Genomic DNA, 57671 nt, shown 5'->3' with positions numbered 1-57671 from the left:
ACGATAGCGGCGGATAATATCTAGATTCTGGAAAACAGCATCTGCGGTGCCGGTATACCAATGTTCTCGTCCTTGACGTTGTTGCGCCGGCAACAAATCAACAAACTCGTTCATCTCTTCACTAAGAAATGACCAGCCATGCTGGATATGTTGCACCAAAGTATGAGACTGATACTGAGTTATTACACCGATACGGCGAATGCCAGAATTAAGGCAATTTGATAGTGCGAAGTCGATAATGCGGTATTTTCCGCCGAAGTGAACAGCGGGTTTTGCTCGGACAGACGTTAGGTCTTTAAGGCGTGAACCGCGCCCGCCTGCAAGAATCAGGGCTACGGCTTTATTGGGAAGTTGTCTGGCCGACATGACTCTGTCGATATCGCCTGCTTTCCGCATGTCAGACTCCTTATAATTTGTATGTATAGCCGCTGGATGACAGGCTATATCCATCAACCCTATTGCGCTAAATACTGTCCGGTCAGTGACCGGATTGATAGTGCGGGTTTATACCTCCTTTAAGTATTAGTGTCGTTAATAACATAATCGGCTAAATATCGTTCTAACAATGAGAAGCGAATCAAGTTTAGCGCGTTCCAGCTTAAAAATTTTCGTCCTTCTTTCCCATTTGACGCGGATGTTTGTTGTTTTTCCGCATTGTGAGGCCTGCGTTCGTCGACCATACTCGATAGGGCAAAAATATTCGTAGTTTTAATAAGGATATAAAATTATGTCAGTTACAAAGAAATATCTGCACTTATCCGCAGTCACTTTGATAATGGGCTGTTTTACAGCAGGTGCTGCCCCGATTGTTACAGCGCCGACCGGCTACACATTAGAGCGTGTGGTTATTTTGAGTCGACATGGTGTTCGCTCCCCGACAAAACAAACCCAGCTAATGAATGATGTCACTCCTGATAAATGGCCCCAGTGGCCAGTAAAAGCGGGTTATTTGACGCCGCGAGGGGCTGATTTAGTGACGTTGATGGGGGGATTTTATGGTGATTATTTCCGCAGTCTTGGGTTGTTATCTGCGGGGTGCCCGGTAGATGGGGCCGTTTATGCACAGGCAGATGTTGACCAACGAACCCGCTTAACCGGACAGGCATTCTTGGATGGAATTGCACCGGATTGTGGTCTGAAAGTGCATTATCAGGCTGATTTGAAGAAAGTTGACCCGCTATTTCATACCGTCGAAGCGGGGGTATGTAAACTGGACTCAGCGAAAACTCATCAGGCTGTTGAGGCGCGATTGGGCGGGCCATTGAGTGATGTGAGCCAGCGCTATGCCAAACCCTTTGCCCAGATGGGCGAAGTGCTGAATTTTGCAGCATCGCCTTATTGTAAGTCCCTGCAACAACATGGAAAAATCTGTGATTTTGCAACTTTTGCAGCAAATGAAATCAAGATAAACGAAGAAGGTACTAAGGTTTCTCTGAGTGGGCCATTGGCACTCTCGTCGACATTGGGTGAAATTTTCCTATTACAAAACTCACAAGCGATGCCAGATGTGGCCTGGCATCGGATCAGCGGTGAAGATAACTGGGTTTCACTATTGTCGTTGCACAATGCGCAATTTGATTTGATGGCCAAAACCCCTTATATCGCTCGCCATAAAGGGACCCCGCTGTTGCAACAAATTGATACGGCATTAGTGCTGCAACGCGATGCCCAAGGGCAAACACTGCCGCTGTCACCGCAAACCAAATTGTTGTTCCTCGGCGGGCATGACACCAATATTGCTAATATCGCTGGTATGTTAGGGGCCAATTGGCAATTACCACAACAACCTGATAATACCCCGCCTGGTGGCGGATTAGTCTTTGAGCTATGGCAGAACCCAGATAATCATCAGCGCTATGTCGCCGTGAAAATGTTCTATCAAACGATGGATCAGCTGCGAAATGCCGAGAAGTTAGATCTAAAAAATAATCCAGCTAAAATTGTTCCAATTACCATTGAAGGTTGTGAGAGCGAGGGTGATAACAAACTTTGCCAACTTGAGACTTTCCAAAAGAAAGTTGCCCAAGTGATAGAGCCAGCTTGCCATATTTAAGCTGATATTATCGAATGCTCATAAATACTCATCGGGTAAGATAAAAGCCCATCATGTAATAGGATGTTGCACTATGGGCTGTTTAGTATCCATTATTATCCTGAGATTTAATAATCTGTGGCATTATATAAATAAAAAAACCGGAGCTTTCTGGTAAATATAGAAAACTCCGGCGAAAAAGTGACTAACGCACTGAAAGCAATATTGCAATTAGCGGAAGTACTACAGTTTAACTACTACAGTTTAAATACAATTAACCGAGTCTGACTAAATCGAAAGGCACATAGCGCTCACCGGTATGTTGTAACTCTACAACCGGCTCCCGCTCTGCCTGTACAGGTGCCAGGCCTTCAACATGAATAGCTTTTGCTACGTCAATTTCCCCAGTTTGTGCGACCATCACACGTTTGCCAGGAATAATTTGGTTTCTGTTTCTGTCATAGACCTTAACCATATTAACCTCCAATAGTTATCTGATAAGGTTCAATAACTGCCGGGCGCAATGTTCACACCTAAGTATTATGGAGTTGGCTTACATTCTGCGAAAAATGATATTTATTTTTTTCTCAGGGATCAAGTCGTATAAACATTTTTTTTGGGAAAATATGCCTACTGAAAATCTACTTCGCCAGCGGATTTTCAGTAGGCACTCGACAACAGAAAGCGATGCGTTATATCAGTGACTTCTGCGTCAATGATTCCAGTATTTTCAGCGGGGATTGTTGAGGATCTTTCATCCCTTCAACGGGCAGAAGGAACGTTTGCTCTAGCATAAACTGTCCTCCCATCGCTGCATGGGGGGTTTGATCTGAAAAACAGATCCAACTACTACCTGCGGGGAAATCAATAGCTTGTTGCTTACCATTTTTTTGGTAATTGGCATCTGATTTCATTTTATCATGTAGCTGAAGCATCAGATGATCATAATGGCTTCTACGGCGCTTGGTGATCCCTACTTTATGCTGCAACCAACTACTGAAAGGCGAATAACTATCGAGTTGCGGCAAATAGCGGCGCGCTAATTGCGTAAAGTCTTCACCTACACGCCACGAACGGGGTTCATCATGAGGGTTTATATTGGTAAAAATACGGATGATTCGCTCACCATAATTAGGCCGCGAAGGGAAAGCATCAACATGCAAGCGGCTATCATCCTTTCGCCACGATGTTTTATCTCGCCAAGCGGTAACGGGGTGCAAGCGTAGGCTATTGGTCGGACTGCGCAGTACAGATGTATACTCCGGGAGTAATTGATTTACCAGACTCAGGCAACTCTGATAATAGCGCTCCAGCAACTGGCGAGTTAACGCTACTTTGCTTTCATCAGTCACGCCAGTTAGTGTGCCGTCCAGCGGCTTAAAACTGATATTTTTGCGTTTAGTATCAACTAATGCAGGGTTAAGCAGTAGTTTTTCCTGTTCACTCAGTTCAAACGCCAGATGGGGTAGAAAAAGTACTTTACCTTGCTCCAGAGCCTCGACGGCACTGGAGCTTTGCATATTATCTTCGACCCAACGGCTATAGGGGAGCGTAAGAATCGATGAATCTGACGCATTACTTTGATTATTACTCATCAATTATTCGCTTCTATAATTTTATTCAGGTAAAGAATAGCTCGTTATTATAAATAAAATGAGGGATAGGGTACAGATTTCAGATTTTGCTTTCCCTGGGCAACCTTACTAAGGGGGGCAACCGTCGCATGATTGGAGAGGATTTGACGATTGATGTCTGGATTTCGGCATATTCTGACCAGCGGTCAATGATGGTGTCCAGTTGTTCCATCGAATGAATATATAAGCGGCTGATAAAGCAATCATCGCCGGTCACTTTGTCACACTCAACACATTCTGGCGTTCCTTGAATCATCTCTTCTGCTACACGTAGCATTCCTGCTAAGGGTTTGACACGTACAATGGCTTGCAAATTGTAGCCGAATGCCTTCTGGTCCAAATCAAGTGTGTAACTGCGAATGATATGGCGTTCTTCAAGACGCCGTAGACGCTCAGAAGTACTCGGGGATGAGAGGTTGACTTGCAGTGAGAGGTCTTTCAGAGATATCCGTGCATTTTTTGCTAAAATGGCAATCAATTGTTCATCAATCTTGTCCATGCCTGGCAGCCTTTTATTATCAGAAACAATAATATTATTATAGGCACCATTTTTAAATGTTAACGATATTTTATTAATAAATATAATGACTTTGATAAAAAATGAATTCTCTGGCTTAGGTTATAGAGACAAAGATCTGAGGTAATCGTAATATACATCATCACGTTTCTCTCTTTTCGAAAGTAGATATTTACAAATACAAAACAGCATACCCTACTGAAGATTCTGCAGGATATGCTGGATATTTATAATTATTGCCTGATAGCAGAGGTACTGGCCAACGAGGTAGTTTGGTTAGGTTCATTGGTTCGCATAGACTTTTTTTGCAGATAAGCTAAATCATAGACATCATAGAAGTCTATTTCGCCTTTATTGCTAATAATATGTTTAAAGCGAATTTTAAAGTCATCACTGATATCTTTGCTATTTAGTATCTCATCAATTGCTTGCGTCGATAATGCACGGCTGAAGAACCATTCACCGTTATAGCAAACACGTAAGTCGAGGATGCCAATATCCTCAAATTTAAACACGGGTTTGATTTCCATCATGAGAACGGCAGACATCAAAACAAAGAAAACAGTAAAGGCAACCATATAGCCAGTACCAAAATAAGGGGTTAAGTACATCAAAATTAGAACAAAAAAGTATGATATCAACATTGCAAGGCAAAGATAGGGATGCTTGTAGACAAAATCGCTGTTAAATTTTAACCGGCCATCTCTTTTTTCTTTTTGATTTATTCTTGCGATGTCATCGATTAATATTTTCTTAATTATGTCCATAATTATGACCTTGTGATGAATAATTCATGTAAGTTAAACCATGGCGGTTTGTTATAGAATAACATGAGAAGTTAAATTTAAGGTATATCAGTTTGATTAATTAGTTAGCAAAACTGTTATGGTCTGACAGGCGATAATACGGAGTTATTATTAATTCATCAGATAAAAACAACCACTTATGCTTCGATTTCACCTGATGAATTTTCATGGTGCGGATAATTGTAGTTCTGAACAACCTTAAGCAGTCAGGACAATTTTACCAATATGCGTGCTGCTTTCCATCAATTCATGGGCTTTTGCCGCATCTTCCAGCGGGAAAGTTTGGAAGATCTGTGGTTTCATTTTTCCATCATTTAGCAACGGCCAAACTTGTTGTTCCAGCTCCTTAGCGATAAGTGCTTTTTCTGCCACAGTACGTGAGCGCAATGTTGAACCGGTGTGAGTCAGGCGTTTTAGCAACATTAACATTAGATTCAGGTCCTTGGCATGCCCATTCTGGGTGCCAATCTGAACAATCCGTCCATTCATTGCAGCAGCTTCATAGTTACGCGCGACATAATCACCGGCAATTAAATCCACGATAACATCAGCCCCTTTCCCTGCGGTGGCTCGCTTGGTTTCGGCGACAAAATCTTCTGTGCGATAGTTAATGGCGATGTCGGCGCCTAATGCCAGACATGCCTGCCGTTTTTCTTCTGATCCCACGGTGACAATAACCATTTTTGCGCCAAATGCTTTGCTCAACAATATTGCCGTAGTACCTATACCTGAAGACCCACCGTGAATTAATACGGTCTCACCTGCAGTGAAATGACCACGTTGGAACAGGTTTGTCCACACAGTAAAGAAAGTCTCTGGCAATGCAGCTGCTTCTATTTCAGTCAGGCTGGGCGGGATAAATAAGGCATTAGTTTCATGGATAACGCAATATTGGGCATAGCCGCCGCCTGCGATTAATCCACACACTTTGTCTCCAATTTTAAATCGAGTGACATCAGCAGCAACGGCAACCACAACACCTGCAATTTCTAATCCCGGGATATCGGAGGCCCCTGGCGGTGGGGCATATTGGCCTCGCCGTTGCATGATATCGGGGCGGTTAACTCCTGCAGCTGAAATCTTGACTAAAATTTCACCCGCAGCGGGCATCGGTGTAGGGCGCTGAATGGGAGTTAAGACTTCAGGGCCACCAGACTGAGTAATCTCAATGGCGACCATGTTCGCTGGGATATGGGTTAAGGATGTCATAATATTCCTCTTGTAACATGCATATATTGAGTCAGGAACTGTGCCGGTGACGAAGTGATTATCTTAGCCCCGTAATCTAAATAATTCATGGAGTGAATGTGCTTAAGTTATGACAAGGTCGCAAAAGGGGGAAAGCGGCGAGTGAAAGTAGAAAACAAAAAAAGCGCCCAATAGGGTGGACGCATAAATTTTCAAAGGAGTAGTACATGTATGACTCGTTGCATTGCAATAAGCGAGACTAAGAGATGTTTAGACATATTGATACTAGGAATATTTCCTTAAGTTCGATATAGGGATAAATCTGAAACTGTGCGTATTAGAAATCCTGTTTTGATATTGTTGCAAAATCTGTGGCTATCATCAGATTGAGTCTTTGTATTGCCAGCAGACTTGATATTGATAAATCTCATTAGTCAGTAAGTTATCAGCATGGACACTAGGGCTCCATGAATCATCACCACCCACCCCCATATGGAAACCATCGATATTTAGCCAGGTACCTGCTTCAGACCTCAGTAAGTGCTGATGGCTGGCTGCCATAAGTTGCTGAGTGCTGTAACGGCTGATACCAAAATGGAATTGACCTGTTAACTGCCAATTCCCATAACTCAACATCCTGGTGTTACAACGCAGTCCATTTTCACTGGGGAATATGTAGGGAGTATGCATTTGGTCAAGCGGTTGCGACCAATGACTATGCTGTGCTGATAGCTGACGGTCAGGATAATTTTCGTGAGGTCCTAATCCTAGCCAATCAACATTTTCATAAACATCAGATAATTGGCAACACATACCGACTCTTGCTAAAGAGGGTAGTGAAGTTGCTACTTGGACTCGGACATCAATAGTCATGCGCCCTTGTTGATCAAACCGGTATAACCAATGAGTATGTAATAATTGTTCTTGGGCAAACTCGTAGATATATTCTGCGCTGATTTGTATGGTCTGAGACAATGTATCTGCATGTAGTGATAAACAACGTTGCTCCAGTTGATACATTCCCGCTTTTTTCCAGCGTTCAACCCAAGCATTTGGATCAATTCGCGTTGTTTCACTGATACCAATATCGTTATCTAGCGGCGCACGAACAAATTGATCTCGCAACGGGGTCAGTAACCTGTTTTCCCCCTTAACACACCATTGTTCAAGTAATCCAGTTTGACGATTAAATTGCCAGTGTTGTTGCTGATGCGTCACCGTAATATGCTGTGTATCTTGGTGCAACTCGAGCTTATTGGACGTAGCTGAACCAATTAAGCCGCGATCTAAGAACGCTAAAGGGTGTGGTAAACGCCATTGGAACCAAGCGCAACGATGATTACTTGGTGACCATGGTGTCTCTTCTCGCTGTCTAACCTCAATATTTAACCATAAGTCACCTGGCCCACTGATAGCGGGTAACCGCTCAGTTAGGGTGAAATATTGAGTGCTTTCAGGTAATAGGGCTAACGGGAAACTCCCTTCCAGAACTGATTTACCCGCTAATTCGATGCGCCAGTACAGATGTTCGTTGTCACTGTTTCTGAACAGGTATTCACTGGTCACATTGATTACCAGTGGTGAGGTGCTAACCAAGGAGAATTGGAAGAACTGCTGCGCGCATTGCGCCTCATACAAACTGGGGTGAGGGGTACGGTCTGGGAAAACCAATCCATTCATACAGAATTGGCGATCATTGGGGCTATCGCCAAAGTCCCCGCCATAAGCCCAATAAGGCTGACCATTCTCATCATTACGAGTAAGGCTTTGGTCGACCCAATCCCAAACGAATCCACCTTGTAGCCGGGGATATTGGCGAAACGCTTGCCAATAGCGGGCAAACCCACCAAAACTGTTCCCCATAGCATGGGCATATTCACACAGAATCAATGGGCGAGATTCATTCGGTAGGCCGATCCATTTCTTAATGGCCCACTTCGGCACCGCTGGGAAAGGTTGATCCTCATCTACGCGGGCATACATGGGGCAAACAATATCGGTAGCCTGAGTATTCGCACCTCCCCCCTCATATTGTACCGGGCGCGTGGGGTCATTGGTTTTTATCCAACGATAGAGTGCATCGTGTGTGGCACCATGACCAGATTCGTTACCCAATGACCAGATAATAATGCAAGGGTGGTTACGATCACGCTGAACCATCCGCGTAACTCGTTCACTAAAAGCGGAAAACCACTGTGGGTCATCTGCCAACCGCCCCATAGGTTGCATCCCATGAGTTTCAATATTGGCTTCATCGACAACATATAAGCCATACCGATCGCACAGGCGATACCATAGTGGATGGTTGGGATAATGTGAGCAGCGTACGGCATTAAAGTTATGCTGTTTCATCAGAATGATATCTTGCAGCATGCTTTCTTCATCAATAGCTTGCCCTGTTTGTGGGTGATGTTCATGACGATTTACCCCTCGAATCAGTACTGCTTTGCCATTGATTTTGAGCAAACCTTGATGAATGACGACTTGCCGGAAGCCAACATCATAGGCTTCTGCTTCTATCAGCTTTTGCTGATTATCTAACAGCGAGACGACAACTCTATATAGCGTAGGTTGTTCCGCGCTCCATAATAAAGGATCTTCTACTCGCAAGCTCAGATGAGTGCGGTCGGTATAATGGCCTCGCTCGTCAATTGGCTGAGTACTCAGGGGGTGTCGCAAACTGGTGACTAACGAATCCGCTAGCCAGAGTTGAACCTGGATTTGATAGGCTCCCGTTACTTGTGAGTTATTAATATCGAGTGGAGGAATGTTAACGGCGGCCATTACCTCTAAATGCGCGGAGCTAAATTCTGGTGATAAATGCGTAGTGACGTGAATATCCCGCAAATGAATATCTGGTTTGTGCAACAGGCTGACATCGCGAAAAATTCCGCTCATTCGCCACATATCCTGATCTTCCAGATAGCTACCATCACACCAACGCAATACGAGAACAGCAATACGGTTATTTCCAGCTTTCAAATATGGCGTGAGATCAAACTCCGCGGGTAGGCGGCTGTCTTGGGAATATCCGACCCACCGGCCGTTGCACCAGAGATAGAAAGCGGAATTTACGCCATCAAAAATAATGCGAGTTTGACCTGATACAAGCCAGTCAGGCTCTAAGGTAAAATTATATGAATAGCAACCGGTTGGGTTATTTTTCGGTACCCGCGGTGGATCAACGGGAATAGGGTATTGCACATTAGTATAAATCGGGATGTCATAACCGTGGAGTTGCCAATTGGAAGGCACTGGCATAGATACAGCTTCTGATAAATCGTGATCAACCCACTCATCAGGTACGGATTCTGGTTGGATAAAATAGCTGAATGACCACTGTCCATTGAGTCGCTGCCTTTGCGAAGAAGGCGCATCATTTTGAGCAGCATCGAGATGACGCCAACTGTAAAATGGCGGGTGTGCTTCCAGGCGGTTGTACTGTGTTATCTGCGGATTTTTCCAATCCCGGCGAAACAGAATCTGCGATAGGGCTGGTGTAGCCTGCTGTTTAACTTCTTGCTGTGCCGTCATAATTTCAGCCTTATCTCTTACGAAAGTTATCTTGCTTGCGCTAACACTATTAGTTAGTCATGAAAATGTATTAACCATGAAAATGTTATGCGCTCACAATTTTAATGACATCAAGATGGGTTCAGCTGAAAGTAAAGTAAATAGCGGTTGGTTAAATAGTCGAGAGTGATCGCATTTATTCGTTTTTGTGGTGCGTGGGATTAACAGATGCAGTGGTCTGACGAATTATCAGCTCAGTTGTTAATGATAACGAGTGAGAAGTCGGCTCAATGGTTTGGTGTAACCTGACGATTAGGCGGGACACACACTCTTCTCCTAATAACTTGAAATTTTGCCTGATTGTGGTCAGTGGCGGCTCGAAATATGCGCTGTCTGCTGTGTCGTCATAACCGATAACAGAAACCTCACTCGGAATATCGACATTAATTTCATGCAGAGCACGCAGAACACCCAGTGCCATTTGATCGTTAGCAACCAAGATGGCGCTAAATGGGGTATTGTTGGCAATCAATTTCTGTGTTGCCTGATAGCCACTCAATGCACTCCATTCACCATAGTAGACTGCTTGCGGTGTGAGTGAGGCATTATTCAATGCCTGCAACCAGCCCTGATGACGTAATTGGGCTGAAATAGCGTCTTTGGGCCCGCAAATGAGCACTATTTGCTGGTGGCCTAATGCAATGAGATGGTTGGCACCTTGAATGGCGCCTATTTTAGGATCAAATAGAACACTGAATGCAGCAGACTGTGGGTCTACATCAAGAAAAAGCACCGGAGTATCAGCGCATTGGTCGGCAATTTTCTGACTGCGTTTGGGCTTTAAAGGAACATTGACTAAAATCCCATCAACACGTTGAGCCAATAACTCGTTTATAGCTTGCTGGCAGGCGTGTTCGCTATGGTCATCGACCATAGCAATGACCACATTATACCCCAGTTCACCGGCTTTTCTTTTTACTGCAGCGGCTATTTGCGAGGGTGCATGCAAAGAAAGATCGGTGGTGGCGAGCCCGAGAGTCAAGCTATGTTTACCGGCTAATTGCTGCGCTACCCGATTAGGGACATAGTTCAGTTCAACCATAGCCAATTCAACTTTATGTCTGGTTTTAAGCGAGACATGAGGGGCCTGGTTTAAAACGCGCGATACAGTTTGATAGGAAACACCAGCCTGGCGTGCGACATCATCTAAAGTGGCAGACTTGGGTTTCATGTATTTCTCTTAAGGATAGGTGGTTGCTTATAATAGCAAATTCAAAGGATAAGTTTTCAGCATCAGGCTGCAAATAAAATTAAAACAGGCTATTGAAGGTTTTTTGGGCTTTGTTGATTCTCAAACCAGAATAAGCCTTAGGGAGTATTTACAATGTTTTTACTGATTATCCTGCCTAAAACCAAACAGCAAGAGTATAATAAATAGCTTTTTTGGTTTTATTTTAGTCATGTAAACAACAATCTTCAGTTTGCTTGCTAAAAAGAGTTGCTATTAAAAGCCGGTCATGAGTTAATGCGTCTCGGCCTGTGGTACAGACCTATTTATGCACGACATCTTGAGTAAAGTGGTTCATATTTAAAGCGTTATCGTTGATAGCTCTTCACTGACGAATTTCCTTCATAGTGCCTCCATAAGTAACGACTGATAACCGGCTATAACACGCCCATGGTGGCAAAATTTTTTAATAAAGGAAATACACATGTCTAACATGATGAAAGGTCAAGTAAAGTGGTTCAACGAGTCTAAAGGCTTCGGTTTCATCACTCCAGCTGATGGCAGCAAAGACGTGTTCGTTCACTTCTCTGCAATCCAAGATCAAGGCTTCAAGACCCTGGCTGAAGGCCAGAACGTACAGTTCTCTATCGAGAACGGTGCTAAAGGTCCGTCTGCAGCAAACGTAACTGCAATCTAATTGGCCTTTGGCTGATTATAAAAAAACCCGCTGAGGCGGGTTTTTTACTTTCTGGCGTTCAGCAATCAGAAATAATAAACCGCCACTTTCCTCCGTTAGCGGATCCCCCAAGCCCGCCCTTTATCAAAAACCACTATTTCCTTCTGCTTAAATATATTCATCAAAACCATACTATTGATTGAGCGTAAACCTTATCATTCTCACCTGATTCTGTACTACACTAGCAGCATTGATTTAATTGAAGGTAATGTCATGAAAGTAAATGATCGGGTGACAGTAAAAACTGATGGCGGCCCACGACGTGAAGGGGTTGTGTTAGAGGTAGAACAGTTTAGCGAAGGTATTATGTATTTGGTTTCGTTGGAAGATTATCCGGCAGGCGTCTGGTTCTTTAATGAGATTGATAGTCATGATGGCACATTTGTTGAGCCTCTCCCCAAGTAGCCTTTACAATATCTTTATCTACCGTACGTTCATTGAACGGCAATAAAAAACCGGAGGACGATGAGCGTGCCTTGCCTCCGGTTTTGTTGTCAGGTTATGCAATTATAGCTTGGCTGAAATAGTGCTAGTAATAACTCAGAAAGTCTCCCAGTTCAGCGAGTCATCAGTTGGCTTCTTATTGCCACCGGTTTTATTCTGACCTGGTGAAGTTGGGGCTGGAGTTTTAAGTGCTGGGGCAGGGTTACGTCCATTTAAATGGAATACCGCAACTGCTTGAGTCAGTATCTCCGCCTGTTGTTCTAAAGAGGCTGCCGCTGCTGACGCTTCTTGTACTAAAGAGGCGTTTTGCTGTGTCACGTTATCCATTTCAGATACTGCCTGCGCGACCTGACTAATGCCACGGCTTTGTTCATCCGAGGCAGAGGCAATCTCACCCATAATATCAGTTACATGCGTGACCGCCGTGACAATCTCGTTCATGGCCTTACCGGCATCAGAAACCAGAATCGAGCCATCGCCAATAAGATCAACTGAGACTTCGATCAGTGATTCAATCTCTTTGGCCGCATCAGCGCTGCGCTGCGCTAAATTACGAACCTCACTGGCTACCACGGCAAATCCACGGCCTTGCTCACCGGCTCGGGCGGCTTCTACCGCAGCATTCAATGCCAGGATGTTGGTTTGAAAAGCAATGCTGTTAATAACGTTAGTAATTTCAGCAATCTTCATTGAGCTAAGAGATATTTTATCCATCGTGCTAACAACATCATTCACGATGTCACCACCTTGGGCTGCCTTACCGGATGCATTCGCTGCCAATTGGCTGGCATGGTGGGCGTTTTCCGCATTTTGTTTAACGGTGGCGGTCAGTTGCTCCATACTGGCAGCGGTTTGTTCAAGTGAGGCGGCTTGTTGCTCGGTTCGTGCGGAGAGGTCTGTATTACCCAGCGCGATCTCACTGGATCCTTGATAGATAGATTCTGCACTGCTGCGGACAGCTTCAACCGTGGAGGATAATGAATCCTGCATTTGCTGAATATTATGACCTAATACGCCGATTTCATTGCGGCCAAATGGGGCTGGGCGTTGTGTTAAATCCCCTTGAGCAATGCGTTGAATCCGTTCTACCAGCCGGTTAATCGGCTTAATAATGACTTTGCTGATCACTAAAAAAGCGATTAATGTCAGCAAAATAGCGAGAATAAAGGCCCCCCCCATCAGGATGTATCCAAGGCGTGCTTCTTGCTGGGCCGACTGATTAATTTCGTTGGCGCGCTCGGTGCGATATTTAATGGCTCTTAGCAAAGGCTCGTTATAGGCATCATCTAACTGATTAAGCTTTTCTGCTTCCAGTGAGATAACTTCTTCAAAATGACCCTCTTTAGTCGCCTCCAGCATGAGTTTCATACCATCGTCGCGATACTGTTCATAGGCCTTTTTGAGGGGGCCATCCAGAGCGGTGTCCGTTTCAGATTTGATTGGGCGGTTATAGTAGAGGTCAAACATTTTTTGTGACTGAGAAATACGACTTTCAGCATTCTTCAAGCCTTGCTGGTAGCCTGTCGCATCGCCAATTCGTGCCGATGATGCTGCCTGAATTAAGATAAGGCGTGCTGTACGCAAATGGTTTGAGCTGTTAGACAGGCCCAGACGGATATCGAGTTCTTGAGTTGCTTCTTCCAGCGATTGGTTACTTTGTTTTAAAAAGTATCCAGACGTACCAATTGCCGCGGCAAATAACAGCAGTATCCCCGCCAAAATGGCGATAAACAAAGTGACCAGACGCATATTATTAACAAAAAACACTTTCGTATCTTTATTATGTTCTGGCGTTATTTTTATATCCAATGGCTTATGCGCACTTCCACGTTTCATTGTCAGTTCCGTTTCTATAGTCGCTCGAGGAAAGGTCCTTGCCCTATCTGCCCTTATATGAAGTTACATTGTGGTTGGCGGCCGAATGGCAACTTCAATGAGTTTGGGTTAAGGCATCGCTACTTAAAGTTAATCCACCCCTATGTCTGAAAAATCTCAACAGTCCTTTAAGAATCTATCGGCAACAGCCCTAAAATAGTTAGGACTATAAATGAGATCGTGATCGCAGTTTGGATTAAAGAGTCATTACATTTCTGTAATGACGTCAAGGACTTGAAAAATTTTCTCTGACGCAATATGTCTCGCGCCAGTTAGGGGGGTGTTTATTGAAGCCGCTGCACAGTAGTGTTGCCAAGGGGGGGAGGGGCGACAAGCCACCAAGGTCATTGGGTTGTCATTGATAATCTTCGGTTGCTGTACCGCTGGTTTTTAAATTGATGTCATCCGGCTTGTAAGGAGTATTAATCAATATATTGGCGGTACGGGCTGAAGATAGGTTGGCACAGTAACCGGTGTTTTGAGTCAGGCGCTGAATAAAGCCTTGTATCGCTGCTGTTGCGTGTGTTGGTAGAAATGCCTTTGGGCTATACATCCACCAGAGGTGATAGCTGCATGTTCTAACCCGCTGACTTTCCAGTGATGCCATCTCCATGCGGAGGGGAATTGCCAGTTAATCGGTTTTAACGACCAGGAAAACCACAAAGAAACCAAGCGTTGATCAACGGTTACTTGTGGGTGTAAACCGAGCTTTGCTTAATCCTCCAACCGCTAATCCTGCTGTGGTAATGGATGCACAAGCCAGCTGGGTGACGGGGAATACTGATGGCAGTTGTTTTCGCAGGTGAATAATAATGAGGTATCAGGTGAATCGGCATAACTCAAGCTGCTCCACAATTGGCAAGTCATCGTTGTCGTTTACGATACTTTCATGAAAAACTCCAGTGAGAACTTTATGTTTGCAGTGGAGCAACAAGGTGAATACTTTGCCGTATTGGTCTTATTCTTGACAAAATGATACGTGATGATGTGTGTTATTAATTTTGACATATATATGTATTGCTATTTCTATTATTTAATCACTCCAGTTGGTTTAAGTTTTGTTTAGAAATATAACCTTTACATAATTATCATTGGAAACTATACTCTTGAAAAATTTCGATGGAGAAACTAATGGATACGCAAAGTAGTAGTCAAATAAGCAAGGCAAGCTAACTCATCTCCCAACCGATTTGTTGCTTGCCGAAACATGGCGGGCAGCACCCTCTCTGTATTTCCTGAGCTGTGCATACCCTATGATTTTCTAACTCAATGATGATATTTTGAGTTTATTAGTTTGGGTTTTTATTATGGTATTTAACAGCCACGCACTCTTTCCTCCAGGCGCTAGCACACGTTATTGCTGATTGACCTTTAGGTATATATCAGCACCATGACCTGTGTGCTAAATAGCACATGATTATATCCGTGATACTTCAAGCTGCATATGCGTTGGCTGCGCTCAATAGTCCGAATCACTTACTGGTCTTGATATTAAGAAATAAGTAAGCTCATTGGGATTATCTCGCTTACCACCTTCCTGCAACTCGAATTATTTAGGGTACATTCTACCAATGATTAATTCATGGAGAGAATCATGGCGTTAACTCCTTTTGTTGTGAATTTATTACTGGCGATGTGTCTGGGCGCGTTAATTGGTGCCGAAAGACAATGGCGTCAGCGTATGGCTGGATTACGGACTAATGCCTTAGTGGCGACGGGTGCGGCCGTATTTATTCTCAGTTCCTATGCCACCTCACCTGATAGCCCAGGACGTATTGCTGCTCAAGTAGTTTCAGGAATAGGTTTTCTTGGGGCCGGCGTTATCATGCGTGAAGGTATGAATATTCGAGGCCTGAATACGGCGGCAACTTTATGGTGCTCAGCAGGGATTGGCGTGCTTTGTGGCCTGGGATTGTATTGGAATGCTGTTGCTGCAACAGCAGTTATTCTTTGCGCCAATATATTGCTACGTGAGGCTGCGCAACGTATTAATATGCAGCCTCAGCAACAAGCCGTTGATTTAGAAGTTCGTTACCGCATTCAAGTGACTTGTGGTGCAGAAGATGAAGTATTAGTTCGTACCCTTATTTTACAAGCCCTCAATGGTGTGGCATTACGGTTGCAGTCATTATGCAGTGCCGATATTGCTAAGCCTGGGCAATTAGAAGTCTGTGCTGAAATAATGGCGACACCCGCAGCACAAAAAGAAATTGAAAGTATTGTTTGCCGTGTCAGTCTGGAGCGGAGTGTTAGTGCTATTCATTGGCGCATAACTTCAGAGTTACCTGTATAAGTCAGGGAATTAATATGCTTTTTAAATTTAGCAGTCAATAAATAATGCTGACCCATGTGGTAGTAAGGAGTTGTTATGGACGATCACCCCGGAGTTAACTTAATTAGCTGCTGCTAATTAAATATAAAAATTGGCAGCGCAATAATAGTTCGGCACATTTATCTCTCAATCATTGAGCGGATAAACCCTGTGCGTTTAGAATTAAAAGAGAAGCGTTATGACCAAATTTCAAAAGACAGGTACAGCCCGTAGCAATAATAATAAGAAACCTTTTACTATTGCATTAGAGGCTAAAAATAGTTTGGATCAAACTTTGTCCAAGCTGAATGCTAATTTGAACGGACTAACAGAGGAAGATGCCAAAGAACGGTTGGAGTTATACGGTCTCAATGAAGTTGCACACGAGAAAGCACCTCCGGCACTGATTCAATTGTTAGCTGCATTTAATAACCCTTTTATTTTTGTTTTAATGATTCTGGCGGCAATCAGCTTCGTAACTGATTATTGGTTACCTTTGCAACGGGGTGAGGAAACCGATCTGGTCGGCGTTAGTATTATTGTGACGATGGTTTTAATCAGTGGATTACTGCGTTTTTGGCAGGAATACCGTACCAACAAAGCTGCCGAAGCACTGAAATCGATGGTGCGCACCACGGCGACAGTACTGCGCCGCAGCAGCCATAGTGCTCAACCGGCAAAACAGGAAATTGCCATTAAGCAATTGGTGCCGGGCGATATTATTTTATTATCAGCCGGGGATATGATCCCAGCTGATTTACGACTGATTAAATCCAGGGATTTGTTTATCAGCCAGGCAATCCTGACAGGAGAAGCCATACCCATTGAGAAATATGATGCAATGGGGGCGATAGCACCAAAATCTGTAGAGGCAGATGCCAGTAGCGAGAGTGAATTACTTGAGTTGTCGAATATTTGTCTGATGGGGACTAACGTTGCCAGTGGAACAGCAATGGCAGTCGTGGTTGCCACTGGAGGGCATACTTATTTCGGGTCGCTTGCTAAGTCTATTGTGGGCAACCGCGCGCAAACCGCGTTTGACCGGGGAGTTAACAGTGTTAGCTGGTTATTGATCCGCTTTATGTTGGTGATGGTACCGATTGTTTTGCTGATTAATGGATTCACAAAAGGCGATTGGAGCGAGGCGGCGCTATTTGCGTTGGCGGTAGCAGTGGGTTTGACACCTGAAATGTTGCCGATGATCGTCAGCTCTAACCTGGCTAAAGGCGCGATAGCGATGTCGCGACGCAAAGTGGTGGTTAAGCGGCTGAATGCCATACAGAATTTTGGTGCAATGGATGTGTTATGTACCGATAAAACAGGAACATTAACGCAAGATCGGATCATTCTTGAACATCATTTAGATGCACGTGGCAGCAATGATAGCAGAATCTTACAGCTGGCATGGCTTAACAGCTTCCATCAAAGTGGCATGCGCAATCTGATGGATCAAGCGGTTATCAAATTCAGCCGTGGTAAGCCAGAAATTGATGCTTTGCGTAGTTTCAATAAAGTGGACGAGTTACCGTTTGATTTCATTCGCCGCCGCTTGTCAATCGTGGTGAAAGATGAACAACAGCATCAGACATTGATTTGCAAAGGTGCAGTGGAAGAGATGCTGAGCATCTGTACTCACGTGCGCGAAGGTGATGATATTTATCCACTGGATGAAACTCGCCGCACCTCCTTGTTGGCATTGGCGACGCAATATAATGAAGACGGTTTTCGTGTTCTGCTATTGGCCACTCGTGAGTTGGGTACGCAACTGAGTGAATTACCTTTAAATATTGATGATGAGCGCGAGTTGGTTGTTCAAGGGTTATTGACGTTCCTTGACCCACCCAAAGAGAGTGCCGAGGCGGCGATTGCTGCATTGCGGGAAAATGGCGTTGCAGTAAAAGTACTAACGGGTGATAACCCGATAATTACGGCTAAAATCTGTCGCGATGTCGGACTGGAACCAGGTGAACCGCTGAGTGGCCTCGATATCGAGAACATGGATGATGTAACGCTGGCGCGAGAAGTGGAGTTGCGCACGGTGTTCACCAAGCTGACGCCACTGCAAAAATCACGTGTTTTGAAAATGCTGCAAAGCAACGGCCACACTGTCGGTTTTCTTGGTGATGGTATTAATGATGCCCCGGCATTGCGCGATGCGGATGTGGGGATTTCCGTGGATACGGGCACTGATATTGCCAAAGAGTCAGCCGATATTATCTTGCTGGAAAAGAATTTGATGGTGTTGGAAGAGGGGGTGATTAAAGGGCGTGAGACTTTTGGTAATATCATCAAATACTTGAATATGACCGCCAGTTCGAATTTTGGTAATGTCTTCTCCGTGTTGGTGGCCAGTGCATTTATTCCATTCTTGCCCATGCTTGCCATTCACTTACTGCTGCAAAACCTCATGTACGACATCTCTCAGCTCTCTCTGCCGTGGGATAAAATGGATAAAGAGTTTTTACGTAAACCGCGCAAGTGGGATGCTAAAAATATCGGTCGCTTTATGCTGTGGATTGGGCCAACTTCGTCGATCTTTGACATTACTACCTTTGCACTGATGTGGTTTGTCTTTGCGGCTAACAGCGTTGAGCATCAAGCTTTGTTCCAATCAGGCTGGTTTATTGAGGGCTTATTGTCGCAGACATTGGTCGTTCATATGTTGCGCACACAAAAAATTCCGTTTATTCAAAGTACAGCGGCACTGCCAGTGTTATTAACCACTGGTGTCATTATGGCGATAGGTATCTATATTCCATTCTCACCATTAGGAACATTGGTTGGGCTGCAACCATTACCATGGCAATATTTCCCATGGTTAGCCGGTACTTTAATTAGCTACTGTGTTGTTGCGCAATTGATGAAGCAGTTTTATATCCGCCGTTTCGGCAAGTGGTTCTAACAACGGACACTGACGGACGTTTATGTCATAAAGATATCCGGGGCCAAATAGGCCCCGGAATTATGATGGTTATTCATTACTGACACGAATAACCAGCTTGCCAAAGTTCTTGCCTTCCAATAAACCGATAAACGCTTGTGGTGCATTCTCCAATCCATCAACCAAATCTTCGCGGAACTTGACTTTTCCTTGCTCGACCCAAGGGGTCATCTGCTGTAAGAAGTCATCAAAATGCGGGGCATAGTCATCAAAAATGATAAATCCTTGCATTCGAATGCGTTTGCGTAAAATGGTGCTTTGCAACAGTGGTAAACGATCCGGGCCATCTGGTAATTCTGTGTCGTTATAACGGGCTATCAAGCCGCAAACCGGGATGCGAGCTCGTGGATTTAATAAGGGTAATACCGCGTCGAAAACAGCACCGCCTACATTTTCGTAATAAATATCAATGCCCGCTGAACAGGCCTTTTCTAGTTGTTGCGCAAAATCCGTTGCCTTATGATCTATGCATGCATCGAAGCCCAGTTCTTCAACGACATAGCGGCATTTTTCCGCTCCGCCAGCAATACCGATGACTTTGCATCCTTTCAATTTACCTATTTGCCCGACGACGGAACCAACGGCTCCACTGGCCGCTGCCACGACCAATGTTTCACCCGCCTTGGGCTGGCCAATATCCAATAATCCCATATAAGCCGTAAAGCCCGGCATCCCCAACACACCGAGTGCGCGTGAGGGATGGGAGAGTTGCGGCCCCAGATTGCGAATATCAGAGCCATCCGATAACGCATAATCCTGCCAGCCGCTATAAGCCAGCACCCAATCCCCAACCTGGAAGTCCGGATGTTGCGAGGCTTCAACCCGTGAGACAGCACCACCTACCATCACATCACCCACCTCTACTGGCGCGGCATAAGATGGCGCATCGCTCATCCGGCCTCGCATATAGGGGTCGAGAGATAGATAGCGTGTGCGTAGCAACACTTGCCCTGCAGCGGGTTGTGGGATGGGTTGAGTGTCTAAGGTAAAGTTTTCGTGAGTGGGCATGCCGTGAGGGCGTGATGCCAATAGAATGCGGCGATTATTGATTTTATCTTGAGTCATCGGATTCCCTTATTTAGAGTCATTCAATATGGGTATTAAAAGAGTGAGTGCTGAAAATCATAGTAGAACTCTTCAGAAGGAGTTCAGCTAATAGTGCGCAAGAGTGAGAAAAGCGTTTTTATTTGGGGGGGGCGAACACCTTGAGAGAGAAGAGGGCTGCCTGATTAGAGAGGTACGATCAGCACATCCACTGTACTGGTATTAATCAATCGAGCCGCTGAGCAGGAAAACTTATTGAGTAACCTTGTACTGTGGTTGCCACATATCACCAGGTCAATGTGCTGTTGCTGACAAAAATAAGCCATGCTCTCGGCGAATTCACCATGAAAAACATTTCGCTTCTCGATGGGATAATCAGCATTATTAGCTAATTCGTCCATAAACAACAACGCCTCTTCTTCCAATAGCGAGCGTAAATCACCCAACATCGGGGCCGCATAACTACTGTACATTTCCGGTTCCGTTGTCAGGGTAATTAATGAGACGCGGCCATAATAAGGTCGGACGATAGAAACTGCTTTATTCACTAATTGTTGGCTATCGGGTGAAAGGGCTACTGCGACTAATACATTGCTGTATCCCATTATTAAGCTCCCATAAGCACGGCTATAGCGTAAAGGTTAGGGGATCTCTCTTTTAAGAAATGCGATGTTAATCACACTTGGCTTCTAACAAGGGGAAAACCATTTATAGCATAGGATTGAATAGCGTTAATGCTCAGGACGCGATGTGTGAAGCTTATATATTAAACATTATTAATTAATATCCATTACATTTACATTACAACTCCCTTGCAAAAATACGTATATAGACCAAAGTTGAAAAAGTGTTCTGTGAAAAGGGAATTGCGCAGCAAAGGTGAAACATGTGGTTACCTCTGCTGCCTTTTATAATACGCATTATCGATATTTTTAACGAAAAAAGACGAATAGGTTAATAAATAAACGATGAAAAGCACTTTTGGCATCGCATAAATATTCGTTAAAACATAATAGTTCCGGAGGCTTACTTATGGAATTTTCGAGTTATAAATTCACATATCAGGTCTTAATGCTAATAATTTGTTGTTAAGGCAGATTTATATTCTGCTATTTTGCTTTAGGTATACTTTTGTTCGAATTGATCTAAAAACACTAAGAATTGGGCCTATATCCTTAGTTTTTTAGCTCTTTTCTGACTTCTGGCTATTTTTTGAACGCACAGGTGATTAAAAAATAGCCAAAAAAAGGTGTCGAAAATGAATTTATATTTTATTTTTGTGATGCGTGTCACATTACATTTAAAATGAATCACTAGTCACATTGTATGTGCTAACGATTCGGGAGTAGAGTTGGGTCTCTTTAGGATTATTCCTAATATTTTGTAAGAAAAGTTTCATGTCGAAGATGCAATATCAGAATCAGAGCAGCTTAAAATAAATCTGCCAGATAGAGGACATGTCATTTCATACCGAAACGCTATTTTTGCGATGTTGCACCAGCAGGTTTCAATTACTTTTAGTTTTATAGGTTTTAATTAACTGTATAACGGGAAGGATCCCAGGTCTTGGGTGAGGAATACTATCATCCAACTTATGTTTTAAACATAATCAGTCGGGATGTGTAAAATGAGTACGTCTGAATTACTCAAACATATTTATGATATTAATTTGTCATACTTGCTTTTAGCACAACGGTTAATTAACGATGAGAAAGCCTCAGCGATGTTTCGTCTCGGTATTACAGATACTATGGCCGATGCATTATCACAGTTAACATTACCGCAGATGGTTAAATTAGCTGAGACTAACCAACTGGTCTGTCATTTCCGTTTCAGTGACCACAATACAATTCATCATCTGACGAAAGAATCTCGTGTGGATGACTTGCAGCAAATCCATACCGGAATTTTATTGTCGAGTCACTTACTCCATGAGCTATCGTTAAAAGACGGTAGTGCGTCTAAGAAAAGAGCATGACTGATGGTTGAGAAAAGTATTGTCCAAGAAGCCAAAGATATTCATTTGGCAATGGAGTTGATAACTTTAGGTGCACGCTTGCAGATGTTAGAAAGCGAGACGCAACTCAGCCGGGGGCGTTTAATTAAGCTCTATAAAGAGCTGAGAGGCAGCCCTCCACCTAAAGGAATGTTACCGTTTTCGACCGATTGGTTTATGACTTGGGAACAAAATATTCATTCATCGATGTTTTATAACGCTTATAGTTTCTTACTAAAAAGTGGGCAATGCACCGGTGTTGAGGCCGTTATTAAGGCTTATCGTCTTTATCTGGAACAGTGCCCAGATCAGTCCGGAATACCGCCATTACTGGCGTTAACCCGAGCTTGGACCTTGGTTCGCTTCGTCGACAGTGGAATGTTACAACTTTCGGGTTGCAACTGCTGTGGTGGGACTTTTATCACCCATGCGCATCAGCCACGAAACAGCTTTGTTTGCAGTCTCTGCCAGCCACCTTCCCGCGCAGTAAAAAAACGTAAACTTTCTCCACAATCTGCCGATATTACATCACAACTGCTGGATGAGCAGGTTAGACGCGCAGTTTGAGTTTCTTTGAGTTGTCAGAATTTTCGGTGATAGCAGCGGTATGGATACCGTTTCTGTCATCCGTTAATGGCAACTTATGACCCTCAAAGGGTGCTAACGCCTCACCTTCCACCCACACACTTTGCTAAGGATATCGCGTGTTAGTTATTTTGGGTTATATCGTGGTCTTAGGTGCGGTTTTTGGCGGCTACATCATTGTCGGTGGTCACTTAGGCGCATTATATCAACCCGCTGAGTTTTTAATTATCGGGGGAGCGGGTATTGGCGCGTTTATTGTGGGGAATAATGGCAAAGCAATAAAAGCCACAATGAAAGCACTGCCAAAACTGATGCGCCGCTCTAAATATAATAAAGTCCTATATATGGACTTAATGGCGCTGCTGTACCGCTTATTAGCAAAATCTCGTCAACAAGGAATGCTGTCGTTGGAGCGGGATATAGAAAGTCCATTGGAAAGTGAAATTTTCTCTAATTATCCGAGAATTTTGGCCGATAAGGTATTAGTAGAATTTATTACCGACTATTTGCGGTTAATTGTTAGTGGGAATATGAACGCTTTCGAAATCGAAGCCTTGATGGATGAAGAGATAGAAACTCACGAGCAAGAATGCGAAGTGCCTGCCGGTAGCCTGGCGATGGTCGGTGATTCTCTACCTGCATTCGGTATTGTTGCCGCCGTTATGGGGGTGGTGCATGCCTTGGCATCCGCAGACCGGCCAGCCGCCGAACTCGGAGCGTTGATTGCCCATGCAATGGTAGGGACATTCCTCGGTATTTTGTTGGCATATGGATTTATTTCACCGCTAGCGACGTTGCTACGTCAACAGAGTGCGGAAACCACCAAAATGATGCAGTGCATCAAGGTGACTTTGCTTTCAAGCTTGAACGGATATGCGCCGCAAATTGCTGTGGAATTTGGTCGTAAAACGCTCTACACCACAGAACGTCCTTCGTTCATTGAGCTGGAGGAGCATGTGCGCAGAGTGAAAGCTCCGGCACCGCAAGCGACAGAAGAGGACGCATGAAGCATCAGAACCACCCCGTTATTCTGGTCAAAAAGCGCAAAGCCAAACATGGTCAAGCCCATCATGGCGGGTCATGGAAAATTGCTTATGCTGACTTTATGACAGCAATGATGGCCTTCTTTCTGGTGATGTGGTTGCTGTCAGTTTCCAGCCCGCAACAGCTGACGCAAATTGCAGAATATTTTCGCACGCCGTTGAAAGTTGCACTGTCCAGCGGAGAGAAAAGCAGCGACAGTACCAGCCCAATTCCTGGCGGTGGTGATGATCCCACCCAACAAGTGGGTGAAGTACGTAAGCACATTGATTCTGAAGAAAGTCGCAAAGAAGTCTATAGGCTTAATAAGTTACGGGAAAAACTGGATCAATTAATTGAATCGGATCCGAGACTGAAAGCTTTGCGGCCACATCTGTTGATTAACATGATGGATGAAGGGCTGAGAATTCAGATTATCGATAGCCAAAATCGGCCAATGTTCAAGATGGGGAGTGCTCAGGTTGAACCGTATATGCGCGATATCTTACGTGCCATAGCGCCAATTCTGAATGACATTCCCAATAAGATCAGTCTGTCTGGCCACACCGATGACTTGCCGTATGCTTCGGGTGAGCGGGGTTACAGCAACTGGGAGTTATCGGCAGATCGTGCCAATGCTTCGCGGCGTGAGTTACTGGCCGGTGGTTTGGATGAAGGCAAAGTATTACGCGTGGTAGGTATGGCATCGACGATGCGCTTAAAAGAGCAGAAATCAGATGATCCGGTTAACCGTCGTATCAGTATCTTGGTACTGAATAAACAGACTCAACATGATATTGAGCACGAGAATTTAGATAACAAAGCACTCGATATAGAAAAAGCCGAGAACTTAAAACAGATTGATTCGACGGGAACAACACCCGCGGTGGTATCACCCGCTACTGTTGTGACACCGCCAGCCACGACGAGCGCAGCGATACCCACAGCACAATCTGGCACTAGCGGATCAGCATCTGTACCCGCGGCAGTTTCGGCAGCAACAGTTTCGACAGCGACGGCAACTGAGTCTGTGAAAACGGTGGCATCGCCTGTAACAGCACCACAAACACAACAATCGAGCACGGAGAACATTACTCGAGTGACCAGTGGACCAACGACATCGTTGCCAGCGGCACCTGCCAGTAATGCACCGGTCTCTCCGACAAGCCGCGACGCACAGTAGAGGTGACACCGTGAGCATGGATATTACCGCGTTTTATCAGACTTTCTTTGATGAAGCAGATGAATTGCTGGCAGATATGGAGCAGCACCTATTATTGCTGGATCCGCTGGCACCTGATAATGAACAACTCAATGCCATTTTCCGTGCTGCTCACTCAATTAAGGGCGGCGCTGCGACATTTGGTTTTACGATCTTACAAGAGACAACTCATCTGTTGGAAAACCTGTTGGATGGTGCCCGCCGCGACGAGATGCGCTTGAGCACTGATATCATCAACCTGTTTTTGGAAACGAAAGATATTATGCAAGAACAGTTGGACGCCTACAAAACCTCTCAAGAACCTAATGCAGAAAGTTTTGAGTATATCTGCCATGCATTGCGCCAACTGGCACTCGAAGCTTTAGAACAACAAACCACCCATAATGTGGCGATCACGGATAAAGCAGTCACCCCGACTGCTGAAGGCAAGGCCAGCAGCAATTCTCCGGCTTTAGTTCAGGGAGGAATGCGTATCCGCCTATCGGGTTTGAAAGAGCAAGAAATCCCGTTAATGCTGGAAGAACTGGGCAATCTGGGTGAAGTCAAAGATCCGCATCAAGGTGCGGATAGCCTGGAAGCGACTCTGATTACCTCTGTTAGCGAAGATGACATCAGTGCGGTGCTCTGTTTTGTGCTAGAGCCGGAGCAGATTAGTTTTGTTCAAGCCGAGTCAGCGCAAGCATCTGAAGTTGAGATGGTAGTTTCCGAGCCGGTTGCTGAAATGTCTCAAGTGAGCGGCGCCGCTGTTGCAGAAATCAAGAATTCACCTAAGGTTGAGGCCGTAGTTCCCCAGCTAGCCAGCGCGGAGCATGTCAAACCTAAAGCGAAAGCCAGTGAATCCACCAGTATTCGAGTCGCGGTTGAAAAAGTAGATCAACTGATTAACTTAGTGGGGGAATTAGTTATCACTCAATCAATGCTGGCTCAGCGTTCCAGTACTTTAGACCCGGTGATTAACGGCGACTTGCTCAATAGCATGGGTCAGTTGGAGCGCAATGCGCGCGACTTGCAAGAGTCGGTAATGTCAATTCGTATGATGCCGATGGAATATGTATTCAGCCGCTTCCCGCGCTTGGTCCGCGATTTGGCCAGTAAACTGAATAAACAGGTTGAGCTGACATTGCTTGGTAGTTCGACTGAGCTGGATAAAAGTCTGATTGAACGCATTATCGATCCATTAACCCATCTGGTGCGTAATAGTCTGGACCACGGTATTGAAGACCCCGAAACACGCATCGCGGCCGGTAAACAACCGGTAGGGAATCTGACACTGTCAGCCGAGCATCAAGGTGGCAATATTTGTATTGAAGTCCTTGATGATGGGGCAGGGCTGAACAGGCAGAAAATTCTGGCAAAAGCCCAATCGCAGGGTATGGCTGTTAATGAACATATGACTGATGAAGACGTCGGAATGCTGATTTTCGCCCCTGGATTCTCCACGGCCGAGCAGGTGACGGATGTTTCTGGTCGCGGTGTCGGGATGGATGTGGTTAAGCGAAATATTCAGGAAATGGGCGGCCACGTGCAAGTCAGTTTCCAGGCCGGCAAAGGAACCTCAATTCGAATTTTGCTGCCATTGACGCTGGCTATTCTTGATGGCATGTCCGTCAAAGTCAGTAATGAAGTGTTCATTTTACCATTGAATGCCGTAATGGAATCACTGCAACCATTGGCTGAGGACTTACATCCACTCGCCGGTGGTGAGCGCGTATTGCAAGTGCGTGGTGAGTATCTGCCTCTGGTGGAACTGTTCCGGGTATTTGATGTTGAAAATGCGAAAACTGAAGCCACCCAAGGCATTGTTGTGATTCTACAAAGTGCCGGTCGCCGTTATGCTCTGCTGGTAGACCAATTGATTGGCCAGCATCAGGTGGTGGTGAAAAACTTGGAAAGTAATTATCGCAAGGTTCCAGGTATTTCTGCTGCCACCATTTTGGGCGACGGCAGTGTGGCATTAATTGTGGATGTGTCGGCATTGCAGGCCTTAAACCGGGAAAAGCGTGTTACAGCTGATGATGTAGTCGTCGCGTAATATGCCCGTCATACTTCAAGCTGCATGCGTGTTGGCTACGTTCAATCACCCGAATCACTTACAACACAGTAAGCTCATCGGGATTTATTCACTTGCCGCCTTCCTGCAACTCGAATTATTTGGGGCATAGAACTTTGAAAAATAAACATAAATTCAACCTATTGATTGAAGGGTAAAAACATGGCAGGACTAGCAACCGTCACGAAGCTGGCTGGCGAAACGGTAGGACAAGAATTCCTGATTTTTACGCTGGGTGCTGAAGAGTACGGCATTGATATTCTGAAAGTTCAAGAGATCCGTGGTTATGATCAAGTAACCCGTATCGCTAACACCCCGGCTTTCATTAAAGGTGTCACTAACTTACGCGGCGTTATTGTTCCTATTATTGATTTACGGGTTAAATTTGCTCAACAGGGCGTCAGCTATAACGAAAATACGGTCGTTATCGTGCTGAACTTTGGCCTGCGTGTCGTCGGTATTGTTGTTGATGGTGTCTCTGATGTGCTGTCATTAACGGCTGAGCAAATCCGTCCAGCCCCTGAGTTTGCTGTGACTCTGGCGACCGAATACCTGACAGGTTTAGGTTCGCTGGGTGAGCGGATGCTTATTTTGGTTGATATTGAGAAATTACTGAGCAGTGAAGAAATGTCATTGCTCGATTCAGTGGTGAAAGGTTAACTAAGCCTAATGGGGCAGTTTTTGATTCGATGCCGAATCAGTGGCAACATTATCATCATCTTTTCAATCAAGCGGGAGGGCAAATTAGCCCTTCTGCGCCGAGTTTTTCCTAAAAACAAAGATCAAATTGTTAATCCTTAGTGTCTCCCCGGTAAAATAATCCTTCTCCCCGGTAAAGTTCCCCCCTTTGGTGCCGATAATACAGTTAATTAAACGTCTTATGTTTTGGCTGTTTTGGCGTACCCGTATTTGACATACCTATATTTTGACGTACTTATGAAGGGATAACATGTTCAAGCGTATGAAAGTGGTCACCAGCTTGCTGTTGGTGTTAGTGCTATTTGGTGCCTTACAGCTGGTTTCCGGCGGGCTTTTCTTCAACTCCCTGAAAAATGACAAAGAAAACTTTGCTGTTTTACAAGTTATCCGTCAACAGCAGTCGGTGCTGAATGAAAGCTGGGTCAATTTACTGCAAACACGAAATACGTTAAATCGTGCTGGCATTCGCTACATGATGGATGTGAACCACACCGGTAGCGGCCCGACAGTGAATGATCTTTTGGCTTCAGCCAAAGGCACCTTGGGTGTGGCGGCAGAGCGTTTTAAAAGCTACGAGCAAATTCCTCTGGATAGCCAACAAGATCTTGAATCAGCTAGAAAGTTAAAACAAACTTATGAGCAATACTTTGGTGCATTGACCGAACTTATCCAATTGATGGAAGCAGGTAAGATCAATGAATTCTTTGACCAGCCAACCTCCAGTTTCCAAAATGCTTTTGAGCATGACTACAACACCTACTTGACACAAAACGATCGTCTTTACTCCAGTGCAGTGGAAGACAGTAACCGCTCCTTCACTTATGCAATGAGCGTGATTGTTTTTGTACTGATTGCAGTATTGGTGGCGATTGTTGGGGTATGGCTAGGTATGCAACATATCTTGATTAACCCACTGAAGCACTTGATTGAGCATATCAAACATATAGCTAACGGTGATTTGACTCAGAATATTGAAGTGCATAGTCGCAATGAAATGGGCACCTTGGCTGCCAGTCTGAAGCACATGCAATCTGAATTGGTGACTACCGTCAGTGATGTCCGTTTAGGGGCTGATGCTATTTATAGTGGCGCATCAGAAATTGCTGCAGGTAATAATGATTTGTCAGCGCGTACCGAGCAACAAGCCGCATCTTTGGAAGAAACCGCTGCCAGCATGGAGCAGTTAACTGCCACGGTGAAACAGAATGCTGAAAATGCCCGTCAGGCTAGCCAACTGGCATTAAGTGCATCTGAAACTGCGCAAAAAGGTGGGAAAGTCGTCGCGAACGTGGTGCAAACCATGCATGACATTGCCGGTAGCTCGCAGAAAATTGCCGATATCACCAGCGTCATTGATGGCATCGCGTTCCAAACCAATATTCTGGCATTGAATGCTGCGGTTGAAGCCGCTCGTGCAGGTGAGCAAGGCCGTGGTTTTGCTGTTGTCGCCGGTGAAGTACGCAATCTGGCCCAGCGCAGCGCACAAGCTGCAAAAGAAATAAAAGGCTTGATCGAAGACTCAGTCAACCGTGTCGATATGGGCTCTGTACTGGTTGAAAGTGCCGGTGAAACCATGGGTGATATCGTGAATGCAGTGACCCGAGTGACGGACATCATGGGGGAAATCGCGTCCGCTTCTGATGAACAAAGCCGTGGTATCGATCAGGTAGGTCAGGCGGTGACTGAAATGGATCGTGTGACCCAACAAAACGCCTCTTTGGTGGAAGAGTCTGCCTCTGCCGCCGCAGCACTGGAAGAACAAGCCAGTATGCTAACCCAATCCATGTCCGTATTTGTTCTGCGTATGGATAGCAGTAGTAGCAAAAAAGATGTGAGAAAAACCAAGCAGCCGACACAGGATAAGAGCGGCACTGCTAAAAAAGCACTGGGAAGTGACCTGCAAGAGAATTGGGAAACTTTCTAGTACCCCTACACAAAAAAAATACCCTAAATAATTCGAGTTGCAGGAAGGCGGTAACTAAGAGACAAATTGGTTGTAAACCATTTTGAACAGCGCTGGCGCTGGCCCGTAGGGTGAGCGAAGGCAGCCAACACCTGCAGCTTGAAGTATGACGGGGATAAATAGAAGCCGGCCAACGAGCTGGCTGAGAAGAGGTTACGATGTTTGGCCGAATCCGGATTTCTACCAGCTTTTTCCTGTTATTGATGTTGATTTGCTCGATACAGTTGATTTCAAGTGGTCTGTCATTTACTGCATTTCGTTCAGACTATCAAAATTTAAACCGAGTGGATCTCAGCAGCCAGCAGCGGGATGCATTAAGCCTCAGTTGGGTATCCTTACTTCAGGCGCGTAATACCTTAAACCGAGCGGCGACTCGCTCGGCTCTCAAAGTTCCTCAGGAGAAAGTCAACGCGCTAATGGGCAATGCGCGGAGCTCGTTACAGAAAGCCGATCTCTATTTTAATCAGTTTCTGGCGGTGCCTCGTCTGGATGAGAGCGATACCGGGGGGGAGTTGTTAGATGCAACCAAGAACAGTTATCAGAACTTACGCAGTTCATTACGGGAGTTAATTGATTTCCTGGAAGCCGGTAATTTGCAGAGTTTTATGGATCAACCTACCCAGAAAACTCAAGATCTGTTTGAAGCTGATTTCTTACAATATTTACAGTATGCCAATGAAGTAATTGCAGAAGCCGGCACCCAGAACCAACAAGCTTACCACCTCGCTATGTGGATCTTTGCTGGTGCAATTCTGATGGTGATCGCAATGGCCATTTCTTCACTGATCTGGCTACGCACTATGTTTGTATCGCCATTAAAAACCATGCGCGCTCATTTTGACCGCATTGCCAAAGGTGACTTATCCGCTCAAATTTCTGTGACCGGCCGTAATGAAATCAGTCAGATGTTTGCCAGTTTACTTACCATGCAACAGTCGCTAATCACTACGGTTAGTCATGTTCGCGATGGGACAGAATCGATGTTAACGGGTATTCAGGAAATCTCTGCTGGTAACAATGATTTGTCGGCAAGAACCGAGCAGCAGGCGGCTTCATTAGAGCAAACGGCGGCCAGCATGGAGCAACTGACTGCGACGGTGAAACAGAATGCCGATAATGCTCGTCAAGCCACGCAACTGGCACAAGATGCTTCTGGAACGGCGGCTAAAGGCGGTGAATTAGCCGGAAGTGTGGTAACAACGATGCATGATATCGCCACCAGTTCGCAGAAGATTGGCGCTATTACCAGCGTTATCGATGGCATTGCCTTCCAAACCAATATATTGGCTCTGAATGCTGCTGTTGAAGCAGCTCGTGCCGGAGAGCAAGGGCGTGGTTTTGCCGTTGTGGCGGGCGAAGTCCGCAATTTAGCTCAGCGCAGTGCGCAGGCAGCAAAAGAAATCAAAGGGTTAATCGATGAATCGGTTAGCCGTGTTCGCCAGGGTTCCACACTGGTCGAAAATGCGGGTACCACCATGGAGGAGATTGTTCGCTCAGTAACTCGGGTTACCGACATTATGGGTGAAATCGCTTCCGCTTCGGATGAGCAAAGCCGGGGTATTGAGCAGGTTTCACTCGCGGTAACACAGATGGACCAGGTTACTCAGCAAAACGCCGCATTAGTGGAAGAGGCAGCGGCTGCGGCTAATGCACTCGAAGAGCAAGCAGGTATGCTCTCCGATGCAGTGTCTGTTTTTCGTTTGGAGCAGGATAGCGACAACGGGGAGGAGCAGTCAGCAGATCGCAGTAGTAATCAACCGGCTGTTAAGGAAATCCCAGATTGTCAAACGGCGTAAAAAAGAGAGTGTTGTGGGGTGAGGCCGGATGAAACCATCACCCCAAGAGTTTGGGTCTCCTTTGACCCAGATGATTCAACGGCTGCCGCTGTCGGATGTTCACTTTCGACGCATTTGCCAACTTATTTACCAACGGGCCGGGATTGTGCTGGCCGATCACAAACGGGAAATGGTCTATAACCGCCTGGTGAGGCGGTTGAGGTTGTTGGGGATTAACGATTTTGGTCAATACCTTGCTTTACTGGAGACCGATCCTAACAGTGCAGAGTGGCAGGCATTTGTTAATGCCTTGACCACTAACCTGACAGCATTTTTCCGTGAGGCGCACCATTTCCCGATTCTGGCAGAGCATGCTCGTCAGCGGCCGGGGAGTTATTCGGTCTGGAGTACGGCGGCATCGACCGGTGAAGAGCCTTATTCCATTGCCATGACACTGTGTGATGTGTTGGGAAATCGGTCGGGATCTTGCCAGATATTGGCCAGTGATATTGATACACAAGTCCTGGAGAAAGCGACCAGTGGCGTGTATCGACAAGATGAATTGCGCTCATTGTCTGCGCAACAAATGCAACGCTATTTTCTGCGTGGCACCGGCCCTCATCAGGGCATGGTAAGAGTGCGCCCGGTACTTGCCAATATGATTCATTTCCAGCAATTGAATCTACTTGCACCCGAATGGGCGTTGCCAGGGCAATTTGACGCTATTTTTTGTCGTAATGTGATGATTTATTTTGATAAAGAAACGCAGGAGCGCATTCTGCGTCGCTTTGTCCCTTTGCTAAAACCCGGCGGCTTGATGTTTGCAGGCCATTCGGAGAATTTCAGTCAAATTAGTCGGGAATTCTATTTGCGCGGGCAGACCGTTTATGGGCTGACCAAGGAGAGGTGATGAGTAAAATCAGAGTATTGTGCGTTGATGATTCCGCGTTAATGCGCCAGTTAATGACAGAGATTATTAACAGTCACCCAGACATGGAAATGGTTGCAGCTGCACCTGATCCGTTGGTTGCCCGTGATTTGATTAAAAAATTTAATCCGCAGGTGTTAACACTCGATGTTGAAATGCCACGGATGGATGGTTTGGATTTTCTTGAGAAATTAATGCGGTTACGGCCGATGCCGGTAGTGATGGTTTCATCATTAACGGGAAAAAACTCAGAGATAACCATGCGCGCGCTGGAATTGGGGGCTATCGATTTTGTCACCAAACCGCAGTTAGGGATCCGAGAAGGGATGCTGGCTTACAGCGAGTTGATTGCGGAGAAAATCCGCACGGCCGCAAAAGCTCGTTTGCCACAGCGCGGTCCGGAACATGCGCCGGTGATGCTAACGCATACGCCATTGCTCAGTAGTGAGAAACTCATTGCGATCGGCGCATCGACGGGGGGGACAGAAGCCATCCGTACCGTGTTACAACCTTTGCCTCCGACCAGTCCGGCATTGTTGATAACACAGCATATGCCTCCGGGTTTTACCCGTTCATTTGCAGAGCGGCTCAATAAATTGTGCCAAATTACCGTGAAGGAAGCAGAAGACGGTGAACGGGTATTGCCCGGACACGCCTATATTGCCCCCGGTGATCGGCACATGGAATTGGCGCGTAGTGGGGCAAACTATCAGGTGCGTATTCATGACGGGCCTGCGGTTAATCGCCATCGTCCCTCAGTCGATGTGCTTTTTCGTTCAGTGGCACAGTATGCCGGACGCAATGCGGTCGGAGTCATTCTGACGGGAATGGGTAATGACGGTGCTGCCGGTTTACTGGAGATGCACCGAGCAGGGGCTTATACCATTGCACAAAACGAAGCCAGTTGTGTGGTCTTCGGGATGCCGCGTGAAGCTATTGGGATGGGCGGCGTTAATGAAATCTTAGATTTGAACCAGATAAGTCAGCGCATGTTGGCACAGATAAGCAGCGGTCAAGCCCTGCGAATCTAATCCCTTCGTCCTTGACGTCACAGCAGTGTTGGCTGCGCTTACTTGCCCGAATTACTGATTTATGTCAGATCATCGGGATTCGTTTGCTTGCCGCTTTGTTGCAACGCCAATGCCTTGGGGAAAATCGGGTGTAAGTCAGTTTTGGTATTTAATCGCTCAGCGGTGAGCAACAAACCTTAGGAGTTGGTATGGCGGATAAGAATCTCAGATTTTTGGTGGTAGACGATTTTTCGACCATGCGTCGTATTGTCCGAAACCTGCTGAAAGAGCTGGGTTTTAACAATGTGGAAGAAGCCGAAGATGGCGTAGACGCATTGAATAAATTACGTGCGGGTGGTTTTGATTTTGTGGTTTCTGACTGGAACATGCCGAATATGGATGGCTTGGATCTGTTGAAAACTATCCGTGCTGATGGTGCTCTTGGTACTCTGCCAGTTCTGATGGTCACGGCTGAAGCTAAAAAAGAGAATATCATTGCAGCAGCGCAAGCAGGTGCCAGTGGTTATGTAGTGAAACCTTTCACTGCCGCTACCTTGGAAGAGAAGCTCAATAAGATTTTTGAAAAGTTGGGTATGTAAGGAGGCGAGATGAGTAACCATCAAATGCCCGCAACAGATGCGGCATCAGCCAGTGATATAATAAGTCGTATTGGTCAGCTGACGCGGATGTTACGCGACAGTTTGCGTGAGTTGGGTCTTGATCAGGCAATTGCTCAGGCGGCAGAAGCCATTCCTGATGCCCGTGACCGTCTGGACTATGTGGTTCATATGACAGCGCAAGCTGCAGAAAGAGCTCTGAACTGTGTTGAAGCGGCACAGCCGCGCCAGAATGAGCTTGAGTCATCCGCTAAAGCACTAAAAGTTCGCTGGGATGAATGGTTTGAGAACCCAATCGAATTGTCAGATGCCCGTTCTCTGGTCACTGATACCCGCGAATATCTGGATGAAGTACCACAACATACCTCATTTACCAATGCACAATTATTAGAAATCATGATGGCGCAGGATTTCCAAGATCTGACGGGTCAGGTCATCAAGCGCATGATGGATGTGGTGCAAGAAATTGAGAAACAGTTATTAATGGTATTGATGGAGAACATTCCTGATATGCCGTCAAAACCGCAAAAACCGACCGACAGTCTCCTCAATGGGCCACAATTGGATAAAAATGGCGCCGGTGTCATTGCCAGTCAAGATCAGGTTGATGATTTGCTCGATAGCTTGGGCTTCTAAGTCGCGATAACCTTACCAGGTAGGTGAGAGGCCTCTCTCATCTACCCTCTCTTTTTGCTTCGCCATTCGATAAATGCTGACCAACCCCGCCGAATGCCTTGAACCGAGAAATAACCCCCTAATTGCAGCGTTGTTCCATCCATAGGCTAACTAAATGTTTGTCATGCTAAGCATATTAATTTTCTCTTAGATGGGAACGCTTACGCTGAACAGTAACATTTACGTTAACAGAAGCCATTACTGTGGCTGAAGATAGCGATGCGGACAAAAGCGAGGAACCCACAGCCCATAAGCTGGAGAAGGCTCGCGAGAAAGGCCAGATACCGCGCTCACGCGAACTGACCTCGATGCTGATGCTCGGGGCCGGTTTGGCTATTCTGTGGGTTTCGGGGGAATCGATGGCACGTCAACTGGCAGCCATGATTGCTCAGGGGTTGCATTTTGATCACGCCCTTATCAGTGATGATAAGCAAATGCTGCGCCAAATTGGCATGTTACTCAGACAGACGCTGATAGCGCTGATACCTATTTTTGCCGGATTAGTCATAGTGGCAATGGCGGTACCAATGCTACTGGGCGGCGTACTGTTTAGCGGCGAATCAATCAAATTTGACCTAAAACGGATGAGCCCTATCGCGGGTTTAAAACGGATGTTTTCCTCACAGGCGCTGGCTGAACTGCTAAAAGCTATCTTGAAAGCGACACTGGTGGGGTGGGTGACCGGCATATTTCTTTGGCATAACTGGCCCGACATGATGCGGTTAATGGCTGCGCCTCCGGTGGCCGCCTTAGGTGATGCACTCCACTTGATTATTTTCTGTGGATTAGTGGTGGTTTTAGGCCTGACCCCAATGGTCGGCTTCGATGTGTTTTTCCAAATAACCAGCCATATTAAAAAGTTACGTATGACCAAACAGGAAATACGGGATGAGTTCAAGGATCAAGAAGGTGATCCGCATGTGAAAGGGCGTATCCGCCAGCAGCAACGGGCTATGGCGCGCCGGCGGATGATGGCTGATGTACACAAAGCTGATGTGATAGTAACTAACCCGACTCACTACGCTGTCGCGTTGCAGTACAACGAAGCCAAAATGAGTGCGCCAAAAGTCTTGGCGAAAGGGGCGGGCGCCGTAGCACTGCGCATTCGTGAGTTGGGCGCCGAACATCGCATTCCTTTATTAGAAGCTCCGCCGCTGGCCAGGGCATTATTCCGGCACAGCGAAGTGGGTCAACATATTCCTGCCACCCTCTATGCGGCGGTCGCTGAAGTCCTTGCCTGGGTGTATCAGCTGAAACGCTGGAAGCGCGAAGGTGGGTTAATCCCGAAAAAACCTGAACATCTGCCGGTACCGGAAGGGCTGGATTTTGCAACAGAAGAGAGTGAGACTGACTAATGGCTAATTTGGCCGCCCTGCTTCGTTTACCGGGCAACTTCAAAGATACGCAGTGGCAAATTCTTGCCGGGCCAATCTTAATCCTCATGATCTTGTCGATGATGGTGCTGCCACTGCCGCCTTTCGTCCTTGATTTGTTGTTTACCTTCAATATCGCGCTGTCCATTATGGTGTTGTTGGTTGCGATGTTTACTCAGCGTACTTTAGATTTTGCTGCATTCCCGACCATTCTATTGTTCTCGACTTTACTGCGTTTATCCCTAAACGTGGCCTCTACCCGTATTATTCTGATGGATGGGCATACTGGTGCTGCTGCGGCAGGACGAGTGGTTGAAGCATTTGGCCATTTCCTGGTAGGCGGTAACTTTGCCATCGGTATCGTGGTCTTTGTTATTTTGGTTATCATCAACTTTATGGTCATCACCAAAGGGGCAGGGCGTATTGCTGAAGTTGGCGCACGTTTTGTTCTTGATGGTATGCCCGGTAAGCAGATGGCCATCGACGCAGACTTAAACGCCGGTTTGATTGGTGAAGATGAAGCGAAAAAGCGCCGCTCTGATGTGACACAAGAAGCGGACTTCTACGGTTCAATGGACGGGGCCAGTAAGTTCGTTCGTGGTGATGCGGTTGCTGGGTTACTGATCATGGTCATTAACGTAGTCGGCGGCCTGTTAGTCGGAGTACTCCAGCACAATATGGCCGTGGGGCATGCAGCAGAAACCTATACGCTGTTAACCATTGGTGATGGATTGGTCGCGCAAATCCCCGCATTGGTTATATCCACTGCCGCGGGTGTAATTGTTACCCGAGTGAGCACTGATCAGGATGTGGGCCAGCAAATGGTCACCCAGTTGTTCAACAACCCACGGGTGATGGTGTTGAGTGCTGCCGTACTGGGTTTACTGGGTATGGTGCCCGGTATGCCTAACTTTGTGTTTCTGCTATTCACCGCGGCGTTATTGGCTCTGGCCTGGCGTTTACGAGGTAAACAGTCGCAGCAACCGGTAGCCGCAGAAGCACCGGTTATGCAGGATCAACAACAAGCGACAGAAGCCACTTGGTCAGATGTTCAACTGGAAGATCCTCTGGGTATGGAGGTCGGCTATCGTCTGATCCCGATGGTTGATTTCCAGCAAAATGGTGAGTTACTCGGGCGTATCCGTAGTATCCGCAAAAAGTTTGCTCAAGAAATGGGCTATCTGCCGCCGGTAGTTCATATCAGGGATAATCTGGAACTCCCGCCTGCGAGTTATCGGATCCTCATGAAAGGGGTCGAGATTGGCAGTGGCGAAGCCCATCCGGGCCGCTGGTTGGCGATCAACCCTGGTAATGCGGTTGGGACATTGCCCGGCGAAGCGACACAAGATCCGGCCTTTGGTTTGGCGGCGGTATGGATTGAAAGTGCATTACGTGAGCAAGCACAAATTCAAGGTTTCACCGTGGTCGAGGCCAGCACAGTTGTTGCCACACACTTAAATCATTTGATTAGCCAATATGCGAGTGATTTGTTCGGACGTCAGGAAACCCAGCAACTGTTGGATAGGGTTTCACAAGAGATGCCGAAGTTGACCGAGGACTTCATCCCAGGTGTGGTGAGCTTAACCACGCTGCATAAAGTGCTACAAAACCTGTTAATGGAACGGGTCTCCATTCGTGATATGCGCACCATTATTGAGACGCTTGCCGAGCATGCACCAAATCAAACCGACCCTTATGAGTTAACCGCGGTGGTACGAGTCGCACTGGGTCGCTCAATTGCCCAGCAGTGGTTCCCTGGTACCGGCGAGATTCAAGTCATTGGGTTAGATGCGGCCTTGGAGCGTTTGTTATTACAAGCACTGCAAGGCGGTAGCGGTTTAGAACCGGGGCTGGCTGACCGCCTATTGGAACAATCCAAGCAAGCACTGCAACGTCAAGAGATGCTGGGCGCTCCGCCAGTGTTGTTGGTTAACCACGCACTGCGTGCATTATTAGCTCGCTTCTTGCGCCGCAGCCTGCCGCAGATGGTGGTGCTGTCAAATCTGGAAATCGGTGACAATCGCCAAATCCGTATGACCTCAACCATAGGAGCGGCCTGATGCTGACTTCTCTTTCCCGAAGCGTTCTGCTGGGTTTATTTTCAATCGGAATATTGCCATTAAATGCAATGGCTTCAGGCTCTTGGGTGGCCGATGATATTGGTGTAACTCAGAGTTTTCGCGGTGTGGCAATCTCTGCCAAACCACTGCAATCACCGGTTGCACTGGCTCAAGAAAATGCGCGAATTGTATCGATAAGTTGGCGCTACCAATTAATGTCAGCAGCACCAGATGGTTTACAAGTTAAATTATGTACGCCAAATCGCTGCATGCCACTTGAGGGTGGTAGCGGGCTGAGTCGCGGATTGGCAGGAGAAGCTGCTGCTACCCAACTGACGTTTATCTACTTTATCGCAGGCAAAGGGCGTGTCAATCCACCACTGCAAGTCATTAATAACCAGGTCATAGTCAATTATCGTTGAATCCATAATGGATAAGTGAAGGTGCAACACATAGGAAGTAGCATCATGCTGCCTGGCTTATTGGCTTGCGCTGTTGAATGTACTGACATCGCCATTACACCGCAAAAAACCAAACTCAATAGTACATTCTGTTTTTTCATATCCCCCCTTTAAACTAAGCCAATAGGTGCTTAGTCGCATCAGATTAATACATCGTAAAAAATGAAGAGAGTCTATTTTATGAGTCGAATGTAAGCTATTTTGATAATAAAAGTGTAGCCTCTATATATTTAGGGTAAATATACTTCGATAGTTAATATAATTAATTTAATATCATCACTCCTCATTGTAATTACTTTTTAATATTTTCAGTTGTGTTTTTAATATTTTAATTTTCATAGTGTAAATTCTGCTACTCTATTATTACTGCTTGCGAAAGGGGTCGCAAATTCATTTCTGGTTGCTGTTTGTTATCGTTACTCTTTAAGTAAATATTTCTGTGTTAGTTCACGCCAAAGGAGTGCATTAATGTATTTGTTTTTTAATACGCTAACTGTGACTAAAATTATTCTCAGGTTAATATTATTAGTTGGTTTAATATTCGGCATATTTACCTCTGGGATTTCACGGCAATATTATTTTAATTCAGTAGAGTTAGATAACTCGACTGAACACAATGAAACAATCAATAAGATGATCAATGCCGGAACCAGTCTTGCGGCATCAGGTAATGCATCCAATATCACCAGGTCAATAGTAAATGACGCGACAAATCAGGAAGTAAAACACTGGCTAAATAGATTCGGGACAACTCAGGTTAATGTTAATTTTGACAAAAAACTCTCCCTCGAAGAAAGTTCCCTTGATTGGTTGTTGCCTTGGTATGACTCTGCTTCATATCTCTTTTTTAGTCAGTTGGGCATCAGAAATAAAGACAGTCGCAATATCCTTAATATCGGCGCTGGGATGCGTACTTTCCAGCAACGCTGGATGTATGGCTTTAACACTTTCTATGACAATGACATGACCGGGCACAATTATCGTATTGGCGTGGGTGCAGAAGCCTGGACTGATTATTTACAATTGTCTGCCAATGGTTATTTTCGTCTTAATGGTTGGCATCAATCCCGTGATTTTTCTGACTATCACGAGCGCCCGGCAAGTGGGGGTGACATTCACGCTATGGCGTATTTACCCGCATTTCCACAGCTGGGCGGGAAATTAAAATATGAGCAGTATCGTGGTGAGCGGGTTGCTTTGTTTGGTAAAGATAACCTGCAAAGTAACCCTTATGCGGTGACCGCAGGGCTTATTTTTACGCCGATCCCCTTCATTACTCTCGGGGTCGATCAACGAATGGGGAAAAGTCGACAACATGAAACACAATGGAACATACAAATGGATTATCGACTAGGTGAAAGTTTCCGTTCGCAATTTAGCCCCGCAGTAGTGGCTGGAACCCGTTTACTGGCCGAGAGCCGTTATAATCTGGTTGAACGTAATCCGAATATTATTCTGGAATACCAAAAACAGAATACTTTCAAATTAGCATTCTCACCTGCCGTGCTCTCAGGCCTGCCAGGGCAGGTTTATTCTGTTGGTGCACAAGTACAGTCTAAATCTGTACTACAGCGTATTATTTGGGATGATGCTCAATGGGTTGCTGCGGGTGGCAAATTAATACCCATTGGTGCAACACATTACAATGTGGTATTACCGCCTTATAAACCGATGGCACCAGCGAGTCGTACTGCGAGGAAAGCAGACGAGAGCGAACCGGCGGTCAATACCTATACCCTCAGTGCCACGGCTATTGATAACCGCGGTAATAGCTCTAACCCCTCAACGCTGACTGTTATTGTGCAGCAACCTCAGTTTGTTATCACTACGGAGGTAACTGATGATGGTGCGCTTGCTGATGGTAACACTCCCATCACGGTGAAATTTACAGTAACTGATAGTGACAATACGCCGGTTGCCGGGCAAGAGGGGGTGATAACTATCAGTAATGGCGCGCTTCCCAGTAAAGTCACGAAAAAAACGGATACGCAGGGAGTGATAAGCATTGCATTAACTAGCACCACTGCTGGAGTCTCAATAGTGACTTTAGATCTTCAGGGGCAACAGGCTACTGCTGATGTGCGATTTACCGTGCTACCGGCAGATGCCACAAACTCAAGTTTTAACGTTTCCACACCCGATATTGTTGCCGATGGCACGATGTCGTCGCTACTGACGTTTGTACCCCGCAATAAAAATAATGAGTTTGTCAACGGGATACAAAATCTTGAATTTAGGCAAAGTGGTATACCGGTAAATATCGGTACGATTACTGAAAATGCAGACAACTATACCGCCAGTGTAGTGGGGAGCACCGCTGGGAATGTCAGCATTACGCCGCTGGTAGATGCAACTCCACTAGACTCATTGCAGAAAACAATTACCTTATATCCGGTGCCGAAAATAACCGGTATTAAGGTGAACGGTGAGCAATTTGCCACAGATAAAAGCTTCCCCAAAACTATCTTTAAGGATGCCACATTCCAATTGGAAATGAATGATAATGTAACAAATAATGCTCAGTATGACTGGACATCATCCTATGCGGCCAGTGCATCAGTTGATAGTCAAGGTAAGGTCAAAATTGCCTATAGAACCTATGGCAGCACCGTCACCGTGACGGCAAAAAGTAAAAAATTCCCGAGCTATACGGCGACCTATCAGTTCAAACCTAATTTGTGGGTCTTCTCGGATGGCGGTTCACTGCTATCCAGTACAGCGGCGAGTCGAGAGTGTCAGCAGCTTGGTGATTTCGTAGCGCTGGTTGACTCCTCGCGTGCCACTAATGGCTCGCGATCACCGGATGGGACTTTATGGGGTGAGTGGGGCAGTCTGACTACCTACAGTTCAGGCTGGTCAACAGGAAATTATTGGACCAAAAAGACCAGCACAGATTTTGTCGCCATGGACATGACTAGCGGTGCATTGCAGGGGACATCGGTGTCAACGGCCTATCCACTGTGCTCGGAGCCTCAATAGTGCTAAATACCAATCTTGCGGCCCAGTAAACTGGCACCTTTAGAGTGACCATCTGGCCCATACAGTGATTGACCGTGACGTGTATTTAAAACTGCCAGCGCCTGAGTGTTATGCTCAATATGCTGTTGCAGCAAAAGCCCATTATGCAGGTTGCCGTAGAGCAGGCCTTCGGCCAGTTCCAAAATACGCTGCCAGCGCTCCGCTAGCACAGTGACGCTGCTGTAGGGTGCTTGAATATTTATGTTTTTCTCGGTGGTGATCCGGGTCTGGTCCAGATAAGCCAAGGTCGCCAAAATTGAACTTTTTTGTTCAGTCACGCCTTGCAACACGATACCTTGAATCCGACCGGAACACAGAAGTTGCTGCTCTTGCGCTACTACGGTTTTTAGGGATTCAAGTAGTTCCAGTTGCTGATCCAGATTGGTTTGTAATCTTTCCACCACCACCTATCCTTTTACGGTTAACGATTGTTTTACGTTTAGCTATTCTTCAGGTCATCGGCGACATTTTTGAGTAAGGCATCGGCAATTTTACCGGTGTCCATCGTCAGTTGGCCTGAACGGATCGCCTGTTTTAAGGTTTCGACACGTTCTACATTGATGTCCTGGCTGCCCGGTTGCATCAATTTTGCCTGCGCATCACTCAATTTAACCTCAGTACCACTTACCGGTGTCTTTGATTGAGTGGACGGTTTACGCGTCTGTTGCGCAATATCACTTGTTTCACGTGGCTGCACTTGTGTTACCGGTAATAGCGGCTGAGTGCGATCAATACTCATATTCTGTTACTCCCTCTATAGCGGGATTGACGTTTATCGACCCGCAAGACTTTTATCTTTCAGTAAAAGAATGGCGGGATTGTCACTATTTTACCCGCAAATAACTGCATATTAGGGTTATCGGCACAGGTTAAAAAAACTTTAATAACTATAACATGATACGAACGGTGCCATCGTCGGCTACGGTACCGCTGACGATTTGGCCTGATATCATGCGCACCCGAACATTATCTTGAATGGCTGCATTATTCATCGCCTTACCATTACTGTTAACATTAAATCCCTCACCCTGCGCCAAGACCTGCACTTCTTGCCCTGCTTTGACTATCCACAGACGGCGCAACATATTGCGTGTCAGCGGTTGACCCGCATTGATTTGTCGTAAACTGACGGTACCTTGAGCAAAGTTGGGCTCCAATAATACGCCGGGAGGCAGGGTATCGAGCCGACCTTGTTTCATTTCGATATCTTGCGGTGTAATTTTCGCACCGACTGCCAGTTGACGAGCTGCCACTGCATAATGGCCACTCACTTGTACTTGTGTCTGAATAAAACGCCGCACACCATCGCAACGCACCGACAGACTAATATTACCCCACGGGCGGGCATTAGCCGGTAGCGTTATCTCGGGCATATCGCATGGTGGCCACTGGTTCTGCGGGGTTTTAATCACCACGTTAACCTGACTCTCTTTATCTGGATATTGTTGCTGGAAGAATTGATTTACCTGCACAGATAAATCTGCCGCCATCGTCTGATGAGTGACGGCTTGACTCAGCAACAGCCCCCCCAATGCACATTTTATGACGCCATTTCTGCTCATTGCCACCCATCTCTTCTCCGTCTACACAACCCGATAACACCGAGTCGGCCTCTGTTACCCACTAGTGTACCTGTACCTTGCTGAGGTTAAGGGAACAAATAGCAACGCATTTTGCCCTTATTCTGACGATAGGCTTTCCTGTACGGCGTTTATGCTGTCGGCTCCAAATTCTAACCTTGCGGGGGGACTATGCTCGACAAACTGGACGGCGCTCTGCGTTTTCAACAAGAGGCGCTTAATTTGCGCGCGCAACGACAGGAGATCCTGTCGTCCAATATTGCTAATGCGGATACACCCGGCTTTCAGGCACGTGATATCGATTTCTCCAGCCAACTGAAAAAAGTCATGGAGCAAGGACGTGCCAGCGGTACCGGGGTGTCGCTCAGTTTAACGTCAGCCCGTCATATCCCGGCAAGTACAGTTCAGCCACCTGATCTTGATTTGTTATTCCGTGTCCCGGATCAGCCATCAATGGATGGCAACACGGTAGATATGGACCGTGAACGTACGAATTTTGCCGATAACAGCCTGAAATATCAGACCGATTTGACCGTTCTTGGCGGCCAGATCAAAGGGATGATGTCAGTGTTACAACAAGGATAAGACGTATGTCTTTACTGAATATTTTTGATATTGCCGGTTCTGCATTATCAGCTCAATCGCAGCGGTTGAACGTCAGCGCCAGTAACATGGCAAACGCCGATAGCGTAACAGGCCCAGATGGCCAACCTTACCGCGCCAAGCAAGTGGTGTTTCAGGTGGCGGCTCAGCCGGGGCAAGAAACGGGCGGCGTGCGCGTGGCACAGATAATCGATGATCCGGCACCGGATCGGTTGGTCTTTCAACCCGGCAATCCGCTGGCTGATGCCAAGGGATATGTTCGTATGCCAAATGTTGATGTGACCGGCGAGATGGTGAACACCATTTCAGCTTCACGCAGTTATCAAGCCAACGTTGAAGTATTGAATACGACTAAATCATTGATGCTCAAGACGCTGACACTGGGTCAATAACAGGAGCCTGCATAAATGGCCATTACGAATTCCCTGACCGATAGTGATTACGGTATTAACAGCACTACCGGTACCAGTTCGACCACCGGCAGTAGCAGCCAAGATCTGCAAAACAGTTTCCTGACATTGTTGGTGGCACAGTTAAAAAATCAGGATCCGACCAATCCAATGCAAAACAACGAGTTGACCACGCAATTGGCGCAAATCAACACCGTGAGCGGCATTGAAAAGTTGAATACCACTCTGGGTTCTATCTCAGGTCAGATTGATAACAGCCAATCCTTGCAGGCGAGCAGCCTGATTGGTCGTGGTGTGATGGTTCCGGGAACCAACGTGTTGGCTGGCAGCAAAGATGGCGTTGTGACTACAACACCGTTTGGTGTTGAGCTGGAGCGTGCCGCTGACAAAGTGACTGCCACTATCACCGACAGCAATGGTGTGGCTGTCCGAACCATTGAGATTGGCGGTCTGACGGCGGGTGTGCATGCCTTTACCTGGGATGGTTCGCTGGACGCTGGTGGCAATGCACCGGATGGTGCTTATACCGTCACAATCAGTGCGACTAATGGGGGCGCACAAGTGGTTGCCACACCATTGAGCTATGCCATTGTCAACGGCGTCACCCGTGGTAGCGACGGCCCTAAATTGGATCTCGGCCTTGCGGGGACTATCACGATGGATAAGGTTCGTCAGATTTTGTAAGCCGGTTATTGAACGGTAGCAGTAATCAAAAACTTTACGGTGAAGCAATGATTCGAACTGATTCACCATCATTTTTAAAAGTAGCGTTTGATATGTCATCAATGCTTAAGGTCTTTCACGGACCCAGAATCTAACGGAGAAGAAAATGGGCTTTTCTCAAGCAGTCAGCGGTTTGAACGCAGCGTCCAGTAACCTGGATGTGATCGGTAACAACATCGCCAACTCGGCGACGTCAGGTTTTAAAGCCGGCTCAGTTTCTTTTGCCGATATGTTTGCTGGCTCTCAGACCGGGATGGGCGTTAAAGTCGCTGGCATCACTCAGGACTTTAACGATGGTACCACCACCACCACTAACCGCCGTCTTGACCTGGCTATTAGTCAAAGTGGTTTCTTCCGTATGCAAGACAGCAGTGGCAGTGTGTTATATGCCCGTAACGGCCAGTTTAAGCTGGATGAAAACCGTAATATCGTCAATATGCAGGGCTTGAGTTTAACCGGCTACCCGGCAACCGGTACCCCGCCGACCGTACAACAAGGGGCGAATCCAGTCGCGCTGTCTGTACCGCAGAATATGATCCCAGCCAAGGCGACGACCTCGGGTACTATGGTCGCTAACCTGACCTCAACCCATGATGTTATTCCTGCTGCCACGACGTTTGATCCCACCAAACCTAGCACCTACAGTTTCGTCAATAACATGACCACCTTCGATAGCTTGGGTAACCGCCATGAAATCAACGTGTTCTACGTTAAACGCTCTGAAAGTACCACGGCGGGTAACACCTGGGATGTATACACCCTTGATAGCAGTGCTAAACCGGCTGAAACAGCGGGTAAACGCGGTTCCATGACGTTTGATACCAACGGCGCACTGCAAAGTGTCACCAATGGTACTAATCCAGCCAGTGCTACTGACTTCACATTGACTATCCCAATGGGGGTGGTTAACGGTGCTCCGGCACAAACTTTCACGCTGAGTGTGGCGGGCAGTAAGCAGCAAAATACGGGTACAGATAGCATTGTGACCCAAAAACAAACGGGCTATGCCGCCGGTGAATTCACGGGCTTCCAGATTAATAACGATGGCTCAGTAGTCGGTACTTATTCCAACTCGCAGACTCAATTGCTCGGTCAAATCGTGATGGTCAACTTTGCCAACCCTGAAGGTTTGTCATCCGAAGGCGATAACGTATGGAAAGAAACACTTTCATCCGGTAACCCAATCCTTGGGACAGCGGGCAGTGGCGGTTTCGGTACCTTGACCAGTGGCGCACTGGAATCCTCTAACGTGGATTTGAGTAAAGAACTGGTCAACATGATTGTGGCGCAGCGTAACTACCAGTCAAACGCGCAAACCATCAAAACCCAAGATCAGATCTTACAAACTCTGGTTAACCTGCGTTAATCGAACTGACGGGACTCGCTCATGGATCACGCAATATACACCGCAATGGGGGCTGCAAGGCAGTCACTCGAACTGCAAGCGGTTACCGCTAATAACCTGGCCAATGCCTCGACGCCGGGTTTTCGCGCGCAGTTGGCGGCGATGCGGGCTGTGCCCATTGATGGGCCAAGTATGGCGACTCGCACCATGGTCACGGCATCGACCCCCGGCGTAGATATCAGCCAAGGGACGATAAATTACAGCGGTCGCCCGTTGGACGTGGCCTTGCAGCAAGATGGCTATTTGGCGGTTCGCCTGCCCGATGGCACTGAGGCTTATACCCGTAATGGGAATATTCAGGTTTCGGCTGATGGGCAAATGACGGTGCAGGGTTACCCGCTAATGGGTGATAACGGCCCGATTGAAGTGCCTCCTCAGGCGGCTGTCACCATTGCTGCCGATGGCACTATTTCGGCTCTGAATGCCGGTGACTCACCGAATACCATCGCGCAGCTTGGGCAGATTAAACGGGTTAGAGCAACAGCGGGCGAAGTGATGCACGGCGATGACGGCTTGTTCCATCTGACACCTGAGACACAGCAGGCTCGGGGTGCTCAGTTGGCGAATGACCCGCTTATCAAGATTATGCCGGGTGTGCTGGAAGGCAGTAACGTGAAAGCGGTTGAAGCCATGACCGACATGATTGCCAATGCCCGTAGTTTCGAAATGCAGATGAAAGTCATCCACAGTGTGGATGAAAACGAACAGCGCGCGAATCAACTGTTAGCAATGAGCTAAGCGCCTAGGCGCAGAGGAATAAACTGATGATCCGATCACTCTGGATTGCCAAAACCGGCCTGGATGCCCAGCAGACCAATATGGATGTTATCGCCAACAACTTGGCGAACGTCAGCACCAACGGCTTTAAGCGCCAACGGGCGGTTTTTGAAGATCTGTTGTACCAAACTATGCGTCAACCGGGAGCACAATCTTCCGAGCAGACCACCTTGCCATCGGGTTTGCAGATTGGTACCGGTGTTCGCCCGGTGGCCACTGAGCGCTTACACAGCCAGGGTAATCTGTCCAAAACCGATAACACCAAAGATGTTGCTATTAAAGGCGAGGGGTTCTTTCAGGTGCAAATGCCTGATGGCACCAATGCCTATACCCGTGATGGCTCGTTTCAAACGGACCAAAATGGCCAGTTGGTCACCTCCGGCGGCTTTCAGATACAACCGGCGATTACCATTCCAGCTAACGCGATGAAAATGACAGTTGGTCGTGATGGCATCGTCAGTGTCACCTTGCCGGGGCAAACTGCCACTCAGCAAGTTGGACAATTGACACTGGCCACGTTCATTAACAACAGTGGCCTGGAAAGTGTCGGCGAGAACCTGTATCAGGAAACCGCCAGTTCCGGTGCACCGAACGAAACTACGCCGGGGCTGAACGGCGGTGGCTTGTTGTATCAGGGATATGTCGAGACGTCTAACGTCAATGTGGCGGAAGAGTTGGTCAACATGATCCAGACGCAACGCGCCTATGAAATAAACAGTAAAGCGGTTTCAACTTCAGACCAGATGCTGCAAAAACTGACACAGCTGTAAATCCGCTCTCAGGGGGCAATTTAGCCCCCTGACGGCCACAGAATAATGCGTATTTGAGGCTGGCTATCGCAACCTCCAACAGGTTACAGGACTGATAATCAGAGATGGATAGATCGCCGCTGCGTAAATTAGCTGAGTTGAAATGGGTGGGGGCGCCTTTGATGGCGACACTGCTACTCAATGGCTGCGCGTATATTCCGCACAAATCACTGGTAGATGGCTCGACGTCTGCCCAGCCTGCTCCTGCTAGTGCGCCACTTCCGAATGGTTCTATTTTCCAGGCGGCCCAGCCGATGAACTATGGTTATCAGCCACTGTTCGAAGACCGTCGTCCACGTAATGTCGGCGATACACTGACGATTACTTTGCAGGAAAATGTCAGTGCCAGCAAAAGCTCTTCAGCGAATGCGAGCCGTAATGGTTCCAGCAAATTTGGTGTTGCGACGACGCCTCGCTATCTCGACGGGTTACTGGGTAATGCACGCGCGGATATGGATATTTCTGGTGATAACACCTTTGGTGGCAAGGGGGGGGCCAATGCGAACAACACCTTCAGTGGCACTATCACAGTGACCGTTGATCAAGTGCTGGCTAACGGCAATTTACATGTGGTGGGTGAGAAACAGATAGCCATTAATCAGGGCACCGAATTCATTCGCTTCTCTGGGGTTGTCAACCCACGCACCATCAGCGGCAGCAATACCGTGACCTCAACTCAAGTGGCCGATGCGCGTATCGAGTATGTGGGTAATGGTTATATCAATGAAGCGCAAACCATGGGCTGGTTGCAGCGGTTCTTCCTTAATGTTTCACCATACTAAGAGGCCCATTGATGCGTAAACAGTCACTTATCACTCAATTTATTATGCAGCTTGTTGTGCTGTTCACGCTGGTGTCATTACCGGCGTCAGCCGAGCGTATCCGCGATTTGGTGACCGTTCAGGGCGTGCGCGATAACGCATTAATTGGTTATGGTCTGGTCGTTGGTTTAGATGGTTCCGGTGACCAAACGATGCAAACACCCTTTACCACACAAAGCCTGAGTAACATGTTGTCCCAACTGGGGATCACCGTTCCACCGGGCACTAATATGCAGCTCAAAAACGTGGCCGCAGTGATGGTTACCGCTAAGTTACCGGCGTTTTCCCGTGCCGGGCAAACCATTGATGTGGTGGTGTCCTCAATGGGGAATGCCAAAAGTATTCGTGGTGGTACGCTGTTGATGACTCCGCTAAAAGGGGTCGACAATCAGGTTTATGCGCTGGCACAGGGTAACGTATTAGTGGGTGGGGCCGGTGCTTCTTCTGGTGGTAGCAGTGTTCAGGTCAATCAATTGACGGGGGGGCGCATCAGCAATGGCGCAACTATTGAACGCGAGCTGCCGACCACCTTTGGCTCCGATGGGGTGATAAATCTGCAATTAAATACTGAAGATTTCACCACAGCACAGCAGGTCAGTGATGCCATTAACCGCCAACGTGGTTTTGGTTCCGCCAGCGCCATCGACGCGCGGACTATTCAGGTCTTGGTGCCGCGCGGTAACAGTTCGCAAGTGCGTTTCCTGGCGGATATCCAGAATATCCCGGTGAATATTGATGCAGGCGATGCCAAGGTCATCATCAACTCCCGTACTGGCTCGGTGGTGATGAACCGCAATGTGGTATTGGATTCCTGCGCTGTCGCGCAAGGGAACCTGTCGGTAGTCGTTGATAAACAAAATACCGTTAGTCAGCCTGATACACCTTTCGGTGGTGGCCAGACAGTGGTGACACCCAATACTCAGATTTCCGTTCAGCAACAAGGTGGCGTATTGCAGCGCGTTAATGCCAGCCCTAATTTGAATAATGTGGTTCGGGCTTTGAACTCACTGGGCGCAACTCCGATTGATTTAATGTCTATCTTGCAGGCGATGCAAAGTGCTGGCTGCTTACGGGCTAAACTGGAAATTATCTAATGAGTGATTTGATGGCAAGGTCCGGCAGCGCCAATGAAATGTTCGGGGCGGCTTATGATGCCCAATCACTGAACACCTTAAAACGTGACGCGGCAAGAGATCCCGATGGCAACCTAAAGAAGGTTGCACAGCAGGTGGAGGGGATGTTTGTGCAGATGATGCTGAAAAGCATGCGTTCTGCTTTGCCGCAAGATGGCGTTATGAACAGTGATCAAACCCGGCTCTATACCTCAATGTATGACCAACAGATTGCTCAACAAATGTCGGTCAAGGGGTTAGGGCTGGCGGATATGATGGTGGAACAGCTTTCGGGGACGACTTCACCGAGTGAAACTGCCGGTACAGTGCCAATGATGCTGGATAACGAAGTCTTGCAAACCCTGCCAGCGCAAGCATTGGAGCAAATGGTGCGTCGGGCAATACCAACACCACCGGCCAACAATTCAGCGTCAATGCCACAAAGCACCGGTAATTTCGTCGCACGTATGTCGATTCCAGCACAAATTGCCAGCCAACAGAGCGGTATTCCGCATCAGCTTATTATGGCGCAGGCCGCGCTGGAATCTGGTTGGGGTCAGCGAGAGATCCCAACGGCTGATGGCAAAAGCAGCTACAACGTCTTTGGTATTAAAGCCGGCAGCAACTGGGATGGCCCGGTCAGTGAAATCACCACCACGGAATATGAGCAAGGTGTGGCGAAGAAAACCAAAGCCCGCTTCCGGGTGTATGGCTCCTACGTCGAGGCTGTCAGTGATTATGTCAAATTGCTGACGCAAAACCCGCGCTACGCCAGTGTCGCTGCGGCTCAAAGCCCTGAACAAGGTGCGCATGCTTTGCAACGTGCCGGTTATGCGACTGATCCGCAGTATGCCCAGAAATTGGTGAGTGTTATCCAGCAAATGAAAAACGCCGGTGAGCAGGCAGTGAAAGCATACAGTAGCGACTTGGGTGAACTCTTCTAATTGGTGAGGGGAGGATAGGCAGAAAAGTAAAGCGTCCGCGCCAGGGAGGGTGCGGCTCGAGCCCCCAGGGAAGGGTTTACGGCGTCTTTATGATCTGCCTGTCCTCACTGTAACGTGCGCGACTTTATTCATTGGTTTTACTGGCAATAACACCCATATTTTTACTCAAGTTTTCCAGATACTGGCCGATACCCTGAATAGGCTGTGCGGGGGCGAAGATCTCCTCAGGCAGTATCCCGATATTAATAAATGCAGGTGCGCGATGTGAATCGCCTGCGGTAAAAGGATCTCTTCATGTCCAATAGTTTAATGAATACTGCGATGAGTGGTCTGAGCGCGGCACAGTATGCACTGAGCACCGTCAGTAACAACATTACCAATTTCCAGGTGGCGGGTTATAACCGTCAGAACACCATTTTTGCGCAAAATGGCGGCACCTTAAGCCCGGCGGGTTTTATTGGTAACGGCGTGGCGGTGACCGGTGTTAATCGCGAATATAACGCCTTTATTACCAATCAATTGCGTGCCTCGCAAACGCAAAGCACTGGGCTGACAACCTATTATCAACAAATCTCGCAAATTGATAATTTACTGTCCAATACCTCAAATAACATCTCAACCACGATGCAGAACTTCTTCAGTAACTTGCAAAATCTGGTGAGTAACGCGGGCGATGATGCTGCGCGTAAAACAGTATTAGGTAAAGCCGAAGGGTTGGTTAACCAATTCCAAAATGCCGATAAATATCTGCGTGATATGGATACCGGTGTTAATCAGAAGATAAGCGACAGTGCGACGCAAATTAATAACTATGCCGAACAAATCGCTAAGCTAAATGATCAAATTACCCGTCTACGTGGCAGCAGTGGTAGTGAGCCAAATGCCTTGCTCGACCAACGTGACCAACTGGTAACCGAGTTAAACCAGATTGTCTCCGTAACGGTAACCCAGCAAGATGGCGATACTTACAATGTTTCATTTGCCGGAGGATTGTCTCTGGTTCAGGGGCCGAATGCCTATAAAGTAGAGGCTATTCCATCCAGTGCCGATGCGACTCGCCTGACATTGGGCTATAACCGCGGTACTGGCGAGACCATGGAAATCGACGAAGGTCGTCTGACTAGCGGGTCACTTGGTGGAACCTTGAAATTCCGCAGTGAAGCGCTGGACAGCGCCCGCAACCAACTGGGGCAATTGGCGCTGGTGATGGCAGATAGCTTTAACACTCAACATAAAGCTGGTTTTGATGCTAATGGCGATGCGGGCACTGACTTCTTCAGTTTTGCTCAACCTACAGCGTTAAAAAATTCCAAAAATCAGGGCGATGCCGGCTTAACCGTGGCTTACACCGATACATCGAAAGTGAAAGCCAGCGATTATAGCGTAGAGTTTGATGGGACTAACTGGCAGGTGACACGCCTGTCAGATAACGTCAAAGTTCCTACGACTGCGGGCACTGATGCTAATGGTAAACCGACGCTAAATTTTGAAGGCGTTGCTGTCAGTATTGATAACGGCGTAACAGGCCCACAAGCCAGAGATAAGTTCATTATCAAGACGGTGTCCAACGTGGCCGCCAACTTGCATGTCGACATTAAAGACTCCAGCATGATTGCCGCTAGTGGGACCAAGGATGGCGGTGCGAGTAACAACGTCAATGCGCAGGCACTGTTGGATCTGCAAACCAAGAAACTGGTTGATGGTAAAGCAACACTTTCAGGTGCTTATGCCGGTTTAGTCAGTAACGTCGGTAACCAGACGGCAACGGCCAAAACTAATAGTACGGCACAGGCCAATATTGTTAAGCAGTTGACTGCGGAACAGCAGTCAATTTCCGGGGTAAACTTGGACGAAGAGTACGGTGATTTACAACGTTTCCAGCAATATTATCTGGCGAATGCGCAGGTGATTCAGACCGCTTCAACGTTGTTTAACGCATTGCTGGGGATACGCGGTTAAGTTTGGTTAGCGGCAACATCTTGATGCCGCTGCTTATCTCATTTTAGGTTTAGTCAGTATTGCGCTCAATGCGGGAAAACTGACTAAGCTATTGCTAAAAAGGAACTGACATCGTGCGTTTAAGTACCAGCATGTTGTATCAGCAAAATATGCAGGGCGTCACTAATGCCCAATCCCTGTGGATGGAGTCGGGCCAACAACTCTCGACGGGTAAGCGAGTCGTCAATCCTTCGGATGATCCGATGGCGGCTTCTCAGGCGGTGATGGTGTCACAGTCCCAGTCGGAAAATAGCCAGTACACCTTAGCGCGAAGCTTCGCCCGTCAGAGTTCCTCACTGGAAACCACCGTGTTGGCACAGGCGACCACCACTATTCAGTCAATTCAAAGTATTATCATCAGTGCTAAAAGCGATATTTTGAGTGACGATGACCGTGCATCTTATGCCACGCAGTTACAGGGTTTGAAAGACCAACTGGTTAATCAGGCAAACACCACTGATGGCAATGGCCGTTACATCTTTGCTGGCTTTCAAAGTGACAAGCCACCATTCGTTGTGAGTGCGACTGGTGCTGTGACTTATCAAGGTGGCGATGTCGCGATTGAACAAAAAGTCGATTCCAGTCGCTCCATTACCGTAGGACACACGGGTAGCAGTGTTTTTATGGCATTAACCAGCAATGCGAAACCAGAGCCTAATGATTCTACCGGTACACCGGTTGCCTCTGAAGCCAATGTTTTTAATACCATTGATACCGTATTGAACTCACTAAAAGTCCCCTTGCAGGGCGCAACAGATGCGGTTAAAGAGCAGGCAACTGCAGATATGGATAAAGGTATTCGGGGTATGTCTAACTCATTGAATAATGTCTTATCTGTACAAGCTGAAATTGGTACCCAATTACAAGAGTTAGATAATTTGGACAGTCTGGGAAGTGACCGGACACTGATCAATAAACAGCGGTTAAGTGATTTGGTGGATGTCGATTGGACCGCAACCATTTCGTCTTATGTCATGCAGCAGGCTGCATTGCAGGCGTCTTACACCACATTCACTAATATGCAGGGTTTGTCTCTGTTCCAACTGAATAAATAATCTGTCTTAACCCTGTGGGCCAGTCCCGCAGGTTCCCTCTTAGGTGTACTTAAACCGGGTACACTTTTTGGTATGTCACCTTTTCCCACTAAGGTTTGGGGTGACATACCTTCTTTTCTATCCGTCATCTTTCAAGTTGCAGCCGTGTTGGCTGCACTCACTTATCCGAATCACTTACTGATGTAAGCTCATCGGGATAATCTCGTTTGCCGCCTTGCTGCAACATGAAATCTATTGGATAGAGGTATGCCGTCATCTTTCAAGTTGCAGCCGTGTTGGTTGCATCCGCTTATCCGAATCACTTACTGATGTAAGCTCATCGGGATAATCTCGTTTGCCGCCTTGCTGCAACATGAAATCTATTGGATAGAGGTATGCCGTCATCTTTCAAGTTGCAGCCGTGTTGGTTGCATCCGCTTATCCGAATCACTTAACTGATGTAAGCTTATCGAGATGGTTTCATTTGCCGTCTCACTGCAATCTTAAATCTTAACTTGCCAGGCCACTTAGTACCCCCGCCAGGCGGTCAAAAAATTCGCCAAATAGATGCTCGGTAAAAGGCGCTAATAACGGCATGATTAATCCCAGCGAGATAATACCGACTGTTAATGTGAGCGGGAAACCGATAACGAAAACAGAAAGTTGTGGCGTCATGCGGTTAAGCATCCCTAACGCCATATTTTGGGTAAGTAGCAGGGTAATGAGCGGTAATGCCAGCATCAGTCCATTCATAAAGATCAACGAACCGGCCTGGGATAACGCCAGGAAACCATTACCATTAAGCGGTTCGAACTGGATAGGTAAGGTATGAAAACTGTCAGCTAATAAAGAAATTAGCCATAAATGCCCATCAAACGAGAGAAATAACAGCATCGCTAACAAGTTTAGCAACCGGGCAAGAACTGGCATATTCGGCCCGCCGGAGGGGTCAAAGAAGGTGGCGAAAGACAAGCCCATTTGTAAACCAATCACCTCACCGGCCAATCGGATAGCCGCAAAAGCAAATTGCATCGTCAAGCCGATAGCGACGCCAATCAATACCTGCTGGCCAGCGACCCAGAAAGCCCCGCTGGAGACTAACGGAATATTTACCGGTGGCAGGGATGGAGCAATCAGAAAGGTAATTAATACCGCCAGACCGACTTTAACTTTACGGTTTATCTGCTTTTCACTTAATACCGGAGCGGTGGTGATCAGCGCCAAGATGCGGATCAGTGGCCAAAAATATTGGCTGACCCAGACGCTCAGTTGAGTGGTATCAAGAGAAAGCATGCTTAGCCAATCAACGTTGGCAGACTGGTGAATAAATTACGCATATAGTCGAGGATCAGGCTGAGCATCCACGGGCCAGCAATGACTAAAGTGGCGAATACTGCCAGTATTTTGGGGATAAATGACAGTGTCATTTCGTTAATCTGTGTGGCGGCTTGCAACAAGCTGACAATCAAACCACTGACCAATGCTGCCAGTAATAATGGCGCGGCCAGTGCAAGGGCTATCTTCATTGCCTCGACGCCGAGGGCCATTACCGATTCAGGTGTCATGACAGTTTACCTTAGCTGTAAAAGCTTTGTGCCAGAGAACCCAGTAACAGTTGCCAACCATCAACTAACACAAACAGCATGAGTTTAAAGGGCAGCGAGATACTGGCGGGCGGAACCATCATCATCCCCAGAGCCATCAGCACACTGGCAACCACCAGGTCGATAATCAAAAACGGAATAAATACAGTAAAACCAATTTGGAAAGCGGTTTTCAGCTCACTGGTCACATACGCCGGTAACAGAATGCGCAAGGGCACGACTTCCGGCCCTTCCAGTGGCGGCAGATTGGCTAAACGGGCATACAGTGCCAAGTCAGACTCGCGGGTCTGGCGTAACATAAACTCGCGTAGAGGTTGCGAGCCTTTATCCATCGCCACTTCCATACTTATTTTGTCCTGACTGAAGGGCAGATAAGCATCTTGATAGACCTTGTCAAACACCGGCGACATGATGAAGAAAGTCAGAAACAGTGCCAAACCTAGCATCACTTGGTTCGGTGGTGCTGAGGGGGTACCCAATGCGTTACGCAGCAAACCAAGCACAATAATGATGCGGGTAAAGCTGGTCATCATCAGTAATGCGGCAGGCAGGAAGCTCAGCGTGGTGATAAAGACCAGCGTCTGTACAGGTAAAGACCAGCTTTGCCCACCATTGGCTAACGGTTGGCTGATAATACCCGGCAGTTGCGCCATTGCCGCCGGAGAGCACAGCAGAGCGAGTAGCAGTAGAGGGGCTTTATTGATGAGCGGACGCAGGGACATCATGCCGATTTTTCCGGAGGTTTTGACTTCTTGTTTAATAGCGATTTTTTATTTAATAGATAAGTGTTCAGTATCTGGCGAAAATCAGCCGGTTTACCACTGTCAGCCGACAGCGCGGTGTTGGTTTCGTCAACAGGTGGGCGTGGCAGAGTATGAAGCGGTGTCACGTTTTGGGCGGTGACACCCAACACCAGCCAGGTGTTGTCAACCTCGACAATAACAACGCGTTCGCGCTGACCCACCTGACAACTGGCTCGCACATTTAACAGCTTATTGTTGCGAGCCTGTGGTGCAAAACCTAAGCGGCGCACCAGCCAGGCGGCACATACAATAAACAGTAAAATACCGCCCAGTACCGAGCCAACTTGCGTCAACACTGAGCCTGCGGGCATCGCCGGAGCAGCTTGTTGCGAGGCGATACCCGGGTGACTAGTCGCAAATCCGGTAACAGGGGTTTGTGGTGTTGTTACCACTGTTTGCGCTACGGTCATTAGCGGCTCAAACGACGCATACGTTCTGACGGGGTAATAATGTCAGTAATGCGAACGCCGTATTTATCCGCGACGACTACCACTTCACCTTGCGCAATCAAATAACCATTAATCAAAATATCTAAAGGTTCACCCGCCAGGCCATCCAGAGAAACAACCGAACCTTGAGACAGGCGCAGCAGCTCTTTGATAGTCATTTTGGTGCGACCCAATTCTACGGTCAGTTTCACCGGAATATCGAGAATCAAATCGATATCTTGTAGATTACCCAGTGCGTCAGGCGCTTCCAGTGATTTAAATACACCATCAGTAGTGGCCGCTGGCTTATCCGATGCCAGCTGCTCATTAAACGCATCAGCCCACAGATCGTCCACGGATTCCTTTCCATCATCAGACGGAAGCTTAGGGTCACTCATTGGGCTGTTCCTCATTCAGAGCATTCAAAATAGGGTTAATCAAATGTTCAACTCGTAGGGCGTATTGCCCGTTTAATGTGCCGTACTGACTGGTCAGTACAGGTACGCCGTCGACATGAGCAATCAGTCGGTCCGGTTTATCTATCGGTAACACATCCCCCGGTTGTAGCTTAAGTATCTGCGACAATCTCAGCGGGATATCGACAAAATTAGCCACCAGTTCCAGCTCGGAATGCTGAACTTGCTTAACCAGTGTTTCACGCCAATGGCTGTCTTCCTGACGGGAATTTTCCAGTGGTGGATTGGTCAACAGCTCGCGTAACGGCTCAATCATGGCGAATGGAATACAGATGTTAAACTCACCACTCAACGCACCGATTTCCACCTGGAAAGGGGTTGTGACCACGATATCGTTGGGGGAGGTAGTGATATTGGTAAACTTCACCTGTATTTCGGAACGGACATATTCCACATCTATTTTATAGATAGGAGCCCAGGCGT

54 protein-coding genes (2 of these 54 cut by a window edge) are annotated in these 57671 nt (G+C 46.9%); 32 read left to right on the top strand and 22 right to left on the bottom strand.

Translation table 11 applies throughout. The features are described 5' to 3' along the window. Nucleotides 1-396 carry the 5' portion of a glucose-1-phosphate adenylyltransferase gene (gene glgC, locus ACF3VQ_RS12475; protein WP_392431227.1) on the bottom strand. 882 nt of this gene lie to the left of the window's left edge, so 396 of the gene's 1278 nt are visible here — the first part of the coding sequence; its start codon is at nucleotides 394-396; its stop codon lies off the left edge, out of view. 331 nt (nucleotides 397-727) lie between these two features. Between glgC and ACF3VQ_RS12470 the strand changes: the two genes are divergently transcribed. Further along, nucleotides 728-2053: an AppA family phytase/histidine-type acid phosphatase gene (locus ACF3VQ_RS12470; RefSeq protein ID WP_392431225.1), complete on the top strand. Its 1326-nt coding sequence runs from the start codon at nucleotides 728-730 to the stop codon at nucleotides 2051-2053. A gap of 253 nt (nucleotides 2054-2306) precedes the next feature. Here ACF3VQ_RS12470 and ydfZ read toward each other — a convergent pair whose 3' ends face one another. From ydfZ to ACF3VQ_RS12435, 7 genes are all read right to left on the bottom strand, one after another. Continuing rightward, the gene (gene ydfZ / locus ACF3VQ_RS12465) at nucleotides 2307-2507 is read right to left on the bottom strand and encodes a putative selenium delivery protein YdfZ (protein WP_392431224.1); all 201 of its coding nucleotides are present in this window, start codon (nucleotides 2505-2507) and stop codon (nucleotides 2307-2309) included. Nucleotides 2508-2724: 217 nt separating this feature from the next. Continuing rightward, complete coding sequence (locus ACF3VQ_RS12460) at nucleotides 2725-3627, bottom strand: Kdo hydroxylase family protein (protein WP_392431222.1); 903 nt, start codon at nucleotides 3625-3627, stop codon at nucleotides 2725-2727. Between the two features lie 79 nt (nucleotides 3628-3706). Then, nucleotides 3707-4165 (bottom strand): Lrp/AsnC family transcriptional regulator, encoded by a 459-nt coding sequence (locus ACF3VQ_RS12455; protein ID WP_392431221.1) that lies wholly within the window; start codon nucleotides 4163-4165, stop codon nucleotides 3707-3709. Between the two features lie 251 nt (nucleotides 4166-4416). After that, on the bottom strand, nucleotides 4417-4950 hold the full coding sequence (locus ACF3VQ_RS12450) for a YlaC family protein (RefSeq protein WP_392431219.1): 534 nt from the start codon (nucleotides 4948-4950) through the stop codon (nucleotides 4417-4419). Nucleotides 4951-5187: 237 nt separating this feature from the next. Beyond that, the gene (locus tag ACF3VQ_RS12445; RefSeq protein WP_392431217.1) at nucleotides 5188-6198 is read right to left on the bottom strand and encodes an NAD(P)H-quinone oxidoreductase; all 1011 of its coding nucleotides are present in this window, start codon (nucleotides 6196-6198) and stop codon (nucleotides 5188-5190) included. A gap of 360 nt (nucleotides 6199-6558) precedes the next feature. Further along, on the bottom strand, nucleotides 6559-9711 hold the full coding sequence (locus ACF3VQ_RS12440) for a beta-galactosidase (protein WP_392431216.1): 3153 nt from the start codon (nucleotides 9709-9711) through the stop codon (nucleotides 6559-6561). Nucleotides 9712-9886: 175 nt separating this feature from the next. Continuing rightward, complete coding sequence (locus ACF3VQ_RS12435; protein ID WP_392431214.1) at nucleotides 9887-10921, bottom strand: LacI family DNA-binding transcriptional regulator; 1035 nt, start codon at nucleotides 10919-10921, stop codon at nucleotides 9887-9889. Nucleotides 10922-11402: 481 nt separating this feature from the next. Between ACF3VQ_RS12435 and cspE the strand changes: the two genes are divergently transcribed. Next, nucleotides 11403-11615 carry a transcription antiterminator/RNA stability regulator CspE gene (gene cspE, locus ACF3VQ_RS12430; protein WP_002210893.1) on the top strand — a complete coding sequence of 71 codons (213 nt, stop codon included), beginning with the start codon at nucleotides 11403-11405 and terminating at the stop codon, nucleotides 11613-11615. Between the two features lie 252 nt (nucleotides 11616-11867). After that, a complete protein-coding gene (dsrB, locus tag ACF3VQ_RS12425; protein WP_392431212.1) occupies nucleotides 11868-12059 on the top strand; it encodes a protein DsrB in 192 nt (63 codons plus the stop codon). A 135-nt stretch (nucleotides 12060-12194) separates the two neighbouring features. Here the strand turns inward: dsrB and ACF3VQ_RS12420 are convergent, their stop codons facing one another. Together ACF3VQ_RS12420 and ACF3VQ_RS12415 are read right to left on the bottom strand one after the other, a co-directional pair. After that, the gene (locus ACF3VQ_RS12420; protein ID WP_392431210.1) at nucleotides 12195-13934 is read right to left on the bottom strand and encodes a methyl-accepting chemotaxis protein; all 1740 of its coding nucleotides are present in this window, start codon (nucleotides 13932-13934) and stop codon (nucleotides 12195-12197) included. Nucleotides 13935-14328: 394 nt separating this feature from the next. Then, nucleotides 14329-14586 (bottom strand): hypothetical protein, encoded by a 258-nt coding sequence (locus tag ACF3VQ_RS12415; RefSeq protein WP_392431208.1) that lies wholly within the window; start codon nucleotides 14584-14586, stop codon nucleotides 14329-14331. A gap of 981 nt (nucleotides 14587-15567) precedes the next feature. Between ACF3VQ_RS12415 and ACF3VQ_RS12410 the strand changes: the two genes are divergently transcribed. Next, nucleotides 15568-16266, top strand: coding sequence for an MgtC family protein (locus ACF3VQ_RS12410; RefSeq protein ID WP_392431207.1), 699 nt, complete (start codon nucleotides 15568-15570; stop codon nucleotides 16264-16266). Between the two features lie 217 nt (nucleotides 16267-16483). Next, the gene (gene mgtA / locus ACF3VQ_RS12405; RefSeq protein ID WP_392431205.1) at nucleotides 16484-19186 is read left to right on the top strand and encodes a magnesium-translocating P-type ATPase; all 2703 of its coding nucleotides are present in this window, start codon (nucleotides 16484-16486) and stop codon (nucleotides 19184-19186) included. Nucleotides 19187-19255: 69 nt separating this feature from the next. Here mgtA and ACF3VQ_RS12400 read toward each other — a convergent pair whose 3' ends face one another. Together ACF3VQ_RS12400 and uspC are read right to left on the bottom strand one after the other, a co-directional pair. Further along, nucleotides 19256-20290, bottom strand: a complete 1035-nt coding sequence (locus ACF3VQ_RS12400; protein WP_392431203.1) for an NADP-dependent oxidoreductase — start codon at nucleotides 20288-20290, stop codon at nucleotides 19256-19258. 164 nt (nucleotides 20291-20454) lie between these two features. Continuing rightward, nucleotides 20455-20874: a universal stress protein UspC gene (gene uspC / locus ACF3VQ_RS12395; RefSeq protein ID WP_392431201.1), complete on the bottom strand. Its 420-nt coding sequence runs from the start codon at nucleotides 20872-20874 to the stop codon at nucleotides 20455-20457. Nucleotides 20875-21896: 1022 nt separating this feature from the next. On the opposite strand from uspC, the gene flhD reads away from it, so the two are divergent. From flhD to ACF3VQ_RS12320, 15 genes are all read left to right on the top strand, one after another. Then, a complete protein-coding gene (flhD, locus tag ACF3VQ_RS12390) occupies nucleotides 21897-22247 on the top strand; it encodes a flagellar transcriptional regulator FlhD (RefSeq protein ID WP_005164498.1) in 351 nt (116 codons plus the stop codon). 3 nt (nucleotides 22248-22250) lie between these two features. Further along, nucleotides 22251-22832 carry a flagellar transcriptional regulator FlhC gene (gene flhC / locus ACF3VQ_RS12385; RefSeq protein WP_005164496.1) on the top strand — a complete coding sequence of 194 codons (582 nt, stop codon included), beginning with the start codon at nucleotides 22251-22253 and terminating at the stop codon, nucleotides 22830-22832. Between the two features lie 137 nt (nucleotides 22833-22969). Beyond that, entirely contained in the window at nucleotides 22970-23857 is an 888-nt protein-coding gene (gene motA / locus ACF3VQ_RS12380) for a flagellar motor stator protein MotA (protein ID WP_005164494.1), read from the top strand. Then, on the top strand, nucleotides 23854-25053 hold the full coding sequence (gene motB / locus ACF3VQ_RS12375) for a flagellar motor protein MotB (RefSeq protein ID WP_392431198.1): 1200 nt from the start codon (nucleotides 23854-23856) through the stop codon (nucleotides 25051-25053). The genes motA and motB overlap by 4 nt, the downstream gene beginning before the upstream one ends. A 16-nt stretch (nucleotides 25054-25069) precedes the next feature. After that, nucleotides 25070-27124 carry a chemotaxis protein CheA gene (gene cheA / locus ACF3VQ_RS12370; protein WP_392435563.1) on the top strand — a complete coding sequence of 685 codons (2055 nt, stop codon included), beginning with the start codon at nucleotides 25070-25072 and terminating at the stop codon, nucleotides 27122-27124. Nucleotides 27125-27304: 180 nt separating this feature from the next. After that, the gene (gene cheW / locus ACF3VQ_RS12365) at nucleotides 27305-27802 is read left to right on the top strand and encodes a chemotaxis protein CheW (RefSeq protein ID WP_392431197.1); all 498 of its coding nucleotides are present in this window, start codon (nucleotides 27305-27307) and stop codon (nucleotides 27800-27802) included. Between the two features lie 289 nt (nucleotides 27803-28091). After that, nucleotides 28092-29765 carry a methyl-accepting chemotaxis protein gene (locus tag ACF3VQ_RS12360; RefSeq protein ID WP_392431195.1) on the top strand — a complete coding sequence of 558 codons (1674 nt, stop codon included), beginning with the start codon at nucleotides 28092-28094 and terminating at the stop codon, nucleotides 29763-29765. Between the two features lie 197 nt (nucleotides 29766-29962). After that, nucleotides 29963-31600: a methyl-accepting chemotaxis protein gene (locus ACF3VQ_RS12355; RefSeq protein ID WP_392431193.1), complete on the top strand. Its 1638-nt coding sequence runs from the start codon at nucleotides 29963-29965 to the stop codon at nucleotides 31598-31600. A gap of 70 nt (nucleotides 31601-31670) precedes the next feature. Then, nucleotides 31671-32489 carry a protein-glutamate O-methyltransferase CheR gene (gene cheR, locus ACF3VQ_RS12350; protein ID WP_392435561.1) on the top strand — a complete coding sequence of 273 codons (819 nt, stop codon included), beginning with the start codon at nucleotides 31671-31673 and terminating at the stop codon, nucleotides 32487-32489. Continuing rightward, nucleotides 32489-33538 (top strand): chemotaxis response regulator protein-glutamate methylesterase, encoded by a 1050-nt coding sequence (locus ACF3VQ_RS12345; protein WP_005164481.1) that lies wholly within the window; start codon nucleotides 32489-32491, stop codon nucleotides 33536-33538. Before cheR ends, ACF3VQ_RS12345 begins: the two co-directional genes overlap by 1 nt. A gap of 188 nt (nucleotides 33539-33726) precedes the next feature. Further along, nucleotides 33727-34116, top strand: coding sequence for a chemotaxis response regulator CheY (gene cheY / locus ACF3VQ_RS12340; protein WP_049605622.1), 390 nt, complete (start codon nucleotides 33727-33729; stop codon nucleotides 34114-34116). Between the two features lie 9 nt (nucleotides 34117-34125). Next, nucleotides 34126-34770 carry a protein phosphatase CheZ gene (cheZ, locus tag ACF3VQ_RS12335; protein ID WP_392431191.1) on the top strand — a complete coding sequence of 215 codons (645 nt, stop codon included), beginning with the start codon at nucleotides 34126-34128 and terminating at the stop codon, nucleotides 34768-34770. A 242-nt stretch (nucleotides 34771-35012) separates the two neighbouring features. Further along, on the top strand, nucleotides 35013-36164 hold the full coding sequence (gene flhB / locus ACF3VQ_RS12330) for a flagellar biosynthesis protein FlhB (protein WP_392431189.1): 1152 nt from the start codon (nucleotides 35013-35015) through the stop codon (nucleotides 36162-36164). Next, entirely contained in the window at nucleotides 36164-38242 is a 2079-nt protein-coding gene (flhA, locus tag ACF3VQ_RS12325; protein WP_392431187.1) for a flagellar biosynthesis protein FlhA, read from the top strand. Before flhB ends, flhA begins: the two co-directional genes overlap by 1 nt. After that, entirely contained in the window at nucleotides 38242-38664 is a 423-nt protein-coding gene (locus ACF3VQ_RS12320; RefSeq protein WP_392431185.1) for a flagellar protein FlhE, read from the top strand. The genes flhA and ACF3VQ_RS12320 overlap by 1 nt, the downstream gene beginning before the upstream one ends. Here the strand turns inward: ACF3VQ_RS12320 and ACF3VQ_RS12315 are convergent. Continuing rightward, a complete protein-coding gene (locus tag ACF3VQ_RS12315) occupies nucleotides 38655-38804 on the bottom strand; it encodes a hypothetical protein (RefSeq protein WP_392431183.1) in 150 nt (49 codons plus the stop codon). The two genes, ACF3VQ_RS12320 and ACF3VQ_RS12315, sit on opposite strands and share 10 nt — an antisense overlap. A 367-nt stretch (nucleotides 38805-39171) precedes the next feature. Between ACF3VQ_RS12315 and inv the strand changes: the two genes are divergently transcribed. Continuing rightward, nucleotides 39172-41682, top strand: coding sequence for an inverse autotransporter invasin Inv (inv, locus tag ACF3VQ_RS12310; protein WP_392431181.1), 2511 nt, complete (start codon nucleotides 39172-39174; stop codon nucleotides 41680-41682). A gap of 2 nt (nucleotides 41683-41684) precedes the next feature. On the opposite strand, the gene ACF3VQ_RS12305 is transcribed toward inv, so the two are convergent. The 3 genes from ACF3VQ_RS12305 to flgA all read right to left on the bottom strand — a co-directional run bounded on the left by ACF3VQ_RS12305 (nucleotide 41685) and on the right by flgA (nucleotide 43283). Continuing rightward, nucleotides 41685-42125, bottom strand: coding sequence for a flagella synthesis protein FlgN (locus ACF3VQ_RS12305; protein ID WP_392431179.1), 441 nt, complete (start codon nucleotides 42123-42125; stop codon nucleotides 41685-41687). 35 nt (nucleotides 42126-42160) lie between these two features. Next, entirely contained in the window at nucleotides 42161-42460 is a 300-nt protein-coding gene (flgM, locus tag ACF3VQ_RS12300) for a flagellar biosynthesis anti-sigma factor FlgM (protein WP_057621386.1), read from the bottom strand. A 148-nt stretch (nucleotides 42461-42608) separates the two neighbouring features. Continuing rightward, nucleotides 42609-43283, bottom strand: a complete 675-nt coding sequence (flgA, locus tag ACF3VQ_RS12295) for a flagellar basal body P-ring formation chaperone FlgA (protein ID WP_392431177.1) — start codon at nucleotides 43281-43283, stop codon at nucleotides 42609-42611. Between the two features lie 189 nt (nucleotides 43284-43472). Between flgA and flgB the strand changes: the two genes are divergently transcribed. The 11 genes from flgB to flgL all read left to right on the top strand — a co-directional run bounded on the left by flgB (nucleotide 43473) and on the right by flgL (nucleotide 53958). Continuing rightward, nucleotides 43473-43886 (top strand): flagellar basal body rod protein FlgB, encoded by a 414-nt coding sequence (flgB, locus tag ACF3VQ_RS12290; protein ID WP_005160463.1) that lies wholly within the window; start codon nucleotides 43473-43475, stop codon nucleotides 43884-43886. 5 nt (nucleotides 43887-43891) lie between these two features. Next, nucleotides 43892-44296, top strand: a complete 405-nt coding sequence (gene flgC, locus ACF3VQ_RS12285; RefSeq protein ID WP_005168794.1) for a flagellar basal body rod protein FlgC — start codon at nucleotides 43892-43894, stop codon at nucleotides 44294-44296. A gap of 15 nt (nucleotides 44297-44311) precedes the next feature. Next, nucleotides 44312-44998, top strand: a complete 687-nt coding sequence (gene flgD, locus ACF3VQ_RS12280; protein ID WP_392431175.1) for a flagellar hook assembly protein FlgD — start codon at nucleotides 44312-44314, stop codon at nucleotides 44996-44998. Nucleotides 44999-45143: 145 nt separating this feature from the next. Beyond that, nucleotides 45144-46403, top strand: a complete 1260-nt coding sequence (gene flgE, locus ACF3VQ_RS12275; protein ID WP_392431173.1) for a flagellar hook protein FlgE — start codon at nucleotides 45144-45146, stop codon at nucleotides 46401-46403. A 21-nt stretch (nucleotides 46404-46424) separates the two neighbouring features. After that, nucleotides 46425-47180, top strand: coding sequence for a flagellar basal body rod protein FlgF (locus ACF3VQ_RS12270; protein WP_392431171.1), 756 nt, complete (start codon nucleotides 46425-46427; stop codon nucleotides 47178-47180). Nucleotides 47181-47206: 26 nt separating this feature from the next. Continuing rightward, nucleotides 47207-47989 (top strand): flagellar basal-body rod protein FlgG, encoded by a 783-nt coding sequence (flgG, locus tag ACF3VQ_RS12265; RefSeq protein ID WP_392431169.1) that lies wholly within the window; start codon nucleotides 47207-47209, stop codon nucleotides 47987-47989. Nucleotides 47990-48093: 104 nt separating this feature from the next. After that, nucleotides 48094-48810 carry a flagellar basal body L-ring protein FlgH gene (flgH, locus tag ACF3VQ_RS12260; RefSeq protein ID WP_392431168.1) on the top strand — a complete coding sequence of 239 codons (717 nt, stop codon included), beginning with the start codon at nucleotides 48094-48096 and terminating at the stop codon, nucleotides 48808-48810. Nucleotides 48811-48821: 11 nt separating this feature from the next. Then, the gene (locus tag ACF3VQ_RS12255; protein ID WP_392431166.1) at nucleotides 48822-49943 is read left to right on the top strand and encodes a flagellar basal body P-ring protein FlgI; all 1122 of its coding nucleotides are present in this window, start codon (nucleotides 48822-48824) and stop codon (nucleotides 49941-49943) included. Then, nucleotides 49943-50905: a flagellar assembly peptidoglycan hydrolase FlgJ gene (gene flgJ, locus ACF3VQ_RS12250; RefSeq protein ID WP_392431164.1), complete on the top strand. Its 963-nt coding sequence runs from the start codon at nucleotides 49943-49945 to the stop codon at nucleotides 50903-50905. Before ACF3VQ_RS12255 ends, flgJ begins: the two co-directional genes overlap by 1 nt. Nucleotides 50906-51199: 294 nt before the next feature. Further along, nucleotides 51200-52864: a flagellar hook-associated protein FlgK gene (gene flgK / locus ACF3VQ_RS12245; RefSeq protein WP_392431163.1), complete on the top strand. Its 1665-nt coding sequence runs from the start codon at nucleotides 51200-51202 to the stop codon at nucleotides 52862-52864. A gap of 113 nt (nucleotides 52865-52977) precedes the next feature. Beyond that, entirely contained in the window at nucleotides 52978-53958 is a 981-nt protein-coding gene (gene flgL / locus ACF3VQ_RS12240) for a flagellar hook-associated protein FlgL (protein ID WP_392431161.1), read from the top strand. Nucleotides 53959-54447: 489 nt separating this feature from the next. Here the strand turns inward: flgL and fliR are convergent, their stop codons facing one another. The 6 genes in view from fliR to fliM are tightly spaced (at most 11 nt apart) and all read right to left on the bottom strand, a layout consistent with a single transcriptional unit that may run on beyond the window. Next, a complete protein-coding gene (gene fliR / locus ACF3VQ_RS12235; protein WP_392431159.1) occupies nucleotides 54448-55230 on the bottom strand; it encodes a flagellar biosynthetic protein FliR in 783 nt (260 codons plus the stop codon). Between the two features lie 2 nt (nucleotides 55231-55232). After that, nucleotides 55233-55502 (bottom strand): flagellar biosynthesis protein FliQ, encoded by a 270-nt coding sequence (gene fliQ / locus ACF3VQ_RS12230; protein ID WP_005160414.1) that lies wholly within the window; start codon nucleotides 55500-55502, stop codon nucleotides 55233-55235. 11 nt (nucleotides 55503-55513) lie between these two features. Beyond that, complete coding sequence (gene fliP, locus ACF3VQ_RS12225; protein WP_005160406.1) at nucleotides 55514-56266, bottom strand: flagellar type III secretion system pore protein FliP; 753 nt, start codon at nucleotides 56264-56266, stop codon at nucleotides 55514-55516. Then, on the bottom strand, nucleotides 56263-56754 hold the full coding sequence (gene fliO, locus ACF3VQ_RS12220) for a flagellar biosynthetic protein FliO (RefSeq protein ID WP_392431157.1): 492 nt from the start codon (nucleotides 56752-56754) through the stop codon (nucleotides 56263-56265). Before fliO ends, fliP begins: the two co-directional genes overlap by 4 nt. Then, nucleotides 56754-57170 (bottom strand): flagellar motor switch protein FliN, encoded by a 417-nt coding sequence (gene fliN, locus ACF3VQ_RS12215; RefSeq protein WP_005160399.1) that lies wholly within the window; start codon nucleotides 57168-57170, stop codon nucleotides 56754-56756. The genes fliO and fliN overlap by 1 nt, the downstream gene beginning before the upstream one ends. Beyond that, nucleotides 57163-57671: the 3' portion of a flagellar motor switch protein FliM gene (fliM, locus tag ACF3VQ_RS12210; protein WP_005160396.1), read on the bottom strand. 496 nt of this gene lie beyond the right edge of the window; 509 of the gene's 1005 nt are visible here — the last part of the coding sequence; the start codon falls outside the window, past its right edge; the stop codon is at nucleotides 57163-57165. The genes fliN and fliM overlap by 8 nt, the downstream gene beginning before the upstream one ends.

The sequence above is a fragment of the Yersinia fenwicki genome (assembly GCF_043099325.1).
Taxonomy (GTDB): Bacteria; Pseudomonadota; Gammaproteobacteria; order Enterobacterales; family Enterobacteriaceae; genus Yersinia.
Note: the sequence above shows the minus strand (reverse complement) of the source record. Positions and strands in the feature narration are given on the sequence as shown.

What these genes read in the sequence shown, in the direction of transcription:
- flgG (WP_392431169.1), top strand. Translation starts at nt 47,207, where the DNA reads ATGATCCGATCACTCTGGATTGCCAAAACCGGCCTGGATGCCCAGCAG.
- flgD (WP_392431175.1), top strand. Translation starts at nt 44,312, where the DNA reads ATGGCCATTACGAATTCCCTGACCGATAGTGATTACGGTATTAACAGC.
- ydfZ (WP_392431224.1), bottom strand. Translation starts at nt 2,507, where the DNA reads ATGGTTAAGGTCTATGACAGAAACAGAAACCAAATTATTCCTGGCAAA.
- flhA (WP_392431187.1), top strand. Translation starts at nt 36,164, where the DNA reads ATGGCTAATTTGGCCGCCCTGCTTCGTTTACCGGGCAACTTCAAAGAT.
- cheW (WP_392431197.1), top strand. Translation starts at nt 27,305, where the DNA reads ATGGCAGGACTAGCAACCGTCACGAAGCTGGCTGGCGAAACGGTAGGA.
- fliO (WP_392431157.1), bottom strand. Translation starts at nt 56,754, where the DNA reads ATGACCGTAGCGCAAACAGTGGTAACAACACCACAAACCCCTGTTACC.
- cheR (WP_392435561.1), top strand. Translation starts at nt 31,671, where the DNA reads ATGATTCAACGGCTGCCGCTGTCGGATGTTCACTTTCGACGCATTTGC.
- flgE (WP_392431173.1), top strand. Translation starts at nt 45,144, where the DNA reads ATGGGCTTTTCTCAAGCAGTCAGCGGTTTGAACGCAGCGTCCAGTAAC.
- flgM (WP_057621386.1), bottom strand. Translation starts at nt 42,460, where the DNA reads ATGAGTATTGATCGCACTCAGCCGCTATTACCGGTAACACAAGTGCAG.
- cheZ (WP_392431191.1), top strand. Translation starts at nt 34,126, where the DNA reads ATGAGTAACCATCAAATGCCCGCAACAGATGCGGCATCAGCCAGTGAT.
- ACF3VQ_RS12470 (WP_392431225.1), top strand. Translation starts at nt 728, where the DNA reads ATGTCAGTTACAAAGAAATATCTGCACTTATCCGCAGTCACTTTGATA.
- flgA (WP_392431177.1), bottom strand. Translation starts at nt 43,283, where the DNA reads ATGAGCAGAAATGGCGTCATAAAATGTGCATTGGGGGGGCTGTTGCTG.
- ACF3VQ_RS12415 (WP_392431208.1), bottom strand. Translation starts at nt 14,586, where the DNA reads ATGGAGATGGCATCACTGGAAAGTCAGCGGGTTAGAACATGCAGCTAT.
- fliR (WP_392431159.1), bottom strand. Translation starts at nt 55,230, where the DNA reads ATGCTTTCTCTTGATACCACTCAACTGAGCGTCTGGGTCAGCCAATAT.
- ACF3VQ_RS12400 (WP_392431203.1), bottom strand. Translation starts at nt 20,290, where the DNA reads ATGACTCAAGATAAAATCAATAATCGCCGCATTCTATTGGCATCACGC.
- flhD (WP_005164498.1), top strand. Translation starts at nt 21,897, where the DNA reads ATGAGTACGTCTGAATTACTCAAACATATTTATGATATTAATTTGTCA.
- motB (WP_392431198.1), top strand. Translation starts at nt 23,854, where the DNA reads ATGAAGCATCAGAACCACCCCGTTATTCTGGTCAAAAAGCGCAAAGCC.
- fliP (WP_005160406.1), bottom strand. Translation starts at nt 56,266, where the DNA reads ATGATGTCCCTGCGTCCGCTCATCAATAAAGCCCCTCTACTGCTACTC.
- dsrB (WP_392431212.1), top strand. Translation starts at nt 11,868, where the DNA reads ATGAAAGTAAATGATCGGGTGACAGTAAAAACTGATGGCGGCCCACGA.
- uspC (WP_392431201.1), bottom strand. Translation starts at nt 20,874, where the DNA reads ATGGGATACAGCAATGTATTAGTCGCAGTAGCCCTTTCACCCGATAGC.
- ACF3VQ_RS12455 (WP_392431221.1), bottom strand. Translation starts at nt 4,165, where the DNA reads ATGGACAAGATTGATGAACAATTGATTGCCATTTTAGCAAAAAATGCA.
- cheA (WP_392435563.1), top strand. Translation starts at nt 25,070, where the DNA reads ATGGATATTACCGCGTTTTATCAGACTTTCTTTGATGAAGCAGATGAA.
- ACF3VQ_RS12355 (WP_392431193.1), top strand. Translation starts at nt 29,963, where the DNA reads ATGTTTGGCCGAATCCGGATTTCTACCAGCTTTTTCCTGTTATTGATG.
- ACF3VQ_RS12435 (WP_392431214.1), bottom strand. Translation starts at nt 10,921, where the DNA reads ATGAAACCCAAGTCTGCCACTTTAGATGATGTCGCACGCCAGGCTGGT.
- cheY (WP_049605622.1), top strand. Translation starts at nt 33,727, where the DNA reads ATGGCGGATAAGAATCTCAGATTTTTGGTGGTAGACGATTTTTCGACC.
- flgH (WP_392431168.1), top strand. Translation starts at nt 48,094, where the DNA reads ATGGATAGATCGCCGCTGCGTAAATTAGCTGAGTTGAAATGGGTGGGG.
- flhC (WP_005164496.1), top strand. Translation starts at nt 22,251, where the DNA reads ATGGTTGAGAAAAGTATTGTCCAAGAAGCCAAAGATATTCATTTGGCA.
- inv (WP_392431181.1), top strand. Translation starts at nt 39,172, where the DNA reads ATGTATTTGTTTTTTAATACGCTAACTGTGACTAAAATTATTCTCAGG.
- ACF3VQ_RS12320 (WP_392431185.1), top strand. Translation starts at nt 38,242, where the DNA reads ATGCTGACTTCTCTTTCCCGAAGCGTTCTGCTGGGTTTATTTTCAATC.
- flgJ (WP_392431164.1), top strand. Translation starts at nt 49,943, where the DNA reads ATGAGTGATTTGATGGCAAGGTCCGGCAGCGCCAATGAAATGTTCGGG.
- fliQ (WP_005160414.1), bottom strand. Translation starts at nt 55,502, where the DNA reads ATGACACCTGAATCGGTAATGGCCCTCGGCGTCGAGGCAATGAAGATA.
- ACF3VQ_RS12255 (WP_392431166.1), top strand. Translation starts at nt 48,822, where the DNA reads ATGCGTAAACAGTCACTTATCACTCAATTTATTATGCAGCTTGTTGTG.
- flgB (WP_005160463.1), top strand. Translation starts at nt 43,473, where the DNA reads ATGCTCGACAAACTGGACGGCGCTCTGCGTTTTCAACAAGAGGCGCTT.
- ACF3VQ_RS12450 (WP_392431219.1), bottom strand. Translation starts at nt 4,950, where the DNA reads ATGGACATAATTAAGAAAATATTAATCGATGACATCGCAAGAATAAAT.
- ACF3VQ_RS12270 (WP_392431171.1), top strand. Translation starts at nt 46,425, where the DNA reads ATGGATCACGCAATATACACCGCAATGGGGGCTGCAAGGCAGTCACTC.
- ACF3VQ_RS12460 (WP_392431222.1), bottom strand. Translation starts at nt 3,627, where the DNA reads ATGAGTAATAATCAAAGTAATGCGTCAGATTCATCGATTCTTACGCTC.
- ACF3VQ_RS12440 (WP_392431216.1), bottom strand. Translation starts at nt 9,711, where the DNA reads ATGACGGCACAGCAAGAAGTTAAACAGCAGGCTACACCAGCCCTATCG.
- ACF3VQ_RS12315 (WP_392431183.1), bottom strand. Translation starts at nt 38,804, where the DNA reads ATGAAAAAACAGAATGTACTATTGAGTTTGGTTTTTTGCGGTGTAATG.
- cspE (WP_002210893.1), top strand. Translation starts at nt 11,403, where the DNA reads ATGTCTAACATGATGAAAGGTCAAGTAAAGTGGTTCAACGAGTCTAAA.
- flgC (WP_005168794.1), top strand. Translation starts at nt 43,892, where the DNA reads ATGTCTTTACTGAATATTTTTGATATTGCCGGTTCTGCATTATCAGCT.
- flgK (WP_392431163.1), top strand. Translation starts at nt 51,200, where the DNA reads ATGTCCAATAGTTTAATGAATACTGCGATGAGTGGTCTGAGCGCGGCA.
- ACF3VQ_RS12345 (WP_005164481.1), top strand. Translation starts at nt 32,489, where the DNA reads ATGAGTAAAATCAGAGTATTGTGCGTTGATGATTCCGCGTTAATGCGC.
- ACF3VQ_RS12445 (WP_392431217.1), bottom strand. Translation starts at nt 6,198, where the DNA reads ATGACATCCTTAACCCATATCCCAGCGAACATGGTCGCCATTGAGATT.
- ACF3VQ_RS12410 (WP_392431207.1), top strand. Translation starts at nt 15,568, where the DNA reads ATGGCGTTAACTCCTTTTGTTGTGAATTTATTACTGGCGATGTGTCTG.
- ACF3VQ_RS12420 (WP_392431210.1), bottom strand. Translation starts at nt 13,934, where the DNA reads ATGAAACGTGGAAGTGCGCATAAGCCATTGGATATAAAAATAACGCCA.
- ACF3VQ_RS12360 (WP_392431195.1), top strand. Translation starts at nt 28,092, where the DNA reads ATGTTCAAGCGTATGAAAGTGGTCACCAGCTTGCTGTTGGTGTTAGTG.
- mgtA (WP_392431205.1), top strand. Translation starts at nt 16,484, where the DNA reads ATGACCAAATTTCAAAAGACAGGTACAGCCCGTAGCAATAATAATAAG.
- fliN (WP_005160399.1), bottom strand. Translation starts at nt 57,170, where the DNA reads ATGAGTGACCCTAAGCTTCCGTCTGATGATGGAAAGGAATCCGTGGAC.